Origin of the sequence: Pseudoxanthomonas sp. SGT-18 (assembly GCF_003931645.1) — a bacterium.
In the GTDB taxonomy this organism is placed as follows: domain Bacteria; phylum Pseudomonadota; class Gammaproteobacteria; order Xanthomonadales; family Xanthomonadaceae; genus Pseudoxanthomonas.
Genome location: NZ_RRYJ01000001.1, coordinates 111391 through 167611 on the forward strand (window position 1 = coordinate 111391; position 56221 = coordinate 167611).

The following is a 56221-nucleotide window of genomic DNA, read 5'->3' on the forward strand; positions in this document are numbered from 1 at the left end:
CTTCCACGCCATCTATTCGTTCTGACCCGCCTTCGCGCCGCGCCCGCACGGGCGCGGCGCCCGTTCCGGAACCGTCCGAGATGACCCACGACATCAACCGCCGGCGCCTGCTCAAGGCGCTGGGCACCGGCGCCGCCAGCGGGCTCCTCGCGCCGTTCGGCATGGCCTTCGGCCAGGCCGCACCGCGCAACCTGCTTGCCAATCCGCGCTTCGACCGCGACCCGTTCCAGCTCGGCGTCGCCTCCGGAGAGCCCGCGCCCGATGGCTTCGTCCTCTGGACCCGGCTCGCGCCGCAGCCGCTGGAACAGGGCGGCGGCATGGTGATGCGGCCCATGGCGGTGACCTGGGAGCTGGCCGAGGACGAAGGCTTCCGCCGCGTCGTCCGCGATGGCCAAGCGCTGGCCCGGCCGGAGCTCGCGCATGCCGTGCATGTCGAGGTCGAGGGCCTGGCGCCCGGACGGCCGTACTGGTATCGCTTCGCCGTAGGCGGTGCGACCAGTCCGGTCGGCCGCAGCGCCACGCTCCCTGCGACGGATGCGCGCGTGGACCGCGTGCGCTTCGCCGTGGCCGGCTGCCAGCACCTGGAGGAGGGCCATTTCACGGCCTGGCGCCGGATCGCCGAGGAGCCCCTGGACTTCGTCTTCCACTACGGCGACTACATATACGAAGGCCCCGACCGCGGCCCTGGTGAGCGCATGCTCAACGGCCGCCCGTTCATGCCGCTGCGCCGCCACGTCGGCGGCGAGATCTATTCGCTGGACGACTACCGGCGGCGCTATGCGCAGTACCGCAGCGACCCGGACCTGCAGGCGGCGCACGCTGCGGTGCCCTGGTTCTTCAGCTTCGACGATCACGAGATCGACAACAACTGGGCCGGCGAGTTCGACCAGGACGGCACGCCGCCCGAGCTGTTCATGCTGCGCCGTGCGGTCGCCATGCAGGCCTACTACGAGCACATGCCGCTGCGGCGGCGCTCGATGCCGCACAACGGCCACATGCGCATGTATCGCCGCGCGGGCTGGGGCGACCTGCTGCAGGCGCACTTCCTCGACACGCGCCAGTACCGCAGCGACCAGGTCAACGGCGACCGCGACGGTCCCCAGAACGACGCGGTGGCCGATCCTTCGCGCACCATGCTCGGCGCGGAACAGGAAGCCTGGCTGTACGACGGCCTGCGCCCGGACCACCATCGCTGGCACGCGATCGCCCACCAGGTGAGCCTGGCCAACCTGGCGATGCGCTCGCGCGAAACCGGAGAGGTCGTGCATTCCATGGACCAGTGGTCCGGTTATCTCGGCCCGCGCCGCCGCCTGCTGGGGCACATCCATGAGGCGGGCATGAAGAACGTGGTCACCGTGTGCGGCGACGCGCATCGGCACTTCGCCAGCGACCTGCTGCAGGACCACGAGGACTCCGGCGTGATCTCCACCGAGTTCCTCGCCACGTCGATCAGCTCGGGCGCCGACGGCGCCGGCGAGGACGACGACTTCAACCGCAACGCGCGCAGCCTCAATCCGCAGCTCAAGGCGATCACCGACCGCCGCGGCTACGTGCTGTGCGAGGTGACCCGCGACGAGTGGCGCGGCGACCTGAAGGTGCTCGACCGGGTGACGGTACCGGACGAACCGGTCCGCACCTACGCCAGCTTCGTGGTCGAGCGCGGTCGGCCGGGGCTGCAGCCGGCCTGACGCCGGCCGCTTGGCGAGCTGCCGGGGCGGCCCTGTGCGCCCCGCCAGCCCGCCACCCCGGGGCACCCGGCATGGGGAACACCGCGCCGGTCGACCCGGGGCGAGGCTCGCAGGGCAAGCTAAACTTGCCGTGTGCCTCCGCCCTCCTTGCCGCCGCTCTCGAGTTTGCGCGCCTTCGAGGCGGCCGCGCGGCTGGGCAGCTTTTCGCGGGCGGCCGCCGAGCTCAACATGACCCCGGCGGCGGTCAGCTACCAGATCAAGCAACTCGAAGCGCGGCTTGGCGTAGTGCTCTTCCGCCGTTTCCCGCGCCGCGTGGAACTGACCGCGAATGGGGACATGCTCGCACCGGCGATCTCCGGCGCATTCGCCACGATGCGAGCCGCAGTCGCCCAGACGGTCGAGCGTGCGCAGGACGAACTTTCCATCACGACCTTGCCGACGGTCGGCGCGACATGGCTGGCGCCGAAGCTCGGCCGTTTCAAGGCGCGCATGCCTGCCCTGCGCGTGCGCCTCGACATGAGCGTCCCTACGGCGGACCTCGATGCGCTCGATTTCGACGTCGCGATCCGCAGCGGACTGGGCACTTGGCCCGGTCTCCACGTTCGGCGGCGCGGCGCACGCGGGTGCGCCAGTCCTCGGTGCTGAGCTGGCCACGCTGGCCCTCGGCCCAGAGCGGGAACGACAGCGGGGTCAGCCCCGGCGGCCGGGCCAGGACCAGCGCGCGCGCCGCGGTCGCGCAGCACCTGCTCCAGCCGCGCCAGTTCCAGTTCGCCTTCCAGCACCTCGCGCTCGGCCTGGGCCAGCAGCAGATGCCCGGGATCGTGGCGGCTCAACACGTCGAACAGCAGCCCGGAGGAGGCCTGCAGCTGGCGCAGGCTGCGCAGCTGGCGGCCCGGCAGCGTGGGCACCAGCAGGCCGGAGACGCGCGCGATCTCGCGGAAGCGGCGGCGTGCCAGTTCGCCGAGGTTGAGCGCCTGGCGCAGGTCCTCCGCCAGTGCCTGTGGCGAGAACATCGCCTGCAGCAGGCCTTCGTCCACCGGCACCGGCTGCGCCGGCGACAGCACCAGGCCGTAATCGTTGGCGGCGAAGGCGAAGCTGTTGCGCTGCAGCCGACCCCAGCGCAGGGCGAACAGCGCAGCCAGGCCTTCGTTCACTTGGCGCCCGCCGAACGGGTATGCGAACAGGTGCAGGCGCCCGCGCAGGGTGACCTGCTCGGCCAGCAGCCGGCCGGGCCCGGGCAGGGCGGACAGGCGTTCCTGCAATGCCAGCAGCGGCGCCAGCGTGCGCAGTTCGGGCGAGCCGTCGGGCGTGCCCAGCAGCTGCTCCACCTCGTCGGCCAGCTGCGAGGACAGCGGCATGCGCCCGCCGCGCCAGGTCGGCACTGCACCCTCGCCACCGCGCACGGGCCGCACGTAGGCGGTCATGTCCTCCAGGCGCACCAGCTCCAGCAGGCGCCCGGCGAACTGGAAGCGGTCGCCGCGGCGGAGGCGGCCGACGAACTGTTCCTCCACCGCACCGAGCCGACCGCCGCGCAGCATGCGCACCGTGACGCTGCCATCGCTGGTGATGGTGCCGATCGACAGCCGGTGGCGGGTCGCCACGCGGCGGTCCTCGACCACGTAGCGGCCGTCTTCCGCGCGGACCACCTTGCGGAAGTCCGGGTAGTGCGAGAGCGCGCGGCCGCCCTGGACGATGAAGTCCAGCACCGCCCGCCAGGTCGCATCGTCCAGCCCGGCGAAGGCGTGGGTGCCGCGCACCTCGGCCAGCAGCGCATCCGGCTCGAAGCCGCCGGCCAGCGCGCAGCTGACGCAGTGCTGGGCCAGCACGTCCAGCGGGCACCGCGGTGGCGGGCGCGCTTCCACCCGGCCGCTGCGGAGCGCATGGCGGGCGGCGGCGAACTCCAGCAGTTCCAGCGCGTGCGTGGGAACGCAGGTGATCGCGCCGGATTCGCCGGGACGGTGGCGTGCGCGGCCGGCGCGCTGCAGGAGGCGCGCCACGCCCTTGGGGCTGCCCAGCTGCAGCACCTGGTCCACCGCCGGGAAATCCACGCCCAGGTCCAGGCTCGAGGTGGCCACCACGCAGCGCACCGTGCCCTCGCGCAGTCCCTGCTCGGCGGCGCCGCGCAGGGCCGGGTCCAGCGAGCCGTGGTGCAGGGCGAGGGTGGCCGGATCCTCGGGCCAGACCGCAGCGAGCGCCTGGTGCCAGAGTTCGGCCTGGGCGCGGGTATTGGTGAACAGCAGGCTGCTGCGCACCGCCAGCAGCCGCTCCAGCACGCGCGCCAGCTGGCCCAGGCCCAGATGCCCGGCCCAGGGGAAGCGTTCACGGCCCTCGGCTCGCAGCGTCCGCACCGCCACCGTGCGGGCGCGGGGGCTGCCGACCAGGGCCGCACCGGGAACGTGCGGCAGCAGCACCTCGCGTGCCTGCCCGAGGTTGCCCAGCGTGGCCGACAGGCCCCAGATGCGCAGCCCGGGGCGCAGCGCGCGCAGGCGCGCGAGGTTGAGTTGCAGCAGCACGCCGCGCTTGTTGCCCAGCAGCTCGTGCCACTCGTCGACCACCACCATGTCCAGCGCGCGCAGGCGCTCCGGCGCGTCGGGATAGGACAGCAGCAGGGCCAGCGATTCCGGCGTGGTCACCAGCGCGTCGAGCCCGCCCTCGCGCGCCAGGCGGCGGTCGCGCGCGGAGGCGTCGCCGGTGCGCTGGCCCACGCGCCAGTCCAGGCCCAGCGCCGCTGCCGGCTCGCGCAGCGCGCGGGTGGTATCGCTGGCCAGCGCGCGCAGCGGGGTGATCCACAGCAGGCGCAGGGGATGCGCCTCGGCGGCGCGCATGCGGCGCTTCGTGGCTGGCGCGGATTCGGCGCGTGCCAGCGCCTCGAGCAGGGACGTGCCGGCCACCGCCAGGGTCTTGCCGCTGCCGGTGGGCGTGTGCAGCAGGCCTGACTCGCCAGCCAGGGCGCGGCGCCAGACCTCGCGCTGGAAACGCAGCGGAATCCATTCGCGTTGCGCGAACCAGGCATCCAGTTGCCGGCGCGCGCGACGCAATGCGGCCGCGGTCGGCCGCGGAGGCGCCGGTGGCGTGGCCGGCGGCGCGCCGCTCATCGCGCCAGCGCCTGCAGCGTGGCCAGCACGTCGGCCTCGGCGGCCGGCTTGTCGTGGCGCCAGCGCAGGATGCGCGGGAAGCGCACGGCAATGCCGGACTTGTGCCGGCTGCTGTGGTTGACTGCTTCGAAGCCCAGCTCGAACACCTGCACCGGTTCCACCGAGCGCACCGGGCCGAAGCGCTCGATGGTGTGCGCGCGGATCCAGCGGTCGAGTTTCAGGATCTCGGCGTCGTCCAGCCCGGAGTAGGCCTTGGCCACCGGCACCAGGGCGCCGTCGTGCCACAGGCCGAAGGTGTAGTCGGTGAACAGGGTGCTGCGCCGGCCATGGCCGGCCTGGGCGTAGATCAGCACAGCGTCGATGGTCAGCGGGTCGATCTTCCACTTCCACCAGTCGCCGCGGCGGCGGCCGGACTGGTAGGCGGCACTGGCGCGCTTGAGCATCAGGCCTTCCACGCCGCGCCCGCGCGACTGCATGCGCAGCGCGGCGGCGTGCTCCCAGCTGGCGGGCTGCACCTGCGGCGACAGCGCGATGCGCGGGCCATCCAGCGCCGCCAGCACCCGTTCCAGGCGCGCGCGGCGCTGCAGCTGCGGCAACGCGCGCAGGTCCTGGCCATCGAGCTCCAGCAGGTCGTATGCCACCACCCGCACCGGCGTGTCGGCCAGGGTCTTCGCGCCCGGCTTGCGCCGCTGGATTCGGGTCTGCAGCGCGGTGAACGGCAGCGGCGCATCCTCGCCATCGCGCCAGGCCAGCAGTTCGCCGTCGATCACGGTCCCGTCCGGCAGCGCCGCGGCGGCCTGTTCGATCTCGGGGAAGCGGCCATCCAGGCGCTCCTCGCCGCGCGACCACAGCGCCACCTCGCCGGCGCGGCGCAGCAGCTGCACGCGGATGCCGTCCCACTTCCATTCCAGCAGCCAGTCGTCGATCGGGCCCAGGTTCCCGGGTTCGGCTTCCAGCGGCGAGGCAAGGAAGAACGGATAGGGTTGCTGGCGGTCGCCTGGTTGCTCTTCCGGGTCCAGCAGGTGCTGCATCCAGGCCGCATCGGGCGTCCAGGCGCCAAGCATGCGCTGGGCAATGCGGGCGATATCCACCCCGGACAGCTCGGCCAGCGCCTGCTGCACCAGTCGCTGCGACACACCCACCCGCAGCGAGCCGGTCAGCAGCTTGTTGAAGGCCAGGCGCTCGTCGAAGCACAGGCTGCGCCAGGCCTCGATGATCGCGGCGCGACGTACTTCCGGCACGGCATTGGCCAGCGGCAGCAGGCGCCGTTCGATCCATTCCGACAGCGGCACGTCGGCGCCGGCATCGGGCGGGTCGTCCAGCAGCAGGGTCACGGTCTCGGCCAGGTCGCCCACCTGCGAGTAGCTGTCGTCCACCAGCCAGCCGGGAAGGCCGGCGACTTCGCCCACCCAGGCGCGCAGTTCGCCGCTGGCGGCGATCTTGCGGCCGGCGCCGGAGATCTTGCCGCCGGACAGCAGGTGCAGGGCCCAGGCGGCGTCGGCCGGCGGCGCATCGCGGAAATAGGCGACCAGGGCCGCGCGCTTGTCGCCGGTGGCGGTGCTGCGGTCCAGTTCCCGGTAGAGCGCGGCGAAGCGCCTCATGTGCCCGGCTCCTGCGGCTCGCCGGCCGCTGCGGCGTCCTGCAGGGTTTCATCGCCGTAGCCGGTGTGGAAGGACTCGGCGGCCACGCCCTGTTCGCACAGGTGGCGCACCAGGGCGTCGGTGTTGCCGTGGGTGGCGATGATCCGGCGCGCGCCGGTGTCGGCGATGGTGCGCAGCAGGTCGGGCCAGTCGGCGTGGTCGGAGATGACGAAGCCGCGGTCCACGTTGCGCCGGCGGCGGTTGCCGCGGATCCGCATCCAGCCGGAGGCAAAGCCGTGCTGGGCGCGACGGAAGCGCCGCAGCCAGGCGCTGCCTGCGGCCGAGGGCGGGGCGATCACCAGGCGCCCGGCGCAGTCGGCGTTGCGTGGCAGGTCCGAGACGCGTTCGGTATCGAGCATCGCGATGCCGGCCTGGCGGTAGACCTGCACGCCGGCGTCGATCGCACCGTGCAGCAGCGCTGGCACGTCATCCAGTCCGCGCAGTTCGGCCAGCACGCGCTGCGCCTTGCCCAGCGCGTAGCAGTACAGGATCGCGGCCTCGCCGCGCTCGGCGCATTGCCGCCGCCATTGCACGATGTCGGCCGCGACCTGGCGCGTGTCCGGCCAGCGGTACACAGGCAGCCCGAAGGTCGCCTCGGTGATGAAGGTGTCGCACTGGACCGGTTCGAACGGAGCACACGTGGGATCGGGCTGGCGCTTGTAGTCGCCCGAGGCGACCCAGACCTGGCCATCGGCCTCGATCCTTACCTGCGCCGAGCCCAGTACATGCCCGGCCGGATGCAGCGACACGCGTGCCCGGTCGAGGGTGAAGGCCTCGCCGTAATCGTGCGCGTGCACCACCTGCCCGCCCAGGCGCCAGCGCAGGATCGGAATGCTGTCGCGGCTGCAGTGGTACTCGCCCATGCCGCCGCGGGCGTGGTCGCCATGGCCATGGGTGATGACCGCGCGCGGCACCGGCCGCCACGGATCGATGTGGAAATCGCCGGGCGGGCAGTAAAGCCCTTCCGGGCGCAGGACGACCAGGTCGTCGGGGGACTCGGGCATGGCCCGAGTCTCGGCCGGCGCGCGTGCAGGCGGCGAGAACCTCCCGCGCGCCGCGGATCAGTCATTCAGTGTCCGTGGCCGCAGGCGTCGTCTTCGCCGATGTCCTCGTTCCACACGTGCGGGTTGGCGGCGATCCAGTCGCCGAGCATGCGGATGCACTCGGCGTCGTTGAGGTCGATGACCTCAACGCCCTGTTCGCGCAGCCACTCGTGCCCGCCCTGGAAGTTGACCGCCTCGCCCATCACCACCGTGCCGATGCCGAACTGCCTGACCAGGCCACTGCAGTACCAGCACGGCGAGAGCGTGGTCACCATGATGGTGTCGCGGTAGGAGCGCTGGCGCCCGGCCTTGCGGAAGGCATCGGTCTCGCCGTGCACGGAAGGATCGTTTTCCTGCACCCGGCGGTTGTGGCCACGGCCGAGCAGGGTGCCGTCGCGGCGGAACAGGGCCGCGCCGATCGGGATGCCGCCCTCGGCCAGGCCCTGGCGGGCTTCCTCGACGGCAATGGCCAGCAGGCTGCGGTAATCGATGCTCACGGTCGCGGTCAGGTTGCGGAGGGGGGCGCCAGCGTACGCCGGACGGGCGTGGTTGTCAGGCGCCGGTATCCACCGCCACCACCACCGACATGCCCGGCGCCAGGCGCGACAGCAGCGGTTCCTGGCCCGGGTCGATGCCGATCCGCACCGGGATGCGCTGCGGGATCTTCACGAAGTTGCCGGTGGCGTTGTCCGGCGGCAGCACCGAGAACTGCGCGCCGGTGGCCGGGGCGATGCGCTCCACGTGGCCGGACAGGGCCAGGCCGCCAAGCGCGTCGACGGTGAAGCGCACCGGCTGCCCGGACTGCACCCGCGCCATCTGCGTCTCCTTGAAATTGGCCACCACCCACAGCTCGTCCGGCACCAGTGCCATCAGCGTCGTCGCAGTAGCCACGTATGCGCCCTCGCGCACGCCTACCTGGCCCAGGCGGCCGTCGCGCGGTGCGAGGATGCGGGTGTTGTCGAGGTTGATCCGGGCCAGTTCCACCGCCGCCTCGGCGGCGGCCACCCGCGCTTCCAGGCCCCGGCGCCCGGTCTCGATGCCGCGCTCGTTCTCGCGAGCGGCCTGCAGCGCGGCGCGGGCCTGGACGAGGTCGGCACGGGCCTGGCGGTCGCTGGCCAGCGCGGCCTCGCGGTCCTGTTCGAAAACCAGGCGTTGCGCGGCCAGTTCGTTGGCCCGGCGCAGCACCGCATCGGCATGCTCGCGCTGGGCCTGCTGCGCCTGGATGCGGGCGGCGACCTGGGCACTGGCGGCAGCCGCGCCGCGGCGCTGCTGGTCCCAGGCGGCCAGCTCGGCGCGGGCGGCCAGCAGCTGGGCCCGGGCCTGCTGCAGCTGCTGGGCGTAGATGCGGTCGTCGATCCGCGCCAGCAGCTGGCCGCGGCGGACCTGCTGGAAGTCCTGCACCGCCACCTCGACCACGTAGCCTTCCACCTGCGGTGCGACCAGGGTGACCTGGCCCTGCACCTGGGCGTCCTCGGTGCGTTCGATGGCGCCGTGGAACGGCGGGACCTGCCAGGCGTAGAGCACCAGTCCGATCCCCGCCAGCGCGAGCGCGGCGATGCCCAGTGTGGCCAAGAGCCGGCGCCGGGGCGCGGCGGGCTGCGGCGTGGAGGCGGTGGGGGAGGCGGTGGCGGGGGCGTTCATGGGCGTGCGGGGGAAGCGGGCGCGGGCGACGCGCCGGGTGCGGTGGGTTGCGGCGCGGCCTTGCGCCGGCGCAGGTACAGGTCGGCCAGCAGCCAGGCCAGGGTGGCCAGCGACAGCCAGCCGACCAGCAGGAACAGGTCGTTGTAGGCCAGCACCGTGGCTTCGCGCCCGGTGGCCTGGCCGAGCATGCGCAGCGCCTGCAGCTGGCGCTGCGCCGCATCGGGCACGTCGTGCAGGTGCAGCGCGGCGTAGCCGTGCAGGCGCGCGGCCACCTGCGGGTCGGGCAGCTCCAGGCCCTCGCCCAGGCGCGCGGCGTGCAGCCGGGTGCGCACGGTGAGGAAGCTGCCGAGCACCGCGCTGCCGAGCAGGCTGCCCAGGCCCTGGGCCATGCCGAACAGGACGATGAAGCTGATGAAGTTGCGCGGCTGGGCCAGCACCTTGCCGATGCCGCTGAGCATGGCCGGGGCGATGAAGACGGTGCTGCCGCAGCCGATCAGGAACTGGCTGAGGTACATCTGTGCCGGCCGGGTCTGGCTGGTGGCGTGCGCGTCGATGAACGCGCCGGTGGCGATCAGCAGCACCGCCGCGATCAGCTGCTGCGGGAAGTTCGGCGGCGCCAGGGTCAGGGCACTGGCCGCGATCCCGCACAGGCAGCCGGCCACCACCATCGCCGACATCACCTGCAGCTGGGCGTTGTCCAGGCCCAGCTGCTGGAACATGGGCACCGCGCCGAAGCTGTGCTCGGACAGGCAGACGCGGATCAGCAGGATCGACAGGGTCAGCCGCAGCAGGTCGCCGCTGGCCAGCCAGCGCGGGTTGAGCATGGGATTGCGGCGGTTGTGCTCGATCACCGCGGCCACCGCCAGCAGGGCCAGCGAGGCGGCCAGCACCAGGCCCAGCCAGGGGGTGTCGGTCCACCACAGCACCGGGCCGAAGGCCAGGACCACGGCCAGGCCCGCGGCGCCGGGGATGAAGCTCAGCAGGGTGGCCAGGTCCAGCCGCTCGAACACCTTGTAGCGGTCGCCGGGCGGCAGCTTCACCGCCAGCACCCCGGCCAGCGCCACCATCGCCAGGCCCAGTTCGAACACGTGCAGGCCGCGCCATTCGCCCAGCTGCAGCAGCTCGGTGGAGAACATCCGCGCCAGCGGGATCGGCAGCTGGGTCAGGCCCAGGGCGATGGCCAGGGCCTTGCGGCGGTGCTCGGGCGGGAAGGCCTGGATCATGTAGTACACGCCCAGCGAGTTGAGCGCGGTGGCGCACAGGCCATGCGCGGCACGCACCGCCACCGCCGAGCCGAGGTCGTTGGCGAACAGGTGGGCCAGGGCGATGGCCGCGTACAGCGCCAGGCAGATCTCGGTGAACAGGCGCAGGCCGTACTGCTGGCGGAACTTCACCAGCACCAGGTTGGCCGACATGCTGGTCATGAAGAACGCCGCCGGCAGCCACTGCATTTCCCAGGCATAGGCGCCGAAGTTGCCCTGCAGGTAGGGCAGGTTGGCGCTGACCAGGGCGTTGCCGAGGCCGCCGGCCAGCGCCACCAGCACGCCCACGCCGGCGAACTGCAGCCGGCGCAGGGTGGGATGGTGGGGCGTGGACGGCGAGCCGGGGAAGGTCGGGCGTTCGTGCGGGAGCCACTGCCGCGGGATGTAGCGCGGGTCCATCGGGGTTCAGCCGTTGCCGTCCCCGGGCGCGGCGCCAAGGCTGCGGCACAGCCGCCGCAGGTAGTCGTGGAACTGCGCGGTCTCGTCCGGGCCGAAGTCCTGCATGGCCTGCTCGCGCGCCTGGCCGAGCACGCGCAGGATCCGGCGCAGGGCCGGGCGCGCCTTCGGCGCCAGGTGCACGCGCTTGCTGCGGCGGTCGTCCGGATCGGGCCGGCGCTCGACCATGCCGCGCGCCTCCAGCCGGTCCAGGTGGGCGACCAGCGACATCGGCTCGATCGACAGCGCCGCAGCCAGCTCGGTCTGGCGCACCGGGCCGAGCTTGTCGGCCACCACCAGGGTGCGGGCCTCGCCGGGGGTCATGTCCAGGTCGGCCGCGGCCAGGGCGGCCTCGAAGCGCTGGCGCAGCAGGCGGGCGGCGGTGACCAGCAGGAAGCCGAAGCTGTCGTCGCCGCGGGAGGGGGAGTGGGTTTCCATGGGAGCCATATTGTAAGCTTGGCTTATGAACTGGCCGGAACCGCGCGCCCGGCGGGCGGCCTCCACGCCCGTGGTGCCATAATTGCCGCATGAGCGAATCCCCCTACGAACGCGGCACCACCCACTTCGGCTTCCGGGACGTCCCGGCCACGGAGAAGCAGAAGCTGGTGGGCCAGGTCTTCACCTCGGTCGCGCGCAAGTACGACCTGATGAACGACCTGATGAGCCTGGGCATCCACCGCGCGTGGAAGCGCTACTTCACCGCCACCTGCCAGGTGAAGCCGGGCGACCGGGTGCTGGACCTGGCCGGCGGCACCGGCGACATCGCCGCGCTGCTCAAGCCGCGCGTGGGCGCCACCGGGCAGATCGTGCTGGGCGACATCAACGCCGGCATGCTCTCGGTCGGCCGCGACCGCCTCACCGACCGCGGCCTGGTCTCGGGCCTGGAGTACGTGCAGTGCAACGCCGAGAAGCTGCCGTTCCCGGATGGCAGCTTCGACCTGGTGACCATGGCCTTCGGCCTGCGCAACGTCACCGACAAGGACGCGGCCCTGCGCGAGATCGCGCGCGTGCTGCGCGTGGGTGGCCAGGCGCGGGTGCTGGAGTTCTCCGAGGTGAAGGCCGAGTGGTTCCGGCCGATCTACGACTTCCACTCGTTCAAGGTGCTGCCGAGGCTGGGCCAGCTGTTCGCCGGCGATGCCGCCAGCTACCAGTACCTGGCCGAGAGCATCCGCAAGCATCCGCCGCAGGAGCAGCTGAAGGCGATGATGGAAGAGGCCGGGCTGTCGCGCTGCGGCTACGTGAACCTCAGCGCCGGCATCGTCGCGGTGCATACCGGCTACAAGGTCTGAGCGCGCGGGCCGCCAGGCGGCCCGGCGTGGCGTGGCCTGCGCCGGTGGCCGGCCGCCAGCCGGGGTCAGGGGCCACCGGCCTGGGAAAGGGGGCAGGGCGCGGGGCGCGCGGTACACTCGCTGTTTTCCGCTTGACCCTCGAACATGCGCTTTCCAGCCCTGCTGCTCACCCTTGCCATGACCGCCGCCGCCAGCGGCTGCTCCGGCGAACAGGCCGGTCCGGCCGATCCCGCCAATCCCCAGGCCCGCCCGGCCCAGGCCGCCCAGGCCTCGGCCCGCCGCCACGACGAAAGCTCCTGGTCCGAGCCGGACAAGGTGCGCATCGCCGACCTGGCGCTGGACCTGAAGCTGGACTTCGACGCCCGCCAGCTGTCGGGCACCGCCACCTACGCCCTGCAGTGGGCCGATCCGAAGGCCACCCAGCTGGTGCTGGACACCCGCGACCTGGCCATCGACAAGGTCGAGGGCGAGGTCGACGGCGCCTGGACCCCGCTGCAGTTCGAGCTGGCCGAGGCCGACCCGGTGTTCGGCAGCAAGCTGACCATCCAGGCGCCGCAGCGCAACGCCAGGATCCGCGTCACCTACGCCACCTCGCCGCAGGCTTCCGGCCTGCAGTGGCTGGAGCCGTCGATGACCGAGGGCGGCAAGCTGCCCTTCATGTTCAGCCAGTCGCAGGCGATCCATGCCCGCAGCTGGGTGCCGCTGCAGGACACCCCGGGCGTGCGCTTCACCTATAGCGCGCACGTCACCACCCGCCCGGACGTGATGGTGCTGATGAGCGCCGACAACGACCCGGCGGCGGTGCGCGACGGCGACTACAGCTTCACCATGCCGCAGCCGATCCCGTCCTACCTGCTGGCGATCGCCGCCGGCGACCTGGTGTTCAAGCCGATCTCCGCGCGCAGCGGCGTGTGGGCCGAGCCGTCCATGGTCGACCGCGCGGTGAAGGAGTTCGAGGACACCGAGCAGATGATCGTCGCCACCGAGGGCCTGTACGGCGCCTACCGGTGGGAGCGCTACGACATGCTGGTGCTGCCGCCGTCGTTCCCGTTCGGCGGCATGGAGAACCCGCGCCTGAGCTTCATCACCCCGACCGTGATCGTCGGCGACAAGTCGCTGGTCTCGCTGATCGCCCACGAGCTGGCGCACAGCTGGTCCGGCAACCTGGTCACCAACGCCAGCTGGAAGGACATCTGGCTCAACGAGGGCTTCACCACCTACGTCCAGGGCCGCATCGTCGAGGCGCTGTACGGCGAGGAGCTGGCCGAGATGGAGCGCCAGATCGACCAGGCCGGGGTCAAGGCCGACATGGAGCACATGGCCGCCCAGGACCAGCTGCTGGTGCTGCCGCCGCTGGCCGCACGCGACCCGGACGAGGCGCTGAGCGAGGTGGCCTACACCAAGGGCGCCTGGTTCCTGCAGTTCCTGGAGCAGCGGGTGGGCCGCGCGAAGTTCGATCCCTTCCTGCGCGGCTGGTTCGACGACCACGCCTTCCAGAGCGCCGACAGCGAGCAGTTCGTCGCCTACCTGCGCGAGAAGCTGCTGAAGGACAACCCGATGGCGGTGACCGAGGAAGAGCTGGACGCCTGGCTCAACCAGCCCGGCATCCCCGCGTTCGCCACCCCGGCGCAGGCGCGCACCTTCGCCAGCGTGGACAGCGCGCGCATCGCCTGGCTCGGCAGCGGCGAGCTGCCCAGCCCGCAGGTGACCGCCGACTGGGGCACCCAGGCCTGGGTGCGCTTCCTGGAAGGCATGGGCGAGCGCCTCGAGCCCGCGCGGCTGGCGCAGCTGGACAAGGCCTACCGCTTCACCGGCACCCCGAACGGCGAGATCGCCATGCGCTGGTATCCGCTGGCCCTGCGCAGCGGCTACCTCGAGGCGCGCCCGGCGGCCGGCGAGTTCATCCAGCGGGTCGGCCGGCGCAAGCTGATCCTGCCGGTGTACCTGGAGCTGGTGAAGACGCCGGACGGCCTGGCCTTCGCCCGCGAGGTGTTCGAGCGCGCCAGGCCCGGCTACCACCCGATCACCACCGCCTCGGTGGAGGCGATCCTGGCCCGCGCTGAAGGCGCGAAGCAGTAAGACCCCGGGCGCGCCGGCCCACCCGGCGCGCCCGCCCGAGGAAGCAAGACATGCAGCCGATCCGTCCGCGACTGTCCCTGGCCCTGCTGCTGGCCGCCACCCTGGCCGGCGCCAGCGCCTGCACCGACCGCGAGGCCCAGCGCCAGGCGCAGCTGGCCGCCGAGGCCGAGGCCCGGGCCCGTGCCGCGGCGGAACTGCAGCGCCAGTACGAGGCGGCGGTGGCCGACCGCAACTGGGAACTGGCGCGGGTCCACGGCGTGGCCCTGCTGGACCAGTACCCGGACAGCGAGGCCGCCGCGGCCATCGGCCCCGGGCTGGAGGAGGTCAAGGCGCGCGCCGAGGAGGCGCGCGAGCAGCGCCGCCTGGCCAGCCTGTGGAACTACGCCCGGGTGCCGGCCGGCAGGGGCGAACAGCGCACCGCGGCGATCCTCAGCCAGGAGCCGGTGGACACCGGCGGCAGCCGGCCGGCCGCGGTGCAGCTGGTGATCCGCGACCATCCCGAGTGGAAGCGCAGCGCCTACCTGGTGCTGGAGGGCGGCGACTTCGACTGCTACGGCGGCTGCAAGGTCCAGGTGAAGTTCGACGACGCCGCGGCGCGGCCGATGTCGGCTTGGCGCCCGAAAACCGACGAGGCCATCGCCATGTTCATCGAGGACTACCGCGGGCTGTGGAAGCGCATGCGCCAGGCGCGGCGGCTGGAGATCAGCTTCCCGGTGAAGGCCGGCGGCAGCCGCACCGCGGTGTTCGAGACCGGCGGCCTGGACGGCAGCCAGATGCCGGGCTGGGACTGACGCCGCCATGCCGAACCTGGACTACGTGGTCGTGGCGGTGGTCAGCGTGCTGGCCATCGCCCTGCACGTGGTCCTGTTCGTGCTGGTGCGGCGCTGGATGGACCGCGACCTGGCGCTGTCGCTGGCCGGCGAGGACCCGGCGCGGCGGCAGTGGATGCTGGAGCAGCTGGCCCTGGCCCGCCGCCAGGGCGTGCGCCGGCGCGATTTGCCGGCCTGGCTGGAGCAGGCGGCCAGGGCGGCGCCCGCGGCGGCAAGCCCGCCGGCGGAAGGCTGAAAGCGCAGGTGCGGGCTGGCCTGGCCCGCGGCGACGGCGGTGCCGGGCGCCTGCCCGGCGGCGCGGGCCGCCTTACTCGAGGCTGTAGCCGAACTGCTGGCGGAAGTGCTCGTTGAACTCGGCGAAGTCGAAGCGCTGGTTCTGGGTGCCCGGGTGCTCGACCTTGAGCGCGCCCATCAGGTTGCCCATGCGGCCGATGGTCAGCCAGTCGTAGCCCTGCTCGATGCCGAAGATCAGGCCGGCGCGGAAGGCGTCGCCGCAGCCGGTCGGATCGACCACCCGGCGCTCGTGCGCCGGCGGCACCTCGTAGGTCTTCTCCGGGGTATGCACCAGGGCGCCACGCGGGCCCTGGGTGGTGATGTAGGCCTTCACCCGCGAGACGATCTCGCGGTCGGTCCAGCCGGTGCGCTCCTGCAGCAGGTTGGACTCGTAGTCGTTGACCACCACGTAGTCGGCCAGCTCGATGAACTGGCGCAGCTCCTGGCCGTTGAACAGCGGCATGGCCTGGCCCGGGTCGAAGATGAACGGCACGCCCATCTCGTGGAACTCGGCGGCGTTCTGCAACATGCCCTCGCGGCCGTCCGGGCCGACCAGGCCCAGGGTGATCCCCGGCACGTCCTTCACGTGGTTCTCGTGCGAACGCATCATCGCGCCCGGGTGGAAGGCGGTGATCTGGTTGTTGTCGTGGTCGGTGGTGATGAAGGCCTGCGGGGTGAACAGCTCCTCGATCACCTTGACCTGCGACAGGTCGATGCCAAGGGACTCGAAATGCTCGCGATAAGGGCCGAAATCGCCGCCAACGGTGCCCATCGGCACCGGCTTGCCGCCGAGCAGGTGGAGGTTGTAGGCGATGTTGCCGGCGCAGCCACCGAACTCCCGGCGCATGCGCGGGACCAGGAAGGAGACGTTCAGGATGTGCACCTTGTCCGGCAGGATGTGGTTCTTGAACTGGTCCGGGAACACCATGATGGTGTCGTAGGCGAGGGAACCACAGATCAGGGTGGACATCGGCTTGGTACTCGGGCGCGCGCGGCGCGCGTGACAGGGGCTGCGGCCTTGCGCCGCGGCGCAAAGGTTACCGGCTGCGCCCCCGCGCGGCCAGCCCGGGCCTCGGGGCGGGCGCCGCCGGCGGCGCCCCGGATGCGTCCAAACCCGCGGATTACCGCGGAATTCCTTGCCCGCGACCGGCCCCGTTGCTAGGCTAGCCGGCCTGTTTTCGCTGTCCAATTTTTCGCCATCGGCGCGCCTCGCGCGCCGACCGCCGCAAGCGCCGGCGTCCAGCCGGTTCCGTCACGCCCGCCTCCTCCAGACCGGAAACCCCAGGACCGCCCCTCGATGTTCAAGAAGCTCCGCGGCATGTTCTCCAACGACCTGTCCATCGACCTGGGCACGGCCAATACCCTGATCTACGTCCGCGGGCAGGGCATCGTGCTGAACGAGCCTTCGGTGGTGGCCGTGCGCCAGGACCGCGCGATCGGCGGCACCCGCTCGGTCGCGGCGGTGGGCGCGGAGGCCAAGCAGATGCTGGGCCGCACCCCGGGCAACATCACCACCATCCGGCCGATGAAGGATGGCGTGATCGCCGACTTCACCTACACCGAGGCCATGCTCAAGCACTTCATCAAGAAGGTGCACAAGGCCCGGGTCCTGCGTCCGAGCCCGCGCGTGCTGGTGTGCGTGCCGGCCGGCTCCACCCAGGTCGAGCGCCGCGCGATCAAGGAATCGGCCGAGGAGGCCGGCGCCCGCGACGTCTACCTGATCGAGGAGCCGATGGCCGCGGCGATCGGCGCCGGCATGCCGGTGTCCGAGGCGCGCGGCTCGATGGTCATCGACATCGGCGGCGGTACCACCGAGGTCGCCGTGATCTCGCTCAACGGCATCGTGTATTCGGCTTCGGTGCGCATCGGCGGCGACCGCTTCGACGAGGCGATCACCAACTACGTGCGCCGCAACCACGGCATGCTGATCGGCGAGGTGACCGCCGAGCGGATCAAGATGGAGCTGGGTTGCGCCTATCCGCAGGCCGAGGCCAAGGAGATGGAGATCACCGGCCGCAACCTCGCCGAGGGCGTGCCGAAGATGATCAAGATCAACTCCAACGAGGTGCTGGAGGCGCTGCACGAGCCGCTGTCGGGCATCGTCTCGGCGGTCAAGCTGGCGCTGGAGCAGACCCCGCCGGAGCTGGGCGCGGACGTGGCCGAGCGCGGCATCGTGCTGACCGGCGGCGGCGCCCTGCTGGCCGACCTGGACAAGCTGATCTCCGAGGAGACCGGCCTGCACGTGCAGGTCGCCGACGACCCGCTGACCTGCGTGGCCCGCGGTGGCGGCCGCGCGCTGGAGCTGGTCGACATGCACGGCAACGAGTTCTTCGCGCCGGACTGACCCGCGCCCTCCGCGCCGCCCCGCGCCGGGGCGGCGTTCGCCAGCGGCGGACGCTGCCGCCATACTCCCATCTCCGCCGCGCTGTCCCGACTGATCACCGTCCGTGTCGTCCTACGCCGGTTCCCCACACGCTGCGCGCCCCGGTGAATCCGGTCCCCTGCGGCTGCTGGCCTACCTCGCCCTGGCCGTGACCCTGCTGGTGCTGGACCACCGCGGCGGCTGGCTGTCGTGGGTGCGCACCCAGGCCACGGTGCTGGTGCAGCCGCTGCGCAGCATCGCCGGCCTGCCGGGGACGGTCCGCGGCGCGCTGCGCGACGGCCTGGCCTCGCACGCCAGCCTGGTCGAGGAGAACCGGCGCCTGCGCAACGAGCTGCTGGTGGCCAATGCGCGCCTGACCCGGCTGCGCAACGCCGCGGTCGACAACGCCCAGCTGCGCGAACTGCTGGGCGTGGTCGAGCGGCGCGGCCTGGACGTGCAGCTGGTGCCGATCCTGGACATCGACCTGGAGCCCTCGCGCCAGCGCCTGGTGTTGCGTGCCGGCAGCCGCCAGGGCGTGCAGCGCGGGCAGGCGGTGATCGACGCCGGCGGCCTGCTCGGCCAGGTGATCGAGACCACCCCGACCCAGTCCACCGTGCTGCTGCTGACCGACCCGGACCACGCGGTGCCGGTGATGGTGGCGCGCAACGGCGTGCGCCTGATCGTGTACGGCCGCGGCGACCGCCTGGAGCTGCGCGACATCCCGCTCAACCAGGACGTGCAGGTTGGCGACCAGCTGGTCACCTCCGGCCTGGGCGGGCGCTTCCCGCCGGGTTTCCCGGTGGCCACCATCACCGCCCTGCACCCGGACGACAGCCAGGCCTTCCTGGTCGGCGAGCTGAGGCCGGCCGCGCAGCTGGACCGCGGCCGCGACGTCCTGCTCCTGCGCCCTGGCGCCGCCCCCGACCTGCCGCTCCCTCCCGTCCCCGGCGAGCCCGGCGAGGCCGAGGATCCGGCCGCACAAGGGGAGCCGGCCGCCGGCTCTTCCGAATCACCAATCCCCAATAACGAATCACAGCCTCCGCAGGAGGCGACCCGATGAGCGCCCGCGACCGCCTCGGTGGCTGGCTGCTGCCGCTGAGCCTGCTGCTGGCGCTGCTGCTGGGCCTGCTGCCGCTGCACGCGCAGCTGCAGCCGCTGCGGCCGTACTGGCTGGCCCTGGTGCTGGCCTACTGGGTGATCGAGACGCCCTCGCGCGCCGGCCTGGGCCTGGCCTTCGCCTGCGGCCTGGTCGCCGACCTGGCCTACGGCAGCCTGCTCGGCGAGCAGGCCCTGCGGCTGGTGATCATGGCCTTCATCCTGCAGCGCTTCCGCGCCCGGCTGCGTTTCTTCCCGCTGTCGCAGCAGGCGCTGGCGATCGGCGCGCTGCTGCTCAACGACCGCATCGTCGACGCGGCGGTGAACCTGGCCCTGGGGCAGCCGCTGCTGCCATGGGAATACTGGTGGGCGCCGCTGCTGGGCCTGGCGCTGTGGCCGCCGCTGTTCCTGCTGCTGGACGCCCTGCGCCTGGGCCGCCGGGACTGAGGCCATCGCATGGGCAGCCGCCGCGCGAGCAAGAACCCGCACGCCGAGGCCGAGCAGTTCCGGCGCCGCGCCGCGCTCGGCTTCCTCGCCGTGGCGCTGGCCCTGGGCGGGCTGGCGGCCTGGTATTTCCGCCTGCAGGTGCTGCAGCACGACGACTACGCCACCCGCTCGGAGGCCAACCGCATCCGCCCGCGGCCGGTGGTGCCCGCGCGCGGCATGATCTACGACCGCCAGGGCCGGCTGCTGGCCGAGAACGTGCCCGCCTTCCGCCTGGACGTGGTCCCGGACAAGGCCGGCGACACCGAGAAGCTGCTGGCCGAGCTCGGCCGGCTGATCCGGCTGGACGAGGACGACATCGAGCGCTTCCGCCGCGAGCGCAAGGCCGGGCGCGGCTTCCGGCCGATCACCCTGAAGCTGCGCCTCACCGCCGAGGAGATGGCCGCGTTCGCGGTCAACCGCTGGCGCTTCCCGGGCGTGGAGATGGAGCCGTACCTGACCCGGCACTACCCCTACGGCGAGCTGTTCGCGCACGTGATCGGCTACGTCGGCCGGATCGACGAGAAGGACCTGGAGACGCTGGGCGAGGGTGGCAGCGCGCTGACCCACATCGGCAAGACCGGGATCGAGCGCGCCTACGAGGACGTGCTGCGCGGCAAGGTCGGCTACGAGCAGATCGAGACCAACGTCCAGGGCCGCGCCCTGCGCACCGTGGGCCGGGTGCCGGCGCGTCCGGGCGCGGACCTGCGCCTGTCGATCGACGCCGAGCTGCAGCGCGCCACCGTGGCCGCGTTCGGCGACCTGGAGGGCACGGCGGTGGCGATGGATCCGCGCACCGGCGAGATCCTGGCGCTGGTGAGCCTGCCGTCGTACGACCCCAACCTGTTCGTCAACGGCATCTCCCACGCCGACTACCGCGCGCTGATGGACAACCCCTCGCGCCCGCAGTTCAACCGCGCGGTGCTCGGCGGCGTGGCCCCCGGGTCGACGCTCAAGCCGTTCCTGGCCCTGGCCGGCCTGGACAGCGGCGTGCGCCGGCCCGAGGACCGCACGCTTTCGACCGGCATGTTCTACCTGCCCGGCACCAGCCGTGGCTGGGGCGATTCGCACCGCGGCGGCCATGGCTGGACCGATGCGCGCAAGTCGATCGCCGATTCGGTCAACACGTACTACTACCAGCTGGCGCTGGACATGGGCATCGAGCGGATCGAGCGCTTCCTGGTGCGCTACGGCTTCGGCCAGCCCTCGGGCATCGACCTGGTCGGCGAGAGCTCGGGCATCCTGCCCACCCCGGCGTGGAAGATGAAGCAGCGCAAGGAGCGCTGGTATCCCGGCGACACCGTGAACATCTCCATCGGCCAGGGCGACTGGAAGGTCACCCCGCTGCAGATGGTGCGCGCCACCGGTGCCCTGGCCGACGAGGGCCGGCTGCGCCGTCCGCGCCTGGTGGAGGCGCGCCGCGACCGCTTCGACGCGCCGTGGGCGCCGCTGCCCGGCGGCGAGCCGGAGCGGATCAGCGAGCGCCCGGACAACCTCCGGGTGGTGCGCGAGGGCATGGAGATGACCGTGCACGGCCCCGGCGGCACCGCGCGCGCGATCGGCGTCGGTGCGCCGTACCGGATCGCCGGCAAGACTGGCACCGCGCAGGTGGTCAGCCGCCGAGGCACCAGCGCGGTCGACCCGCGCAGCCTGCCCATGCACCTGCGCCACCGCGCGCTGTTCATCGGCTTCGCCCCGGCCGAGGACCCGCAGATCGCGGTGGCGGTGGCGGTGGAGGGCGGCGGCTACGGCGGCAGCACCGCCGCGCCGATCGCGCGCAAGATCTTCGACGCCTGGCTGCTGGGCAAGCTGCCGGACGGGCTGGAACCGCTGGACGGCGCCCCGCAGCCTGCCTCCTGCAGCGAGGGCGGCGCCGGGTGCGCGCCGCTGGACGCGGCGGGGCAGCCCGGGGAGGGCACGCCATCCGCCGGCGCGGGCGGGGATGCCGCCGCGGTGCCGGCCGCGCCGGTGGCGTCGCGGCGCACCCCGGCCCTGGCCAGCGACCGCAATCCCGCCGGCAACAGCTTCGGCAGCTGGATCCGGCGCCAGCCGCACCTGCTGCGCCAGGCCACGCCCGCGGCCGGCGGCGGCAGCGGCGATGGCAGGCGCGGCGACAACGGCACCGACAACGGCACCGGCACGCAGGTGTCGCCTGCCCCGCCTGCCGGGCCCGGCGGGGACGCGCCCGCCGCCCCGGCGTCCCCCGGACCCGCGCCCGACCAGGAGGGAGGCGACCCATGAGGGATTTCCTGCGCTGGTTGCTGGACCTGGCCGGGCGCTTCGTGCGCACCCTGGACTGGCCGCTGTGCCTGGCCCTGGCCGGGCTGATGGCGTTCGGCCTGGCGGTGCTGTACAGCGCCGGCGGCCCCTCCGGCGGCGCCGCGCTGGTCAAGGCCCAGGGCGCGCGCTTCGCCCTGGGCGTGCTGGCGATGTGGGCGCTGTCGCGGGTCTCGGTGATCCGCCTGCGTGCCTGGTCGCCGATCGTGTACGCGCTGTCGCTGCTGCCGCTGCTGGCGGTGCTGCTGGTGGGCACCGGCAAGCACGGCCGGCACTGGCTCAACCTCGGCGTGTTCTACCTGCAGCCCTCGGAGCTGCTGAAGATCGCCCTGCCGATGATGGTCGCCTGGTACCTGCACTCGCGGCCCCTGCCGCCGCGGGTACCGACGGTGCTGGCCACCGGCGTGCTGATCGCGGTGCCGACCGGGCTGATCCTGCTGCAGCCGGACTTCGGCACGGCGATGCTGATCGCCAGCAGCGGCGTGTTCGCCCTGCTGCTGGCCGGCCTGCCGTGGTGGTGGGTCGGGGTCGGCATCGGCGGCGTGGCCGCGGTGGCGCCGGTGGCCTGGTTCTGGCTGCTGCGGCCGTACCAGAAGGACCGGATCCTGACCTTCCTCGATCCGGAGCGCGATCCGCTGGGAGCCGGCTGGAACATCATCCAGTCCAAGATCGCGATCGGTTCCGGCGGCCTCACCGGCAAGGGCTGGGGCGAGGGCAGCCAGTCGCACCTGAACTTCATCCCCGAGCAGACCACCGACTTCGCCTTCGCCGTGCTCAGCGAGGAGTTCGGCTGGATCGGCGTGGCCACCATGCTGGCCCTGTACCTGTTCGTGATCGGGCGCTGCCTGTGGATCGCGGCGCAGGCGCGCGACGGCTACTCGCGGCTGCTGGCCGGCTCGCTGGGCCTGGCCTTCTTCGTCTACGTGCTGGTCAACGGCGGCATGGTCTCCGGCCTGCTGCCGGTGGTCGGCGTGCCGATGCCGCTGCTGAGCTATGGCGGCACCTCGGCGGTGTCGCTGCTGGCCGGGCTGGGGCTGGTGATGGCGGTGCGCAGCCACCGTCCGGTCCATGCCTGGCACTGAAGCGGGAAATCCCAATGCCTGCGCGGCCTTGCGCGCGCATGCTAATCTGCCTTCGATGACCAGGAAGCCCGCAATGCGCGGCCGTGTGCTGACCGGCCTGATCCTCGCCGGACTGCTGGGCTGCACGCCCCGCGCCGGCGTCGTGTCCCAGAACCCGCCGGACGCGGTCCCGGTGGCCGCCACGTCCACGCCGGCCGAGGCCCGGCCCGAGGCCCCGGCCGCCGCGCCGGTGGACCTCACCCCGGTGCCGTTCGAGCTGGCGCGCGCGCGCTTCGTCGCCCAGACCAGCGAGCGCTACGGCATTCCCGCCGCCGAGATCGAGGCCACCCTGGCCCGGGCGAACTTCCTCGACAGCGTGGTCGCGGCGATGTCGCGACCGGCCGAGCGGGTCAAGCCCTGGCACGAGTACCGGCCGATGTTCATCAGCCAGGCCCGGATCGACGGTGGCCGCCGCTTCCTCGAACAGCACCGGGCGAAGCTGGCGAAGGTGGAGGCCGAAACCGGCGTGCCGGCCGAGGTGATCGTGGCGATCATCGGCGTGGAGACCAGCTACGGCGCCAACACCGGCCGCTATTCGGTGCTCGACGCGCTGTACACCCTGGCCTTCCGCTACCCGCGCAGCGGCGACCCGGCCAAGCTCGAGCGCGAGGTGCGGCGCGAGCTGTTCTTCCGCGAGGAACTGGCGCAGCTGTTCGCGCTGGGCCGCGAGGAAAAGCTCGACATCGCCGCGCTCAAGGGCAGCTACGCCGGCGCCATGGGCATGGGCCAGTTCATGCCCTCCAGCTACCGCGAGTACGCGGTGGACGGCGACGGCGACGGCCGCCGCGACCTGTTCGGCAGCCTCGACGACGTGTTCGCCTCGGTCGCCAACTACTTCGTGGAGAAGGGCGGCTGGGTGCGCGGCGGCCTGGTCGCGGTGCCGGCCACCCTGGAGCCGGGGCGCGAGCCGTTCGAGCCGTCCGAGTGGGCGCCCACCCACAGCCTGGCCGAGCTGGCCGCGCGCGGCTACACCCCGCAGGCGCCGGTGCCGGCCGGCGCCACCGCCACCCCGGTCAGCCTGGCCGGCAGCAACGGCCCGCAGTACTGGCTGGGCTTCCAGAACTACTACGCGATCACCCGCTACAACATCTCCAAGATGTACGCGATGGCGGTGTTCCAGCTGTCGGAGGCGATCGCCGGGCGGGAGATCCCGCCGGCATGACCCGGCGCCGGGCCCGGACCCTGGGGCTGCGCGCCGCCATGGTGCTGGCCGCGCTTGCGCTGGCCGCCTGCGGCAGCGCGCCGAAGAAGCCTGCGGCCCCGTCCACGGGCAGGGCCGGCGGCGCGCCCGCGGGCGCCGCGCCGGCCGGCGACTGCGCCGGGGTCTACTACCCGCCGGCGCAGGAGGACCCGTCCACCCGCGGCCACTACACGGCCGGTGGGCTGTACAAGCCCGGGGTGCCTGACCGGCTCCCCGACCACCTGCCCAACGTCGACTGCATCCCCGAGCCGGTGGTGACCGACGAGCCGCGCTCGCCGGTCGGCAACCGCTCGCCGTACACGGTGCTGGGCAAGCAGTACAAGGTGCTGGACCGTCCGCACGGCTACGTCGAGCAGGGCATCGCCTCCTACTACGGCGCCAAGTTCCACGGCCGCCGCACCTCGAACATGGAGGTGTACGACATGTACGCCTTCACCGCCGCGCACAAGACCCTGCCGCTGCCCAGCTTCGCCCGCGTCACCAACCTGGACAACGGCAAGTCGGTGGTGGTGCGGGTCAACGACCGCGGCCCGTTCCACGAGGGCCGGGTGATCGACCTCAGCTACGCCGCGGCGGTCAAGCTGGGCATCCATCCGCGCGGTACCGGGCGGGTCGAGGTGCGCGCGCTGGTCCCGGGCGAGGACGACGGCACCCGTTACGCCGGCCGCGCCGCCACCCCCGCTGCGCGCCCGGCCACGCCCGCGCCGGTGCAGACCGCGCCGGCCACCCCGGCCACCGCCCTGGACCAGCTGGTGCAGGCGCTGCCACCGGATCCGCCGCCCGCTGCCGCCGCGCCGGCCGCCGCCACCCCCGCCGCGCCGGCCGCCGCTGCGTCGACCCTGCTGCAGGTGGCCAGCTTCTCCAGCGCCGACAATGCCCGCCGCGCCCTGGAACGGTTGCTGGCCGCGGGCATCAGCGACGCGCGCCTGGAGGACGTGGTCAGCGGCGGGCGCACCCTGTGGCGCCTGCGGGTGCCGGCCGCCGGCGACCCGGCGGAACTTGCACTGCGCATCGCCGGTCTGGGATTCGGTACCCCGCAGCCGGTGCGCGACTGAGCCGGGGCTACAATCCGTCCTTTCGTCCTTCCCTTCCGCCCGGCCGCGAGCCGGTTGCCGCAGGAGTTCCCGTTTCCATGAAGTTCCGTTCCCCAGGCATGCTCGCCGCCCTCGCCGCGGTGGCCACCTTCGCCTTCGGCCTGGCCAGCGCCCAGGCGCCGGCACCCGCCCCGGCGGCGCCGGCCGCCGCCGCGCCGGCCCCGGTCGCGATCCCGCCGGCGCCGCGTCCCTCCCAGGCCACCGCCTGGCTGGTGATGGACTACGCCACCGGCCAGATCCTGGCCGGGGAGAACGTCGACGAGCGGGTGGAACCGGCCAGCATCACCAAGGTGATGACCGCCTACGTGATCGCCGCGGAAATGGCCGCCGGCCGGGTCCGGCCCGACGACCAGGTGCTGATGAGCGAGCGCGCATGGCGCGAGGGCGGCGCGCGCACCGACGGCAGCTTCAGCGGCTTCCCGGTCAACCAGACCGCGCCGCTGGAGGATATGGAGAAGGGCATGGCGGTGCAGTCGGGCAACGACGCCGCGATCGCCCTGGCCGAGCACGTGGCCGGCACCCAGGAGGCGTTCGCCGACCTGATGAACAGCTACGCGGCGAAGATCGGCATGAAGAACAGCCACTTCGTCAACGCCCACGGCCTGTCGGCGGAAGGGCACTACAGCACCGCGCGCGACCTGGCGCTGCTGGGCCGCGCCTTCGTGCGCGACTACCCGGAGCAGTACGCGTACAACAAGATCAAGGAATTCACGGTCAACGGCATCACCCAGCCGAACCGCAACCTGCTGCTGTGGCGCGATTCCTCGGTCGACGGCATCAAGACCGGGCACCACTCCAGGGCCGGCTACTGCCTGATGAGCTCGGCCCAGCGCGGCGACCAGCGCCTGATCGCGGTGCTGATGGGCGGCGCCTCCGAGCGCCAGCGCGCCGACGACAGCCTGGCCCTGCTCAACTGGGGCTTCCGCTTCCACGAGACCCACCGCCTGTACGAGCCCGGCAAGCCGGTGGCTTCGCTGAAGGTGTGGAAGGGCAAGGCCGACCAGGTGCAGCTGGGCGTGGCCGAGCCGCTGCTGGTGAGCGTGGCCCGTGGCCGCTACGGCGACCTCAAGCCGGCGATGGAAGTGCCGCGCTCGCTGGTGGCGCCGATTGCCGCCGGGCAGCAGATCGGCACGGTGAAGGTGTCGCTGGACGGCCAGGTCATCGCCGAGGCGCCGCTGGTGGCCACCGGCGCGGTCGAGGAGGCCGGTTTCTTCAAGCGCCTGTGGGACGCGTTCTGGATGTGGTGGGAATCCTGACGGATCGCCCACGCAACGCCCTGGAAACAGCCGGCCCCGCGCCGGCTGTTTTCGTTGCGCGCGACCGCGCCTCCCGACGGGTGGCGCCCGCTCGGGTTTTTCCATCGTTTATCCTCGGCCGGCGCGTTGCCTGCCGAGGTCGCGCGTGGCGGGCGGGATTGCCCGCGCTTTGTGCAAATCTCCAACGGGGAAAAACATGGGCAATAGGAAGGCAGTACGCGCGGCGCTCGGCGCTGCGTTGACGGTGGCGCTTGTGTCCGCTCCGGCCATGGCGCAACGGCACAGCGCGCAGGAACTGCGCCAGCAGCAGGCGGCGGAGATCCCGGTATGCAAGAAGCCGCTGGGCACGATCTCGGTACTGGAACCGGAGCATGGGGTGAACTGGTGGAGCGGCCACCAGCTCCCGGAGCCCTCGCGCCTGATCAAGGTGTTCGTGTCGCGCTCGCGCTGCTTCACCCTGGTCGACCGCGGCGCCGGCATGGCCGCCGCGCAGAACGAGCGCGCGCTGGCGGCGGACGGCAACCTGCGCCGCGGCTCCAACGTCGGCAAGGGCCAGGTCAAGGCGGCCGACTACGTGCTGGTGCCTGACCTGATCTCGCAGAACAGCGACGCCGGCGGCAACGCGGTCGGCGGCCTGCTCAGCGGCCTGGTCGGCGGCCGTGCCGGGCAGGTGCTCGGCGGCCTCAACTTCAAGAAGAAGACCGCCGACGTGGTGCTGACGGTCACCGACGTGCGCTCCTCCGAGCAGGTGGCGCTGGCCGAGGGCAGCGCCAAGAAGACCGACATCGGCTTCGGCGCGCGCGGCAACCTGTTCTCGGGCAGCGGCCTGGGCGCGGCCGGCGTCGGCGGCTACGCCAACACCGAGATCGGCCAGGTCATCACCCTGGCCTACCTGCAGGCCTACACCAACCTGGTCGCCCAGCTCGGCGGCCTGCCGGAGGACGCCTCGGCGGCCAGCCCGATCCAGGCCCTGCGCGTAACCCGCGCGGCGCGCATGCTGGCCAACGCCAAGGGCACCGGCAAGGCGGTGCGCGACCTGGAGCCTGGCATGCTGCTGTACCCGACCGGGCAGAAGGACGGGGCGATGTGGGAAGTCGAGGACGAACTCGGCAACCGCGGCTGGGTCAACTCGACCAGCACCGAACTGGCCCGCTGAGCGCGGCGGTTCCGGGGAAGGCCGGCGCTTTGCCGGCCTTTTCCTTTTGCGGGAGGGTGGCCTCCCGGCCTTGTTCATTGAAATGAAGGTTTCGTTAAACTTGGCTTCCTGCGCGCCGCAACCAGGCGCCAGAGCAATCCAAGGGGAAACCATGAGCCATCCGCATCTTCCGTCCCGTGCCCTGGTGCTGGGCGCGGTCCTCGCCACGGCGGCCTGGGCGCCGGACGCCCGCGCCGCCCTGTTCGGCTCCACCTGCAGCGAGCCGATCGGCACCGTGCGCATCTCCGAGCCGGACGACGGCGACGAGCTGTGGGCCAGCTACGGCCTGTCGGCCCCGACCCGCATGCTGCGGGTGCTGGTCAACGAATCGCGCTGCTTCACCGTGGTCGACCGCGGCGCCGGCCTGGCCGCGATCCGTGCCGAGCAGGAGCTGGCCGCGGCCGGCCAGCTGCGCGAGGGCCACAACGTCGGCGGTGGCCAGATCCGCGCCGCCGACTTCGTGCTGGTCCCGGACATCGTCTCGCAGAACGCCAATGCCGGCGGCAGCAGCTTCGGGGTCGAGGCCGAGGCCAAGCGCGGCCTGCTGCGCGGGATCACCGGCGCCGGCCGCGCCGGCGTGTCCACCCGGCGCCAGAACGCGGAGGTGGTGCTGACCCTGATCGATGCGCGCACCTCCGAGCAGGTGGCCACCGTCAGCGGCGAGGCCAAGATCTCCGACAAGGCCTGGGACGCGGCGCTGCGCGCGCAGCAGGCCCAGGCCGGCGTGCGCGGCGGGATCCACTACAGCAGCTGGGAAAACACCGAGATCGGCAAGGTGATCAAGAAGGCCTACGAGGAGGCCTTCGAGAAGATGGAGCCGGCCCTGCGCCGGCTGGCCGCGCAGCGCACCGGGCGCCCGCAGGGGATGATGTCGGCCGCCCTGGGCCTGCTGGGCGTGCCCAAGGACGCCCCGGCGGCGCTGCGGACGGGCGCGGCGCCCGCCCCGGTGGCCGCCGCCGCGGCTCCGGCCCCCGTGCCGGCCGCTGCGCCGGAACCGGAGCCGGCCCCCGTCGCCGCCGCGCCCGCCGCCGAACCGGCGGTTGCCGCGCCGGCGCCGGCGGCGGTGGTGGCGCCGGACATGGACGCGGACGCGGAGCTGCTGGCCAGCCAGACCCTGGCCCTGCGCCGTACCGCGCGCCTGCTGGCCCAGCCCAGCGCCGACGCCGACGTCGTGGCCGAGCTGCGCACCGGCATGCTGCTGTTCCCGACCGGCGGCAAGCAGGGCACCATGCTCGAGGTCGAAAACGAGGTCGGCCAGCGCGGCTGGGTGCCCTCGGCCGCGGTCACCGTCGCCCAGTAAGGCGCGTTCCCCCGGCGCCGCCGCGCGGCGGCGCCGGCTTCCCGGCCGGGCCTACAGCATCCGGCTGATGGTGAAGCTGCCGAACACCGGCCGCTCCTTCTGCCCCTCGAACTCGCGCGCGCCGTGGTAGCGCGCCAGCGCGAACTTCCAGCGGCCGTGGGTCACGGCCATCCCGTAGCCGACCTCGCCCACCAGCGGCCGCTTGTCCACGCTGTGGCTGCTGCGGAAGGTGTTGCCGTCCAGGGTGATGTCGCGCGCCACCGCGCGCACGTCGGAGGTGGCGAACACGTGCCAGGACCAGCCCGACAGGCGTTCGCGCGCCGGCGCGGTGTTCTCGCCGGCCGGACGCAGCGGGGTGCTGCCGAAGTCGTCGGGCAGGCGCCAGCCCCAGCGCAGTTCCAGGCCGGTGTTGACGTAGGTGGCGCGGTTGCCGAGGGCGCCGCCGTAGTGCGCGATCGCGTCCCAGCCCCAGCCGCCGGCGTTGCCCTCGCTGTCGCCCCAGCGGTGCATGCGTTCGTGCACGATGCCCAGCAGCGGCTCGTTGTGCAGCTGGTTGTCCCAGCCGCGGAAGTCCTCGCCGTCGAACACGTGGTGCACCGCCCTCTGCACCTGCTTGCCCAGGGCCGCCGGGCCGATCACGCCCAGCTGCAGCTGGGTGGTGCGCAGGCTGTCGCCGCTGCGCGCGTTGTAGCCGAAGCTGGCCATCAGGATCGCCGCGTACGGGCGGTCGTCGGGGATCAGGTCGGCGCGGCTGTAGTCGGTGGGCGTGTACAGGCTCTGGCTGATGCTGAACACCATGTTCTGCTGCTCGAAGCGGCCGGGATGCAGCCGCTCCAGGTAGCGGTTGATCCAGCGCGCGGGGCGCGGCAGGCAGGGGTCGTCGGTGTAGTCGGCCAGGTTGGGCGAGACCAGGGTGATCACCGCGCCATTGGTGTATCCCTGGTCCTGGTTCTCGCCGCCGAACAGGTCGTTGTCGACGCGGAAGTTCACCGCCGGCGGGGTTTCGCTGAGGCGGCTGCTGCTGCATTGCGGGGCGGCGATGGCCGCGGCGGGGAACAGGAAGACCAACAACAACGCGGCGGTGGGGACGCGCGGGGGTCGCGTCCGTGCGGGAGCGGGCATGGGCGGGATCCTTGGGCGGGGGAGGTGGCGGGGGAGGGACGCGCATTGAATCGCATGCGGAGCGTCCGCGGGGCGTGCATGGCCGCACCGGTGCGTTGCAACGCGCCGCCGCTTGGGTTCGCGCACGCAGGCCCTGATAATGCCCCGATGGAAATCAAGTCCGACAACCCCGAGCACGGCTTCCAGTTCCCCGGCACCTTCGAGCTCAGCGCCATGGGCGCGGCCGACAAGGGCCTGGAGACCGAACTGCCCCGGCTGCTGGCCGCCACCGGCGTGGAAGTGCTGGAGGAAAGCGTGCAGTGGCGCCATTCCTCCAACGGCCGCTACGTTTCGGTGCGGATCGGCTTCCGCGCCCAGAGCCGCGAGCAGTACGAGCGCGCCCACCAGGCGCTGCGCGACCATCCGGAAGTGAAATGGACGCTGTGAACGCCTGCGGCGCCTCCGCGGCGCCGGCCCGCGCCCTGCGCCCGGCGCGGGTATTCGACCTCGGCCGCCAGGCCTACGAGCCGGTGTGGCGGGCAATGCAGCGTTTCACCGACGCGCGCGATGGCGACACCGTGGACGAGCTGTGGCTGGTCGAGCACGAGCCGGTGTTCACCCTCGGCCAGGCCGGCAAGCCCGAGCACGTGCTGGCGCCGGGCGACATCCCGGTGCTGCACGTGGACCGCGGCGGCCAGGTGACCTACCACGGCCCCGGCCAGATCGTGCTCTACCCGCTGCTGGACCTGCGCCGGCTGGGCGTGGGCGTGCGCGAGTACGTGTGCCGGATCGAGCAGGCGATCATCGACACGCTCGGGGAATGGAACATCGGCGGCGAGCGCCGCGAGGGCGCGCCGGGCGTGTACGTGGGCGGGGCCAAGGTCGCGGCGCTGGGCATCCGCGTGCGCCGCGGCTGCTGCTTCCACGGCCTGTCGTTCAACATCGGCATGGACCTGGAGCCGTTCCACCGGATCAATCCCTGCGGTTACCAGGGGCTGCGCGTGACCTCGTTGCAGGACCTGGGCGGCCCGTCCTCGATGGATGCGGTCAAGCCGGTGCTGCTGGAGCAGGTCGCGCGCCAGTTCGGGCTGGAGCTGCGGCCCCAGGCGGGGCTGCCCGACCTCTCCGCCGCGCCAGGCGGGGAATGAAGACCGGCGCTGCGGGCGCCGGGAATGAAACCGGGTGCCGGCGTGCATGACGCGTTGCCGCGCGCCGCTGGCCTGGCCGCACTGCCCGGGGCTTCCCCTCACGCTCGCCGCCCTGGCTCCAATGCGCGACCACGGGCCATCCATGGCCTGCTTGCCCCATCCCCCGCGCTACCGCGTCCGCGGGCGCCCTGGGCGCGTGGCTTCGTTTTCCCGTACCCGGAGCGGGTGTCATCCAGCTGCGCCGCAGGCACGGACGGTGGGGGCTGGCCCCGTCCGTTCCATCCGCCGCCACCGGGCGTTCCGGTCCCGGCACTGCTGGTGCCGGGCGCGGGGCGCGGCGGCGGCCTACAATAGGCGCCATGACTGACGCCGCTCCCCGCACCATCCCGCTCCAGGTCCTGTCCGAACCTGCCGCCCCGGCGGCTCCGCTGCAGGCCGGGGCCAAGCAGCTGGGCGGGGACAAGATCGGTCGTTCGCCGGTGCAGTTCGCCGACGCCCCGGTGCTGCGCAAGCCTTCGTGGATCCGCGTGCGCATCCCGTCCGGCAACGCCGTGCAGAACCTCAAGGCCAAGCTGCGCGCCAACCGCCTGGTCACGGTGTGCGAAGAGGCCAGCTGCCCGAACATCCACGAGTGCTTCGGCCACGGCACCGCGACCTTCATGATCCTCGGCGAGGTCTGCACCCGCCGCTGCTCGTTCTGCGACGTGGCCCACGGCCGCCCGAAGCCGCCGGATCCAGACGAGCCGGCCAGCCTCGGCCAGACCGTGGCCGACATGGGCCTGAGGTACGTGGTGGTCACCAGCGTGGACCGCGACGACCTGCGCGACGGCGGCGCCCAGCACTTCGTCGACTGCATCGCCGCCATCCGCGAGCGCGCTCCCGGCACCCGGATCGAGATCCTGACCCCGGACTTCCGCGGCAAGGGGCGCATGGAGCGCGCGCTGGAAATCCTGGCGAAGAACCCGCCGGACGTGTTCAACCACAACATCGAGACCGTCCCGGACCTGTACCGCAACGTGCGCCCGGGCGCGGACTACCAGTGGTCGCTGACCCTGCTGAAGAACTTCAAGGCGCAGCATCCGTCGATCCCGACCAAGTCCGGGATCATGCTGGGCCTGGGCGAGACCCTTGAGCAGGTGCAGGCGACCCTGCGCGACCTGCGCGCGCACGACGTGGACATGGTCACCATCGGCCAGTACCTGCAGCCGACCGCGCACCACCACCCGGTGATGCGCTACTGGACCCCCGAGGAGTTCAAGGCGCTGGAGGAGTACGGCTACCAGCTGGGCTTCAGCCACGTCGCCTCCGGGCCGATGGTACGTTCGTCCTACCACGCCGACCGCCAGGCGGCCGGCGCCGGGGTGGCGGCCTGAGCCGGCCGCGCGCGGTCCTTCTCCTCCGCGGGCGCCGGCCCCGTCGCGCCCCGTCGCCACGCCGTTTCCGTTCACCTTTCCCTACGCCGCAGCGGCTAGCCTGCGGCGGAACGTCCCCGTGCACCCACGGGACCGTCCGGCAACTTCCGGCGCCGGCCGTGGTCCCAGTGGCGGTGACGCCCGATTTCCAACGGCTGCCTCCGGCCCGAGCCCCCGCATGAATTCCAGAATCACCGCAGCACTGTTCGCCCTCCTGCTGGCCGCCCCCGCGGCGCTGCTCGCGCGCGCCGACGCCCCCGCGCAGGTGGCCGTGGCGCCGACCCCGGACCAGTCCACCACCACCCGCCTGGTCTACGGCCTGCTGTCGGACAGCCGCTACGCCTACCGCCCGCGCCCGGCCGACGACGCGATGTCCGAGGACATCTTCCGCCGCTACCTGGAGGCGCTGGACGGCAACAAGCAGTACTTCACCGCGGCCGACATCCAGCGCTTCGAGCCCTACCGCCTGCAGCTGGACGACGCCGTGCGCGGCGGCGACCCGAGCCCCGCGTTCGCCATGTTCTCGGTGTACCGGCAGCGGGTGGTCGAGCGCGTGGCCTACGCGCAGAAGCTGCTGCAGGAAGGCAACTTCGACTTCAGCGGCAACGAGCGCTGGGAATACGACCGCGAGAACGCGCCGTGGGCCGCCGACGGCGCCGAGCTGGACGCGCTGTGGCGCAAGTCGGTGATGAACGACTGGCTGCGCCTGAAGCTGGCCGGCAAGGAGCCGGAGGAGATCCGCAGGACGCTGGAGAAGCGCTACGCCCAGCTGGCCCGCTCGGTGGACCAGCTCAAGAGCGAGGACGTGTTCTCGATCTTCCTCAATGCCTACACCGCCTCGATCGACCCGCACACCAACTACCTCAACCCGCGCACGGCCGAGAACTTCAACCAGGCCATGTCGCTGTCGCTGGAGGGCATCGGCGCCCAGCTGCAGCGCCAGGACGACGTGGTGGTGGTGCGCGAGATCATCCCCGGCGGCCCGGCGGCCCTGGACGGCACGCTCAAGGCCGGCGACCGCATCGTCGGGGTGGGCCAGGGCAAGTCCGGGCCGGTCGAGGACGTGATCGGCTGGCGCATCGACGACGTGGTCGCCAAGATCCGCGGTGCCAAGGGCACCCAGGTGCGGCTGGAGTACATCCCGGCCGAGGATGGCCTGGACGGCGAGCACCGCACCGTGACCCTGACCCGCGCGCGGGTCCAGCTGTCCGAGCAGGCGGCCAAGAGCAAGCTGTACAACATCCCGGCGCAGGACGGCCTGCCGGCGCGCAAGATCGGCGTGATCGAGCTGCCGACCTTCTACCAGGACTTCGAGGGCCGCCGCCGCAACGGCAGCGACTACACCTCCGCCACCCGCGACGTGGCCAACCTGCTGGCGCGCTTCCGGGAAGAGGGCGTGGACGGCGTGGTCCTGGACCTGCGCAACAACGGCGGCGGCTCGCTGGACGAGGCGGTGCAGCTGACCGGCCTGTTCATCGACCGCGGCCCGGTGGTGCAGGTGCGCGAGTCCGGCGGCCGGGTCACGGTCAACAGCGACAACAAGCCGGGCGTGGCCTGGGACGGCCCGCTGGCGGTGCTGGTCAACCGTGCCTCGGCCTCGGCCTCGGAGATCTTCGCCGGGGCGATGCAGGACTACGGCCGCGCCCTGATCATCGGCGAGACCACCTTCGGCAAGGGCACGGTGCAGAACCTGGTCGACCTGGACCGCTGGCCGGCTTCCGAGGGCCCGCGCTTTGGCCACGTCAAGCTGACCATCGCCCAGTTCTTCCGCATCGAAGGCGGCAGCACCCAGCACAAGGGCGTGGTCCCCGACATCGCCTACCCGCTGAGCGTGGACGCCAACGAGTTCGGCGAGAGCACCTACGACAACGCCCTGCCGTGGACCCGCATCGCCGCGGTGCCGCACGAGCGCTACGGCAACTTCCAGCCGCTGCTGCCGCGCCTGCAGGCCATGCATGCGCGCCGCATCGCCGACGACCTGGAGTTCCAGTGGTGGAGCGAGGACGTGGCGCGCTACCGCGAGGAAGCGGCGAAGAAGTACCTGTCGCTCAACGAGGCCGAGCGCCGCGCCGAGCGCGAGCGCCAGGAGAAGCAGCGCAAGGAGCGCCAGGCGATCCGCAAGGAGAAGGGCCTGGAGCTGGATCCGCTGGCCGAGGACTTCGACGACGGCCTGACCGCCAGCGAGCGCGACGTGGTCAAGGACGCCGAGCGCGAGAAGGCGGCCGAGAAGCGCCCGGACCCGTTGCAGCGCGAGGCCGCCGCGATCCTGGCCAACGCCATCGGCCTGCTGGAGCAGGACCGTCCGCTGACCGCGCAGGTGCTGCCGCTGACCGCCTCGGCGGTGCGCTGGGCGCGCTGAGCCCCGGCGCCGGTGGTGCAATGAAGAACGGCGGCCCAGGGGCCGCCGTCTTTCTTTGTGCGTTCCGCGCGCGTTGCAAGCCGATCCCGGCTGCGCTCCGCTTGCCCGCGTTACCAATCGCCAATCACCAATCACCAATCCCGTCAGTCAGGCACATCCAGCGCCAGTGTCTCCTTGACCTCCTCCATCACGATGTAGCTCTTGGACTCGCGCACGTGCGGCAGGGTCAGCAGGCTGCTGCCCAGCAGCCGGCGGTAGGAGGCCATCTCGGTGATGCGCGCCTTGATCAGGTAGTCGAAGTCGCCGGAGACCAGGTGGCATTCCAGCACGTTGGGCAGCTTCAGCGCGGCGCGGCGGAATTCCTCGAAGATGTCGCCGGACTTGTAGGCCAGGCTGATCTGCACGAACACCAGCAGGCTGGCGCCCAGGTGCTGCGGATTGAGGCGGGCGTGGTAGCCGGTGATCACCCCGTCGCGCTCCAGCCGGCGCACGCGCTCGGTGCAGGGCGTGGTCGACAGGCCCACGCGCTCGCCCAGCTCGGTGAAGGAGATGCGGCCCTCCTCCTGCAGGATGCGCAGGATGTGGCGGTCGATGCGGTCCAGGTGGCGTGGACGGTCGCCGCGCAGGCGTTCGGGGCGGGCGGGCATGGAAACCTCCGTGGAAGCGGCCTGTGGCAGTGCAAAGGCCGGCTGGCGGGAAGAAAAACAGAAAATAATCCTGGAATCGTGGCGGTAGTATGCGCGCATTCCATGGCTCCGGCGCTTCGGGGCAGTGAAAGCTCCTGACGGAGGGTGCGATGCAGCGGGTCCTGGTTCTTGGCAGTGGCGTGATTGGCGTGGCCAGCGCGTGGTATCTGGCGCGCGCCGGCTTCGAGGTGGCCGTGGTCGACCGCGAGCCGGGCCCGGCGCGCGGCGCCAGCTTCGCCAACGCCGGACAGATCTCGCCGGGCTATGCCTCGCCCTGGGCGGCGCCGGGCGTGCCGCTGAAGGCGATCAAGTGGCTGTTCCAGGAACACGCCCCGCTGGCGATCCGCCTGACCTCCGACCCGGCGCAGTACCGCTGGCTGTGGCAGATGCTGCGCAACTGCACCGCCGGCCGCTACGCGGTGAACAAGGAGCGCATGGTGCGGCTGGCCGAGTACAGCCGCGACTGCATGGACGAGCTGGCGCGCGAGACCGGGCTGAGCTGGGAAGGCCGCAAGCTGGGCACCACCCAGCTGTTCCGCACCCAGGCCCAGCTGGACGCCGCGGCGCGCGACATCGCGGTGCTGGAGCAGGCCGGCGTGCCCTACGAGGTGCTGGACCGCGCCGGCATCGCCCGCGTGGAGCCGGCGCTGGCCGCCGCCTCCGGCCTGCTGGTGGGCGGCCTGCGCCTGCCCGGCGACCAGACCGGCGACTGCCAGCTGTTCAGCGAGCGCCTGGCCGCGCTGGCCGCGGCGCAGGGCGTGGAGTTCCGCTACGGCGCGACCATCGAGGCGATCGAGTCCGATGGCGAGCGCGTCACCGGCGTGCGCATCGACGGCCGCGTCGAGACCGCCGACCGCTACGTGCTGGCGCTGGGCAGCTGGTCGCCGCAGCTGCTGCGGCCGCTGGGCATCGACCTGCCGGTGTACCCGCTCAAGGGCTACTCGCTGACCATCCCGATCACCGATCCGGAGATGGCGCCGACCTCGACCATCCTCGACGAGACCTACAAGATCGCCATTACCCGCTTCGACCAACGCATCCGTGTCGGCGGCATGGCCGAGGTGGCCGGCTTCGACCTGCGCCTGGATCCGCGCCGGCGCGCGACCCTGGAGAAGGTGGTCAACGATCTCTACCCGCGTGGCGGCGACCTGTCCCGGGCCACGTTCTGGACCGGCCTGCGCCCGGCCACGCCCGACGGCACCCCGGTGGTGGGCGAGACCCGCCTGCGCAACCTGTACCTCAACACCGGCCACGGCACCCTGGGCTGGACCATGGCCTGCGGTTCCGGCCGCTACCTGGCCGACGTGATCGCGCGCCAGCCCACCGGCATCCGCCGCGAGGGCCTGGACATCTCGCGCTACGGCCGCGGCGGCGCGCGCGGCGACGGCAAGGGCCCGGTTCCGGCGACAATGTCGCCCTGATCCGGCGCGCATCCGCACACCGCTTCCCCGTTCCGCTGCCCCTGCCTGCCATGCGTCCCGCCCGCGCCCTGATCGACCTTTCCGCCCTGCGCCACAACTACCGCCTGGCACGCAGCCTCGGCGGCGGGCGCGCGCTGGCGGTGGTCAAGGCTGATGCCTACGGCCATGGCGCGGTGCGCTGCGCCGCGGCGCTGGAGCCGGAGGCCGACGGCTTCGCGGTGGCCTGCATCGAGGAGGCGCTGGTCCTGCGCGAGGCCGGGATCCGCAAGCCGATCCTGCTGCTGGAGGGCTTCTTCGAGGCTTCCGAACTGCCGCTGCTGCTGCAGCACGACCTGTGGTGCGTGGTCCACGCACCCTGGCAGGTGGAGGCGCTGGAGCGCACGCCGCTGCCGGCGCCGCTGACGGTGTGGCTGAAGCTGGACTCGGGCATGCACCGCGTGGGTATCGGCGCCGACGACTACGCCGCCACGTGGCGCCGGCTGGAGGCGCTGCCGCACGTGCGCGTGGCGGTGAAGATGAGCCATTTCGCGCGCGCCGATGAACTGGACTGCGCGCGCACCCGCGAGCAGCTGGACACCTTCGCCCGCGCCACCGCCGGGCTGCCGGGCCAGACCAGCATCTGCAACTCGCCGGCGCTGCTGGGCTGGCCGCAGGCACGCGGCGACTGGGCGCGCCCGGGCCTGATGCTGTACGGCGTCTCGCCGTTCGCCCAGGACCACGACCTGGCCGCGCAGCTGCGCCCGGTGATGACCCTGGAGTCGAAGGTGATCGCGGTGCGCGAGCTGCCCGCGGGCGAACCGGTGGGTTACGGCGCGCGCTTCGTCACCGAGGCGCCCACCCGGGTGGGTGTGGTGGCGATGGGCTATGCCGACGGCTACCCGCAGTTCGCGGTCAACGGCACCCCGGTGGCGATCGATGGCCGCCCCGGGCGCCTCGTCGGCCGGGTGTCGATGGACATGCTCACCGTGGACCTGACCGACCACCCGCACGCCGGGGTCGGCAGCGTGGTCGAGCTGTGGGGCAGCCGGGTGCCGGCCGCGCAGGTGGTGGCGCACAGCCAGACCAGCAGCTACCGCCTGCTGTGCGCGGTCAAGCGCGTGCCGCTGCAGTACCAGGACTGAGCCCGCGCGGGCGCGGCGCGCAGGCCATCCTCCCGCGGGATGGGCCCGGCGCGCGGACTACTTGATGCAGCGGCCGGTGCCGCCACGTTTTCCGGCCAGCCCCGCGGGGCTGGCTTTTTCATGTGCCGGCGGGTGTCCGCCATGCACGGAAGAAGACGGACAGCCGGGCCATGGAGGGGAGGAGCGGCCCGGCTGTCCTTGGGGGAAATCAGGCCGGGATGGACACGCCGGCCAGGCGCGCGGCATACAGCGCCGCGCCGTAGCCATGACGCCGCGTAACCCGGGCCAGCCTCCCCCGCGGAGGCTGGCCTTCTTTTTTTGCCCGCGCACCGGCCGCTGCGGCGACTGGCGGATAATGGCCGGCCCCGCCGCCCGTTCCCGACCGCGTGAGCACCGAAGACGAACCCCTCAAGGCCCTGCTGCTGCCGTTCGACGGCGGCGTCCTGCCGTGGCCGCAGGGCCGCGTGCTGTTCCTGCGTGGGCGCGACGGCTGGCCGCTGCGCCGCCACGACCTTTCGCGCCTGCGCTGCGAGCAGGGCTCGCGGCCGCTGGCCGACGCGCTGCAGCGCGCCGGGATCGACGCGGTCCCGGAACTGCCCGCCGACGAGCCGGCGGCGGCGCTGGTGCTGGTGCTGCCGCCGCGCCAGCGCGAGGAGGCGCGCGCCCTGCTGGCACGCGCCGTGGACCTGGCCGCGCCCGGCGCGCGCGTGGTGGCCGCCGCGGCCAACGACGAAGGCGCGCGCTCGCGGGAAAAGGACCTGCAGCAGCTGGCCGGGCTGGACGGCAACCTGGCCAAGTTCCACTGCCGCGTGTTCTGGACCCCGCCGTTGCAGGGGCCGCGCGACGCCGCGCTGGCCGCGCAGTGGCGCGGCGGCGACGCGGTGCGGCCGCTGCCGGGCGGGCGCTTCCACAGCCGCCCCGGCGTGTTCGCCTGGGACCGGATCGACGCCGCCTCGGCGCTGCTGGCCACGCACCTGCCGGCCGACCTGCGCGGGCGCGGCGCCGACCTCGGCGCCGGCTGGGGCTACCTCGCCGCCGAGGTGCTGGAACGCGCCCCGGGCGTGACCGCGCTGGACCTGTACGAGGTCGAGTTCCGCGCGCTGGAGCTGGCGCGCCGCAACCTTGCCGGGGCGCGCATCGCGCCGGGCTTCCACTGGCACGACGTCACCGCCGGGCTGGCCCGGGGCGGCTACGACTTCATCGTCAGCAACCCGCCGTTCCACGCCCACGACCGCGGCGACCGCCCGGAACTGGGCCAGCGATTCATCGAGGTGGCGGCGCGGGCGCTGCGTCCCGGCGGGCGCCTGCTGCTGGTGGCCAACCGCCACCTGCCGTACGAGGGCACCCTGGCGCAGGCGTTCGGCCAGCGCAGGGTGCTGGCCGAAGCCGGGGGATTCAAGGTGATCGAGGCAACCAAGGGAGCGTCGCGTTGAGCAAGTCGATGAAGCTGGTCAAGCACCTGGCCAACCTGGGCTACGGCAGCCGCAAGGAGGTGGCCTGGATGTTCCGCGAGGGCCGCGTCACCGACGCCAATGGCGAGGTGCTGTATCAGGACGACCCGCTGGACCACGACAACGTGCGCGTGGACGGGCAGCCGCTGGACCCGCCGCCGGGCCTGGTGCTGATGCTGCACAAGCCGGCCGGCTACACCTGCTCGACCAAGGACCCGGGCCGCATCGTCTACGACCTGCTGCCGCCGCGCTTCCGCCTGCGCAACCCGGTGCTGTCCACCGTCGGACGGCTGGACCGCGACACCACCGGGCTGCTGCTGATGACCGACGATGGCCAGCTGCTGCACCGGATCGTCTCGCCGAAGTCGAAGCTGGCCAAGGTCTACGAGGCCGGGCTGGCCGAGGACCTGCGCGGCGACGAGGCGCAGCTGTTCGCCAGCGGCACCCTGGTGCTGGAAGGCGAGGACACGCCGCTGCTGCCGGCGCGCCTGGAGGTGCTGGGCCCGCGCCGCGCGCGCCTGGTCCTGCACGAGGGCCGCTACCACCAGGTGCGGCGCATGTTCGCCGCCGCCGGCAACCGGGTGCTGGCACTGCACCGGCCGCAGGTGGGCGGGCTGGAGCTGGGCGGGTTGCCGGAAGGACAGTGGCGCCAGCTCGGCCAGGCCGACCTCGACGCGCTGTTCGCCGGAGCGGGCGCGTGAGCGCCGGCGCGGGCCTGGCCCCGCTGCCATTCGCCCCGGAGGCGGTGCTGTTCGACATGGACGGGCTGATGCTGGACAGCGAGCGCGCCATCACCCGCTGCTACGCGCGCGCCGCCGCCGCGCTCGGCCACGACCTGCCCGAGGACTACTGGCTGCAGATGGTCGGCACCGGCGATGCCGCCTGCCGCGCGATGCTGGTCGAGCGCCTGGGCCAGGCCCAGGCCGATGCGTTGCTGCAGCGCTCCGGCGCCGAGTACAGCGCCATGGTCGATGCCGGCATCCCGCACCGTCCCGGCATCCTCGCCCTGCTGCAGTGGCTGCAGGAGCGCGGCGTCCCGCGCGCGGTCGCCACCTCCACCCGCAACCCGCTGGCCAGCCACAAGCTGCGCCAGGCCGGCCTGCTGCCGTACTTCCCGGTGGTCTGCACCGCCTCGGACGTGGCCCATCCCAAGCCGGCGCCGGACGTGTACCTGCTGGCCGCCAGCCGCCTGGGCGTGGAGCCGGCGCGCTGCCTGGTGCTGGAGGACTCGCCCGCCGGCGTGCGCGCCGCGCTGGCCGCGGGCATGACCCCGATCCAGGTCCCGGACCTGGTGGCGCCGGACGCGGCCACCCGCGCCCTGGGCCACCGCATCGCCGCCTCGCTGGAGCAGGTGCTGCCGCTGCTGCAGGCGGTGTTCGACCCGGCGGCGGCGGCGGACTGAGCGCCGCCGCGCGGCTGGGACCATCTGTCACTGGCCGTGCGCGCCCCTTTGTCTAGAATCCGGCCCATGCTGCGCGCCTCCCGCCTCCACCGGCTCCTGGCCCCGCTGGCCCTGCTGGCGGGGCTGTTGCTGGCGTTGGCGCCGGTGGCCGGGCGCGTGCTGGCCGCCGGCGGCCCGCAGCTGCTGGCCGGCTGGTCCGAGTTGTGCACCGCCGAAGGCCTGCAGCTGGCGCCCAGCGAGGCCCGCGATGCCGACGGCGCACCGCTGGCGCCGGCCAGCCTCCATGGCGACGCCGACTGCCCCTACTGCCCGCTGGCTGCCTCGCTGGCGCTGCCGGCGACGGCGACCGCGACCGTGCCCGGCCTGGCCCCGGCCACGCCTCCCGCCCGGCGTGCCAGCCCGCGGCGCCGCTTCCGCCGCCTCCACGGTCCCGGCAGCCGTGGACCGCCGCTCCAGGCCTGAACCGCGAACCGTCCCGCGCGGCCACGCCGCGCGTTCCCGCGTCCTGGAGCCCAACATGCCCTGCCACCGCCTGCCGCCAACCGCGGCACGCCGGACCGTGGCCATGCCCGCGGTCCTGCTTCTCCTGTCCCCGATCCCGATCGTGCATGCCGGCCAGGCGCCGGCCACCACCACCCTCGATGCCGTGCAGGTCAGCGGCCGCGCCGGGCCGCTGCAGGCGCCGGCCGGCAGCGCCTCGCGCCTGGGGCTGGACGTGCTCGACACCCCGGCCGCAGTCACCGTGGTCGAACGCGACACCCTGGACGCACGCGGCGTGCGCACCACCCAGGAAGCCCTGGCCGCGGTGCCCGGCCTGACCGCCGCCGCTCCGCCCGGGCAAGGCAACAACGTGGCCTGGCGCGGCTTCTCCGGCAGCCAGGTCAGCCAGCTGTTCAACGGCATCGACGTGCAGTACGCCAGCATCGCCGCGCGTCCGGTGGATGCCTGGCAGTACGAGCGGATCGAGGCCATCGGTGGCCCTTCCAGTTTCCTGCATGGCGTGGGCGCCGTCGGCGGCGCGATCAACTACGTCACCCGCCTGGCCAGCCTCGGACACGACCAGGCGCGCTGGCGCGCGGCCTGGGGTTCGCACCGCGACGGCACCGTGGCCTTCGGCATGAACCTGCGCGATGCCGCCGCGCGCCAGGCGCTGGCGCTGGACCTGAGCGCGCGCGATGGCGACAGCTGGATCGATGCGCAGCAGCGCAGCGCGCTGGCGGCGGCCGGGTCGTGGCGGGTGCGGCTGGCGCCCGGGCTGGAGCACGTGCTGGCCCTGGAATGGCAGGACGAGGACGTGCGACGCCCGTACTGGGGAGTGCCGGGCGAGGCCACGGGCGGGCGCCTGCGGCTGGATCCGGCCCTGGCCGCGCGCAACTACAACGTCGGCGACGGCCGCTACGCCCAGGACGTGCGCTGGGTGCGCTCGCTGCTGGAATGGCAGCGCGGCGACGGCGACCGCGTGCGCAACACGGTCTACCACTACGACGCCCTGCGCGATTACCGCAACGTGGAGAGCTACCGCCTGGCGGAGGGCGGCGTGCAGCGTTCCGGCGCGCTGCTGCAGCGCCACGACCACGAGGTGTGGGGCAACCGCAGCGAATGGCTGCACGAGGGCCTGCTGGCCGGCCGCCCCGCGCGCTGGGCCGTGGGCGCGGAGGCGGCGTGGAACCGGCAGACCCGCTTCCCGCTGTCGCTGCCGGGCGTGGTCGACACCGTGCCGGTGGACGCGGTGGCGCCGGGCCGCTTCCTCGACGTGCCGGGCGCGGAACTGGCTTACCGACCGGACCGCAGCAACCGCCTGCGCAGCCAGGCGGTGTATGCCGAGAACCTCACCACCCTGGGCGCCGGCGTGTCGCTGCTGGCCGCGCTGCGCCACGAACGCCTGCAGCTGGAGGTGCGCAACCACCGCGCGCCCGGCCCCGGCAACCCCGCGCGCTTCGAGCGCCGCTACCGGCCGACCACCGGCCGCCTGGCCCTGGAATGGGCACCGGCGCCGAACGCGCGCGCCTACGTCCAGGCCAGCACCGCCGCCGACCCGCCGGCCGGCGTGCTGAGTACCGCCAGCTTCGCCCAGCTGCGCGACTTCGACCTGTCCAGCGGACGCCAGGCCGAGCTGGGTGCCAAGCTGCAGTCGGCCGACGGCCGCAGCCACGCCACCCTGGCCGTGTACCGCATCGTCCGCCGCAACCTGGCGGTGGCCGACCCGGACAACCCGGGCCAGACCCTGCCGGTGGGGCGGCAGTCCGCGCGCGGCCTGGAGCTGGCCTTCGGCTGGAAGCCGGCGCAGCGGCTGGCGCTGGACGGCAACCTGGCCTGGGTGGATGCGCGCCTGGACGCGTTCACCGAGACCGTCGCCGGCCAGGCGGTCTCGCGCGCGGGCAACCGCCCGCCCAACATCCCGGCGCGGGTGGGCAACCTGTGGCTGGACTGGCAGCTGCAGCCGCGCTGGGCGCTGGGTGCCGGCCTGCGTGCGGTATCGGCGCGCCAGGCCGACGCGGCCAACAGCCTGCGCGTGCCTGGCTACGCCACCTGGGACGCGCACCTGCGCTGGCGCGCCGGCGTGCGCACCGAACTGACCCTGCGCGGGCGCAATCTTGGCGACCGCCGCTACATTGCCCAGGCACTGGGCGGGCAGATGGCCTGGCCGGGCGATCCGCGCAGCTGGGAACTGGTCCTGCACCAGGCCTTCGACTGAGGACAGCGCATGCATACGCCATCGCCATCCAGCCACTGGCGCGCCACCGTCGCGGCGCTGCTGCTGCCGCTGCTGCTGGCTGCCTGCGGCCGCGACACGGAAACGCCGGTCCGGCCGCTGCAGGCGCAGCCGTGGACCCTGCCGGCGCCGCCCGGCGCGGCCCAGCCGGACCTGGTGCGGGCGCCGGACGGGCGCCTGCTGCTGAGCTGGCTGGAACCAGCCGGCGACGGCCACCGCCTGCGGCTGGCCAGTACCCGCCCTGGCGCGGACTGGGAACCCACGCGCACCATCGCCGAAGGCAGCGACTGGTTCGTGAACTGGGCCGACACCCCGCACGTGTACGCCCTGGGCGACGGCTCGTTGTGGGCGCACTGGTTGCGCAATACCGGTCCGTCGCGCATGGACTACGGCATCGTGCTGGCGCGCTCCGGCGACGACGGCCGCAGCTGGACGCCGGCCGCCGCGGTGCATCCGGGCGGCAGCCGCGGCGACCACGGCTTCGTCAGCTTCTGGGAACAGGGCCAGGGCCAGCTTGGCATCGCCTGGCTCGACAGCCGGCAGAAGGCGGCCGCGGCCGGCGGCGGACACGACGGCCATGACGGCGACGGCCACCACGGCGGCGCGGCAATGATGCTGCGCGCCGCCGTGCATGGCGCCGATGGCGCGCAGCTGCGCGAATGGCCGCTGGATGCCTCCACCTGCGACTGCTGTCCCACCGCCGCCGCGCGCAGCGGCAAGGGCGTGGTCGTGGTCTACCGCGGGCGCGGCGCGGGCGAGATCCGCGACATCCGCATCGTGCGCTTCGACGGCCAGGCGTGGACGCCGCCGCGGCCGGTGCATGCCGATGGCTGGCACTTCGCCGGCTGCCCGGTCAACGGCCCGGCGGTGGCGGCCCAGGGCCCGCGGGTGTGGGTGGCCTGGTACACCGAGGCCGGCGGCTGGCCGGAGTTGCGCGCGGCGGTGTCGCAGGACGGCGGCGACAGCTTCGCCGCGCCGGTGACCCTGGTGCGCGGGCCGCAGCTGCTGGGCCGGGTGGCCGTGGCCGCCGCCGACGACCAGCTCTACGCGGCGTGGCTGGAGGAACTCCCCGAAGGCCTGCAACTGCTGCGCCTGATGCGCTACACGGCCGACCTGCGGCGCGGGGAGATGCAGGTCGTGGCCACCTTCCCGGCGCGCGGCCGCGCCAGCGGCATGCCCCGCATGCAGGTGGCCGACGGCGCCGCCTGGCTGGTGTGGACCGAGGTGGTGGACGGCACCCCGGCGCTGCGCGGCGCGGTCGCGCGCTGAAGCGCGCTCAGGCGTACTGCATCTTGCGGGTCATGCCGCCGTCGACGCTGAATTCCTGCCCGGTGGTGAAGCCGGACAGCGCCGGCGCCAGCAGGTAGACCGCCAGCGCGGCGATGTCTTCCGGGGTACCGACGCGCCCGGCCGGATGCTGGGCGTGGTCGCGGCGCGACAGCTTCGGCCGGCGCCGGCGTGCGGGTGCCTGCCAGGCCTCGGTGGCGATCCAGCCAGGGCTGATGCAGTTCACCCGCACCCGCGGGCCTTCGCTGAGTGCCAGCGCGTGGGTCAGCGCGACCAGTCCGCCCTTGGCCGCGGCGTAGGCCTCGCTGTGCGGCTCGGACTGGTGGGCACGGGTGGAGGCGATGTTGACGATGGCGCCGCCGCCGGGCGCCTGGCGCAGCGCGGGCAGGGCATGGCGGCTGCACAGGAAGGCGCCGTGCAGGCTGGACAGGCGCCGGTTCCACCCGGCGAAATCCAGCGCTTCCAGCGGCGGCACCTACGGATCGGGCAGGCCGGCGTTGTTGACCAGGCCGTCGATGCGGCCGAAGCGCTCCAGCGCCGCGGCCACGAACGCCGCGGTGCTGCGCTCGCTGGCCACGTCCAGGCGGCGGAACATGGCCCGCCCCGGGACGCCCCATTCGCGCAGGCAGGCGCGGCCGGCTGTGGCGTCGAGGTCGCCGATGGCCACGCAGCCGCCGGCGCCCAGCACCGCCTGGGCGATGCCGCGGCCGATGCCCTGGGCGCCGCCGGTGACCAGGACCACGCGGTCCCGTAGCGGCGCGGGATCCCAGGGCTGGACGGGAGGGACGATCGGCATGGCGTGGCTCCGTTGCGGCTGCAGTGTGGCGTGCGCGGCGTGCAGGCGCGGTCGCCGCGCGCCGGCGCGCTCAGCCGGCCTCGTCCGCGAACAGCCTGCGCCAGCCCTCGTGGCCGAGCTTGCGCAGGGTGGCGTAGTTGCGCTCCACGATCACGTCCGGGTCCGGGTAGGCCTCCACCGCGCGGGCCACGCTGTCCTCGCGCAGCAGGTGCAGGGTCGGGTAGGGCGCGCGGTTGGAGTAGTTCTCGATGTCGTCCGGGCGGCTGTCGGCGAACTGGTAGTCCGGGTGGAAGCTGGCCACCTGCAGCACGCCGTCCAGCTCCAGCGCCTCGACCAGGGCGTCGGCCTGGTCGAGGAAGTCGTTGTAGTCGAGGAAGTCGCCCAGCACCAGCGGGTGCACCAGCAGGGTGGTGTCGACCTGTTCGGCCGGGGTGTCGCGCAGCAGCACCAGCTCCTCGCCCAGCTGCTCCAGCAGCTGCTCCGGCGTGGTCGCGTCGCTGGCGACGAAGCGCACCTGCTCCTTGACGTACACCGCCTTGGCGAACGGGCACAGGTTCAGGCCGATCACGGACCGCTCCAGCCAGCGCCGGGTATCGGCCAGGACCCTGGCCTCGTCCAGCGCGGCGTCCCCGCCGGGGTTGCCGATGGCCGGATCAGTCACGGAAGTTCTCGAACTGCAGCGGGATGCCGAAATCGCCCTTGCGCAGCAGGGCGATGGCCTCCTGCAGGTCGTCGCGCTTCTTGCCGTTGACCCGCAGCTTCTCGCCGTTGATCTGGCTGTCGACCTTGAGCTTGGCGTCCTTGAGCGCGGCCTGGATCTTCTTGGCCGTCTCGCGCTCGATGCCCTGCTTCACGGTGACCTTCTGCCGCGCGCCGGCCAGGTTGGTCTCGATGTCGCCGAACTCCAGGCAGCGGATGTCGATGCCGCGCGCGGTCATGCGCTGGCGCAGGATGTCGGTCATCTGCCCGAGCTGGAAATCGCTGGGCGCGGACTGGCTGATCACGTTGTCCTCCAGCACGAACTTCGCGTCCACGCCCTTGAAGTCGAAGCGGGTGGTCAGTTCGCGGCTGGCCTGGTCGACGGCGTTGGTCAGCTCGTGGGTGTCCACTTCGGACACGATGTCGAAGGAAGGCATCGGGGGGCTCCTTGTGCGGATGCGCACATTCTAGGCGGTGCCCGCGCCGGCGCGCGCATCGGCGCGCGTGCGCGGATAATGCGTGCATGCCCCCACGTCCCCGCTCGAACCTGGCGGCCGCCGCCTGGATGGTCGCCGCCATCGCCTGCTTCTCGCTGATGGACACGGCGATGAAGCTGCTCTCGGCCCGCTACCCGCCGCTGCAGGTGACCCTGCTGCGCGGCGCCGCCTCGCTGCCGTTCGTGCTGGCCTGGGTGATGGCCACCGCCGGCCCGCGCTCGATCCTGCCGGTGCGCTGGGGCCTGCACCTGCTGCGCGGCGCGCTGGGCATGGCCATGATCGGCTGCTTCGTGTTCGCGCTCAAGCGCATGCCGCTGTCCACCGCGTACACGATCTACTTCGTCGCGCCGCTGCTGGTGGCGGCGCTGTCGGTGCCGCTGCTGGGCGAGAAGGTGGGGCCGCGGCGCTGGACCGCCATCGGCATCGGCCTGGTCGGCGTGGTGGTGGTGCTGCGCCCGGGCGCAGGCGGCTTCGCGTCGCTGCCGGGGCTGATGGTGCTGCTGGCGGCCACCGCCTACGCGATCGCCGCGGTCACCGTGAGCCTGCTGACCCGCACCGACACGCCGCAGTCGATGGTGGTCTGGTTCCTGGCGATCATGGCCGTCGGCGCGGGGCTGGCGGCGATCCCGGGCTGGGTGCCGCTGCAGCGCGGCGATGCGCCGCTGATCCTGGGCCTGGGCCTGGCCGGGGCGCTGGGGCAGGTCGCGCTGACCGCGGCGTTCATGCGCGGCGACGCCTCGCTGGTGGCGCCGCTGGAGTACACCGGCCTGGTCTGGGTGATCGGCTGGGACTGGCTGTTCTGGCGCACCCTGCCGGACGCGGTGACCTGGATTGGCGCGGCCATCATCATGGGCAGCGGCCTGTACCTGCTGCGCCGCGAGCGCACGGTCGGCGCCGCGCGCAGCGCGCCGCTGGACCATTCCTGAGCCGGCCGGGACGCTGCGGGGCGCGGCTGGAACGCCGCGCCACGCCACCGGGGCACGGCAGCTGCTAGGCTTGCCGGCCCGCGCGTCGATGCCCTTCCGCTCCCCCGTGATCCGGTTCCAGCAGGTCCACAAGTCCTACGCCGTGGGTGGCCGCCAGGTCGCCGCCCTGCATCCGCTCGACCTGGAGATCCGGGCCGGCGAGGTGTTCGGCATCATCGGCCACTCCGGCGCCGGCAAGTCCACCCTGATCCGCCTGATCAACCGCCTGGAGGCGCCCAGTGGCGGCCAGCTGTGGGTCGATGGCCAGGACGTGGCGGCGCTGGACGGCGAGGGCCTGCGCGCGCTGCGCCGGCGCGTGGGCATGATCTTCCAGCACTTCAACCTGCTGTCCTCGCGCACGGTGGCGCAGAACGTGGCCTTCCCGCTGGAACTGGCCGGCGAGCCGCGCGCGCGCATCGACGCGCGGGTGGCGGAACTGCTGGAGCGCGTCGGCCTGGCCGAGCACGCGAACAAGTATCCGGCGCAACTTTCCGGCGGGCAGAAGCAGCGCGTGGGCATCGCCCGCGCCCTGGCCACCGGGCCGAAGATCCTGCTGTGCGACGAGGCCACCAGCGCGCTGGATCCGCAGACCACCGCCTCGGTGCTGTCCCTGCTGGCCGGGATCAACCGCGAGCTGGGCCTGACCGTCGTCCTGATCACCCACGAGATGGACGTGATCCGCCGCGTCTGCGACCGCGTGGCCGTGCTCGATGCCGGGCGCCTGGTCGAGAGCGGCCCGGTCACCGAGGTGTTCCTGCACCCGCAGCATCCGACCACGCGCCGCTTCGTGTCCGAGGCCGAGCACGTGGACGAGCATGGGTTGCATGCCGACTTCGCCGCGGTGGAAGGGCGCATCCTGCGCCTGACCTTCCTCGGCGCCGATACCTACGCGCCGCTGCTGGGCCGCATCGCGCGCCAGTGCGGCGTGGACTACAACATCCTGTCCGGCCGCATCGACCGCATCCGCGACACGCCCTACGGGCAGCTGGTCGTGGCCCTGGTCGGCGGCGACGCCGACGCCGCGCAGCAGGCGTTCGCGGCGGCCGGCGTCACCGTGGAGGTGCTGCGCGCATGAGCACGTTTGCCCTGGTCGCCGCCGCGGACGGCTTCTTCCGCAACCTGGACGCCGGCAAGTGGGCCGAGATCGGCCAGGCCACGCTGGATACCCTGGCCATGCTCGGCGGCGCGCTGCCGCTGACCCTGCTGGCCGGCCTGCCGCTGGGCGTGCTGCTGTTCCTGTGCGGCCCGCGCCAGCTGCACGAGCGCCGCGGGCTGTACGCGGTGCTGTCGCTGGTGGTGAACATCCTGCGCTCGGTGCCCTTCATCATCCTGATGATCGCGATGATCCCGCTGACCCTGGCGGTGATGGGCACCTCGCTGGGCGTGCGCGGCGCGATCCTGCCGCTGGTGGTGGGCGCGGCGCCGTTCTACGCGCGCCTGGTGGAGACCGCGCTGCGCGAGGTCGACCGCGGCGTGATCGAGGCGACCCTGGCGATGGGCGCCACCACCTGGCAGCTGGTGTGGCGGGTGCTGCTGCCGGAGGCGCGGCCCGGGCTGGTCGCCGGCGCCACCGTCACCACCATCGCCCTGGTCGGCTTCACCGCCATGGGCGGCGCGATCGGCTCCGGCGGCCTGGGCGACCTGGCCTTCCGCGACGGCTACCAGCGCTCGCACACCGACGTGGCCCTGGTCACGGTGGTGCTGCTGCTGGTGCTGGTGCAGCTGGTGCAGATGCTGGGCGACCGCCTGGTGGCCCGCTACAGCCGCCGCTGAGCCGTATCCTTCCCCCAACCCACACGGACTCCCCCCATGCGCGCCATCCTCCTGCCCCTCCTGCTTGCCGCCAGCACCGTGCTTGCCGGTTGCGGCGGCGGCTCCGGTTCCGCCGCCGGCGGCGACCAGACCCTCCGCGTGGCCGCCACCGCGGTGCCGCACGCGGAGATCCTGGCGGTGGTCAAGCCGATGCTGGAGAAGGAGGGTGTGCGCCTGCAGGTGCGGGTGTTCAACGACTACGTGCAGCCCAACGACCAGGTCGCGCAGAAGCACATCGACGTCAACTACTTCCAGACCGAACCCTACCTGCAGGCCTACAACCAGGGCCGCGGCACCGACCTGGTGGCCGTCGCCGGCGTGCACATCGAGCCGTTCGGCGCCTACTCGCGCCGCCACGCCTCGCTGGAGGCGCTGCCGGCCGGCGCCGACGTGGCCATCCCCAACGATCCGAGCAACAACTCGCGCGCGCTGATCCTGCTGCACACCGCCGGCGTGATCACCCTGGCCGACCCGACCAACGCCCTGGCGACCCAGCGCGACATCACCGCCAACCCCAAGGGCCTGAAGTTCCGCGAGCTGGATTCGGCGATGCTGCCGCGCATCCTCGACCAGGTCGACCTGGCCCTGATCAACACCAACTACGCGCTGGACGCCGGGCTGGACCCCACCCGCGACGCGCTGGCGATCGAGGGCAGCGATTCGCCCTACGTGAACTTCCTGGTCGCGCGCCCGGACAACCGCGACGATCCGCGGGTGCAGGCGCTGGCGCGCGCGCTGACCAGCCCCGAGGTCAGGGACTTCATCCAGCGCAGGTACAAGGGCGCGGTGCTGCCGGCGTTCTGAGCCGCGCCCGTGCCGCTGCTGCTGGCCCTCGTCGCCGCCCTGGCGCTGTTCCTGGCCCTGCTGCCGGTGGCGCTGGCGCTGCGCATCCGCGGCGCGTTCAATACCCGCCGCCAGGCCTGGCTGCTGCCATTGCGGCTGGCCTGGTGGTCGAGCCTGCTGTCGGCGGTGCTGTTCGCGCTGGCCGCGCTGCTGGCGGGCTTGTTCTGGCGCAACGTGTGGACGTACGTGCCGTTGGCGGCGTTGGCCGGCATCGTGCTGGGCCTGCTCGCCACCACCCGCGTGCGCTTCGTCGAAACCACCGCGGGCCTGTTCTACCGCACCAGCCCGGTGCTGTCGGTCGGCCTGCTGGCGCTGGTCCTGGTGCGGCTGGTGGCTGGCCTGGTGCAGGGTTTGCGCGTGGCCTTCGGTGATGCCACCTGGCCGGAGTCGGGCTGGCTCAGCCATGCCGGGATGATGGCGGTCGGCGGCCTGCTGCTGGGCTATGCCCTGGTGATGACCCGTTACCTCTACATGCGTACCGCGGCGTACAGGCGCGACGGCGGGGTCCTGCGCCGGCCCTGAGCGGCCGGCGTCGGTTAGCCTTGGCCGGTCCACCCGGGGAGGAACACGATGGTGTTGCAGTGGATCGGAAGGCGCCTGGCGCGGTTCCTGGCGCGGCCGCGTCCGGGCCGCGCGCGCGGTCCCAGCAGTCGCCTGGAGCTGGTCGCGGCCAGCCTGCGCCGCGGCGACGTGCTGCTGGTCGAAGGCACCAGCCGCTTCTCCAGCGCGATCAAGTACCTCACCCAGTCGACCTGGTCGCACGCGGCGCTGTGCCTGGGCGTGCCGGAGGGCGGCGACCAGCCCTGGTTCGTGGACGTGGACGTCAACGACGGCGTGCGCACGGTGCCGCTGTCGGAGTTCGCCGGCCTGCACCTGCGCATCTGCCGCCCGGTGGGCCTGGGCGCGGCCGAGATCGACGCGGTGGCCGGCTACATGCTGCAGCGGCTGGGCTACAGCTACGACCTGAAGAACATCCTCGACCTGGCGCGTTACCTCATCCGCCAGCCGCCGCTGCCGGACCCGCTCAAGCGGCGCATGCTGGCGCTGGGCAGCGGCGAGCCGACCAGGGCGATCTGCTCGACCCTGCTGGCCCAGGCCTTCGGCTCGATCGGCTATCCGATCCTGCCGGAGATCGAGGTGCTGGAGGCGGCCGGTCCCGGCGGGCGCTTCGCCCGCGAGGAAGTGCTGCACATCCGCCACCACAGCCTGTACACCCCGCGCGACTTCGATGTCTCGCCGTTCTTCCGCATCGTCAAGCCGCGGCTGGAGGCCGGCTTCGACTACCGCCGCCTGGTGTGGGCGCCGCCGCCGGTGGTGGACGCGCCGCTGGAGCCGGCGCGCTGACGCAAAAAAGGACGGGCCCGCGGGCCCGTCCTGTCGCCGTGTCGTGCGGCGGGAGCGTTAGAAGCGCGCGCCGATGCCGACGCCGACGGTCCACGGGTCGAGCTTGAGCTCCTGCCCGGTGCCGGCGCCGTCGATGCGGACTTCCGGGCGCGAGTGCATGTAGCGCACGTCGGTGCGCGCGAACCAGGTCTCGTTGATGTTCATGTCCACGCCGACGGTGCCGATCGCGCCCTTGGCGGTCTCCAGGCCGACCACGCCGCCCAGGCCGGCGACTTCCTCGTCGCTGAAGTTGGACTCGTAGTAGCCCAGGCCGACGAACGGGCGGAAGGTCTGCCCGGCCTGGCCGAAGTGCCACTGGCCGCTCAGTGCGATCGGCTGCTGCTCGACCGTGCCCAGCTTGCCCAGGTCCTTGTCGCGCACGCGGTGGTCGAACTTGTCGGCCGCGCCCCACAGCTCCACCGCGAAGTTCTCGGTGGCGTACCAGCTGGCGCTCAGGGTCGGGGCCGGGCCACCGTCGACCTTCAGGTTGTTGCCCGGATCGGAGGGCTCGATGTGGGCGATGCCGCCAACCACGGCGAAGCGCTTGTCCGCGGCGGTGGAAGAGGCGTCCTGGGCGAAGGCCGGGGCAGCGGCCAGGACGGGGACGAGGGCGAGGGTCAGGATTCGAATGGACCGCATGGGGGAGTCTCCTTTGTTGTTCTAGGCGCCCTTGGAGTGGGCACGACCGAACGTAGGAGCACGGGGATGAACCAAACCCTGCCGCACGTGGCGCGTCGTGCGTGGCGTTCAGGCAAACCGCCGCAGGCCGCGCCGTTGCTTGCCCGCCGGCGCGGACCGGGTTCATCCACGTCGGCGCGGCGTGGAAGGTGGGCGAGGGGCGGGTGAGCGTGATGCGCCGGTGAGGGCGGGTGCACCCTGCGCTTGCGTATGGTCACCGTTGCAACCGTAGCGCCTGAAAGCGGCCTTCAATGTTCCCGCAGCGCGACAGTGGCGGAGGTTGGCGGGTGGGGCGCGGACGGACACAATAGGGGTCTTTCCCCACGTACAACGCCGGAGCCCTGGCATGGCCGAAATCAAGGAAGCGCGCGTCCCCGACATCGGGGATTACAGCGACGTCCCCGTCATCGAAGTCCTGGTCGCCGTTGGCGACACCGTGAACCAGGACCAGGGCCTGGTGACCCTGGAGTCGGACAAGGCGACGCTGGAAGTGCCTTCTCCCTACGCCGGCGTGGTCAAGGAACTGAAGGTCAAGCTTGGCGACAAGCTGTCCGAGGGCAGCGTCGTGGCCCTGATCGAGGTCGCCGAAGGCGGCAGCGCGCCGGCCCCCGCCGCCGCGCCGAAGGCCGAGGCCGCCCCGGCCGCGCCGCAGACCCCGGCCGCCTCGGTCAAGACCGCCGAGACCGGCGAGCGCATCGAGCCGGTGGCCGTGCCCGAAAAGGCCGACAACCTCGCCCAGCGCGACATCGGCCAGGCCCAGCTGCAGCAGCCGTCCGGCCCGCGCACCCCGCCGGTGGAGTTCAACGCCGACAGCGTGCTGCCGGAGAAGGTGCCGTATGCCACCCCGGCGGTGCGCCTGTTCGCGCGCGAGCTGGGCGTGGACCTGGCCCAGGTCAGCGGCAGCGCCCGCGGCGGCCGCATCACCCGGGAAGACGTGCAGCGCTACGTCAAGTCGGCGCTGGCCGGCGGCGCCGCGGCGTCCGCTCCGGGCGGCGTTGCCACCGGTGGCGGCCTCAACCTGCTGCCGTGGCCGAAGGTGGACTTCAGCAAGTTCGGCGAGATCGAGACCAAGCCGCTGTCGCGGATCAAGAAGATCTCCGGCGCCAACCTCGCCCGCAACTGGGCGATGATCCCGCACGTCACCCAGTTCGACCAGGCCGACATCACCGACCTGGAAGAGCTGCGCGTGCAGCTCAACAAGGAGCAGGAGAAGGCCAAGTCCGGCATCAAGCTGACCATGCTGGCGTTCCTGCTGAAGGCCTCGGTCGCCGCGCTGAAGCAGTTCCCCGAGTTCAACGCCTCGCTGGACGAGTCCGGCGAGAACCTGACCCTCAAGAAGTACTTCCACATCGGCTTCGCCGCCGACACGCCCAACGGCCTGGTCGTGCCGGTGATCCGCGACGTCGACAGGAAGGGCGTGCTGCAGATCGCCCAGGAAATGGGCGAGCTGGCGAAGAAGGCGCGCGAGGGCAAGCTGGGCCCGGCCGAGATGACCGGCGGCTGCTTCTCGATCAGCTCGCTGGGCGGCATCGGCGGCACCGCGTTCACCCCGATCATCAACGCGCCGGAGGTGGCGATCCTGGGCGTGTCCAAGTCCAGCTTCCAGCCGGTGTGGGACGGCAAGCAGTTCCAGCCGCGGCTGATGCTGCCGCTGTCGCTGAGCTACGACCACCGCGTGATCGACGGCGCCGCCGCCGCGCGCTTCACCAGCTACCTGGCCCAGGTCCTCGCGGACATGCGCCGCGTGCTGCTGTAACGGAGGGCACATGGCGAACACGATCGAAGTGAAGGTCCCGGACATCGGCGACTACAAGGACGTGCCGGTCATCGAGGTGCTGGTCGCCGTCGGCGACACGGTGAAGAAGGACCAGGGCCTGGTCACGCTGGAGTCGGACAAGGCCACCCTGGAAGTGCCGTCCTCGGCCGAGGGCGTGGTCAAGGAAGTGAAGGCCAAGGTCGGCGACAGGCTGTCCGAGGGCAGCGTGGTCGTGGTGCTGGAAGCCGCCGGTGCCGCCGCGGCGGAGGCGCCGAAGGCGGCCGCCCCGGCTGCCGCCGCGCCCGCGCCTGCTCCGGCCGCTCCCGCCGCGGGTGGCGGTGCGGTCGAGGTCAAGGTTCCGGACATCGGCGACTACAAGGACGTGCCGGTCATCGAGGTGCTGGTCGCCGTCGGCGACACGGTGAAGAAGGACCAGGGCCTGGTGACGCTGGAATCGGACAAGGCCACCCTGGAGGTGCCGTCCTCGGCCGACGGCGTGGTCAAGGAAGTGAAGGTCAAGGTCGGCGACAGGCTGTCCGAGGGCGACGTCGTGGTGGTGCTGGAAGCCGCGGGCGCGGCCGCCGCGCCGGCCCCGGTGGCGCCGGGCAGCAAGCCGCCGGTGACCCCGTCGCACCGCGCCCCGGCCGAGCCCCCGGCGCCGAAGCCGGCGCTGGCCACCGGCCGCCCGGCCGACATCGAATGCCGCATGGTCGTGCTCGGCTCCGGCCCCGGCGGCTACACCGCCGCGTTCCGCGCCGCCGACCTGGGCCTGGATACGGTGCTGGTCGAGCGCTATTCCAGCCTCGGCGGCGTGTGCCTCAACGTCGGCTGCATCCCGTCCAAGGCGCTGCTGCACTCGGCCGCGATCATCGAGGAGGCCGCGCACGCCGGCGAGTGCGGCATCGAGTTCCCGGCGCCGAAGATCCACCTGGACAAGCTGCGCGAGTACAAGGAGAAGGTCGTCGGCCAGCTGACCAAGGGCCTGGCCGGCATGGCCAGGCAGCGCAAGGTGCGCGTGGTCCAGGGCGTGGGCAAGTTCGTCTCGCCCAACGAGCTGGAGATCACCGGCGCCGACGGCAAGGTCCAGCTGCTGCGCTTCGAGCAGTGCATCATCGCCGCCGGGTCGCAGGCGGTGAAGCTGCCGAACTTCCCGTGGGACGACCCGCGGATCATGGATTCGACCGACGCGCTGGAACTGGCCGAGGTGCCGAAGAGGCTGCTGGTCGTCGGCGGCGGCATCATCGGCCTGGAAATGGCCACCGTGTACAGCGCCCTGGGCGCCAAGGTCACCGTGGTCGAGTTCATGGACCAGCTGATGCCGGGCGCCGACAAGGACCTGGTCAAGCCGCTGGCCGACCGCCTGAAGAAGCAGGGCATCGAGGTGCACCTGAAGACCAAGGCGGCCGGCGTGAAGGCCGACAAGAAGGGCATCACCGTGACCTTCGAATCGGCCGTGGAAGGCCAGAAGCCGGAGCTGGAGTCGGGCACCTGGGACCGCGTGCTGGTCGCCGTCGGCCGCGCGCCGAACGGCAAGAAGATCGACGCGGAAAAGGCCGGCGTGCAGGTCACCGAGCGCGGCTTCATCCCGGTCGACCGGCAGATGCGCACCAACGTGCCGCACATCTTCGCCATCGGCGACATCGTCGGTAACCCGATGCTGGCGCACAAGGCCACGCACGAGGGCAAGCTGGCCGCGGAAGTGGCCGCTGGCGAGAAGAAGGAGTGGGTGGCGCGGGTGATCCCGTCGGTGGCCTACACCAGCCCGGAAATCGCCTGGGTGGGCGTGACGGAGACCGAGGCCAAGGCCAAGGGGTTGCAGGTCGGCGTCGGCAAGTTCCCGTGGGCGGCCAGCGGCCGCGCCATCGGCATCGGACGCACCGAGGGCTTCACCAAGCTCATCTTCGACGAGGCCACCCACCGCATCATCGGCGCGGGCATCGTCGGCGTGCATGCCGGCGACCTGGTCTCCGAACTGGCGCTGGCGATCGAGATGGGCGCCGAGGCCGGCGACATCGGCCACACCATCCACCCG

At 72.7% G+C, this 56221-nt stretch carries 48 protein-coding genes and 3 pseudogenes (2 of these 51 running past the window's edge); 37 read left to right on the plus strand and 14 right to left on the minus strand.

Annotated features, from left to right (window positions below):
• The 3 genes from EIM47_RS00510 to EIM47_RS00520 all read left to right on the plus strand — a co-directional run.
• Window positions 1-25, plus strand: the 3' portion of a protein-coding gene (locus tag EIM47_RS00510; RefSeq protein WP_164514519.1) for a TonB-dependent receptor. It extends 2522 nt beyond the left edge of the window; only the last 25 of its 2547 coding nucleotides appear in the window; the start codon falls outside the window, past its left edge; its stop codon occupies window positions 23-25.
• Window positions 26-80: 55 nt separating this feature from the next.
• Window positions 81-1688: an alkaline phosphatase D family protein gene (locus EIM47_RS00515; protein ID WP_125075788.1), complete on the plus strand. Its 1608-nt coding sequence runs from the start codon at window positions 81-83 to the stop codon at window positions 1686-1688.
• A gap of 132 nt (window positions 1689-1820) precedes the next feature.
• A complete protein-coding gene (locus EIM47_RS00520; protein ID WP_083852380.1) occupies window positions 1821-2333 on the plus strand; it encodes a LysR family transcriptional regulator in 513 nt (170 codons plus the stop codon).
• On the opposite strand, the pseudogene EIM47_RS00525 reads toward EIM47_RS00520, so the two are convergent.
• From EIM47_RS00525 to EIM47_RS00555, 7 genes and pseudogenes are all read right to left on the minus strand, one after another.
• A pseudogene (locus EIM47_RS00525) lies at window positions 2215-4783 on the minus strand (ligase-associated DNA damage response DEXH box helicase). The gene EIM47_RS00520 and the pseudogene EIM47_RS00525 sit on opposite strands and share 119 nt — an antisense overlap.
• Window positions 4780-6384, minus strand: a complete 1605-nt coding sequence (locus tag EIM47_RS00530) for an ATP-dependent DNA ligase (protein WP_125075789.1) — start codon at window positions 6382-6384, stop codon at window positions 4780-4782. Before EIM47_RS00530 ends, EIM47_RS00525 begins: the two are co-directional and overlap by 4 nt.
• On the minus strand, window positions 6381-7427 hold the full coding sequence (locus EIM47_RS00535) for a ligase-associated DNA damage response exonuclease (protein ID WP_125075790.1): 1047 nt from the start codon (window positions 7425-7427) through the stop codon (window positions 6381-6383). Before EIM47_RS00535 ends, EIM47_RS00530 begins: the two co-directional genes overlap by 4 nt.
• Before the next feature lie 65 nt (window positions 7428-7492).
• Complete coding sequence (locus EIM47_RS00540; RefSeq protein WP_019397593.1) at window positions 7493-7963, minus strand: nucleoside deaminase; 471 nt, start codon at window positions 7961-7963, stop codon at window positions 7493-7495.
• Between the two features lie 55 nt (window positions 7964-8018).
• Complete coding sequence (locus EIM47_RS00545; protein WP_125075791.1) at window positions 8019-9107, minus strand: HlyD family secretion protein; 1089 nt, start codon at window positions 9105-9107, stop codon at window positions 8019-8021.
• Window positions 9104-10768 carry an MFS transporter gene (locus tag EIM47_RS00550; RefSeq protein ID WP_125075792.1) on the minus strand — a complete coding sequence of 555 codons (1665 nt, stop codon included), beginning with the start codon at window positions 10766-10768 and terminating at the stop codon, window positions 9104-9106. Before EIM47_RS00550 ends, EIM47_RS00545 begins: the two co-directional genes overlap by 4 nt.
• Before the next feature lie 6 nt (window positions 10769-10774).
• Complete coding sequence (locus EIM47_RS00555) at window positions 10775-11242, minus strand: MarR family transcriptional regulator (protein WP_026010341.1); 468 nt, start codon at window positions 11240-11242, stop codon at window positions 10775-10777.
• Window positions 11243-11331: 89 nt separating this feature from the next.
• Between EIM47_RS00555 and ubiE the strand changes: the two genes are divergently transcribed.
• The 4 genes from ubiE (at window position 11332) to EIM47_RS00575 (ending at window position 15237) form a co-directional block, all read left to right on the plus strand.
• The gene (gene ubiE, locus EIM47_RS00560; protein WP_019397786.1) at window positions 11332-12093 is read left to right on the plus strand and encodes a bifunctional demethylmenaquinone methyltransferase/2-methoxy-6-polyprenyl-1,4-benzoquinol methylase UbiE; all 762 of its coding nucleotides are present in this window, start codon (window positions 11332-11334) and stop codon (window positions 12091-12093) included.
• A gap of 144 nt (window positions 12094-12237) precedes the next feature.
• A complete protein-coding gene (locus tag EIM47_RS00565) occupies window positions 12238-14172 on the plus strand; it encodes a M1 family metallopeptidase (RefSeq protein ID WP_125075793.1) in 1935 nt (644 codons plus the stop codon).
• 50 nt (window positions 14173-14222) lie between these two features.
• Complete coding sequence (locus EIM47_RS00570) at window positions 14223-14963, plus strand: hypothetical protein (protein ID WP_019397788.1); 741 nt, start codon at window positions 14223-14225, stop codon at window positions 14961-14963.
• 7 nt (window positions 14964-14970) lie between these two features.
• A complete protein-coding gene (locus tag EIM47_RS00575) occupies window positions 14971-15237 on the plus strand; it encodes a hypothetical protein (RefSeq protein ID WP_019397789.1) in 267 nt (88 codons plus the stop codon).
• A 72-nt stretch (window positions 15238-15309) separates the two neighbouring features.
• On the opposite strand, the gene EIM47_RS00580 is transcribed toward EIM47_RS00575, so the two are convergent.
• Window positions 15310-16245, minus strand: a complete 936-nt coding sequence (locus EIM47_RS00580; protein ID WP_019397790.1) for a carbohydrate kinase family protein — start codon at window positions 16243-16245, stop codon at window positions 15310-15312.
• Between the two features lie 327 nt (window positions 16246-16572).
• On the opposite strand from EIM47_RS00580, the gene EIM47_RS00585 reads away from it, so the two are divergent.
• The 10 genes and pseudogenes from EIM47_RS00585 (at window position 16573) to EIM47_RS00630 (ending at window position 28659) form a co-directional block, all read left to right on the plus strand.
• On the plus strand, window positions 16573-17619 hold the full coding sequence (locus EIM47_RS00585) for a rod shape-determining protein (RefSeq protein ID WP_013533965.1): 1047 nt from the start codon (window positions 16573-16575) through the stop codon (window positions 17617-17619).
• A 103-nt stretch (window positions 17620-17722) separates the two neighbouring features.
• The gene (gene mreC / locus EIM47_RS00590; protein WP_125075794.1) at window positions 17723-18697 is read left to right on the plus strand and encodes a rod shape-determining protein MreC; all 975 of its coding nucleotides are present in this window, start codon (window positions 17723-17725) and stop codon (window positions 18695-18697) included.
• The gene (gene mreD / locus EIM47_RS00595) at window positions 18694-19179 is read left to right on the plus strand and encodes a rod shape-determining protein MreD (protein ID WP_019397792.1); all 486 of its coding nucleotides are present in this window, start codon (window positions 18694-18696) and stop codon (window positions 19177-19179) included. The genes mreC and mreD overlap by 4 nt, the downstream gene beginning before the upstream one ends.
• A 9-nt stretch (window positions 19180-19188) precedes the next feature.
• Window positions 19189-21051: pseudogene (mrdA, locus tag EIM47_RS00600) on the plus strand (penicillin-binding protein 2); the annotation flags it as partial.
• Between the two features lie 401 nt (window positions 21052-21452).
• Entirely contained in the window at window positions 21453-22574 is a 1122-nt protein-coding gene (gene rodA / locus EIM47_RS00605; RefSeq protein WP_019398170.1) for a rod shape-determining protein RodA, read from the plus strand.
• 73 nt (window positions 22575-22647) lie between these two features.
• Window positions 22648-23775, plus strand: a complete 1128-nt coding sequence (mltB, locus tag EIM47_RS00610) for a lytic murein transglycosylase B (protein WP_019398169.1) — start codon at window positions 22648-22650, stop codon at window positions 23773-23775.
• The gene (locus EIM47_RS00615) at window positions 23772-24869 is read left to right on the plus strand and encodes a septal ring lytic transglycosylase RlpA family protein (protein WP_125075796.1); all 1098 of its coding nucleotides are present in this window, start codon (window positions 23772-23774) and stop codon (window positions 24867-24869) included. Before mltB ends, EIM47_RS00615 begins: the two co-directional genes overlap by 4 nt.
• Window positions 24870-24946: 77 nt before the next feature.
• Window positions 24947-26164 carry a D-alanyl-D-alanine carboxypeptidase family protein gene (locus EIM47_RS00620; protein ID WP_125075797.1) on the plus strand — a complete coding sequence of 406 codons (1218 nt, stop codon included), beginning with the start codon at window positions 24947-24949 and terminating at the stop codon, window positions 26162-26164.
• A gap of 268 nt (window positions 26165-26432) precedes the next feature.
• Window positions 26433-27320: a CsgG/HfaB family protein gene (locus tag EIM47_RS00625; RefSeq protein ID WP_019397118.1), complete on the plus strand. Its 888-nt coding sequence runs from the start codon at window positions 26433-26435 to the stop codon at window positions 27318-27320.
• Window positions 27321-27471: 151 nt separating this feature from the next.
• The gene (locus EIM47_RS00630; protein WP_051403605.1) at window positions 27472-28659 is read left to right on the plus strand and encodes a CsgG/HfaB family protein; all 1188 of its coding nucleotides are present in this window, start codon (window positions 27472-27474) and stop codon (window positions 28657-28659) included.
• 51 nt (window positions 28660-28710) lie between these two features.
• Here the strand turns inward: EIM47_RS00630 and EIM47_RS00635 are convergent, their stop codons facing one another.
• Window positions 28711-29781, minus strand: coding sequence for a lipid A deacylase LpxR family protein (locus EIM47_RS00635; protein WP_083852396.1), 1071 nt, complete (start codon window positions 29779-29781; stop codon window positions 28711-28713).
• 147 nt (window positions 29782-29928) lie between these two features.
• Here EIM47_RS00635 and EIM47_RS00640 point away from each other — a divergent pair, with 147 nt between their 5' ends.
• The 4 genes from EIM47_RS00640 (at window position 29929) to EIM47_RS00655 (ending at window position 34679) form a co-directional block, all read left to right on the plus strand.
• Window positions 29929-30207 carry a DUF493 family protein gene (locus EIM47_RS00640; RefSeq protein ID WP_019398039.1) on the plus strand — a complete coding sequence of 93 codons (279 nt, stop codon included), beginning with the start codon at window positions 29929-29931 and terminating at the stop codon, window positions 30205-30207.
• On the plus strand, window positions 30195-30908 hold the full coding sequence (gene lipB, locus EIM47_RS00645) for a lipoyl(octanoyl) transferase LipB (protein WP_026010396.1): 714 nt from the start codon (window positions 30195-30197) through the stop codon (window positions 30906-30908). The genes EIM47_RS00640 and lipB overlap by 13 nt, the downstream gene beginning before the upstream one ends.
• Window positions 30909-31267: 359 nt before the next feature.
• Window positions 31268-32281 (plus strand): lipoyl synthase, encoded by a 1014-nt coding sequence (gene lipA / locus EIM47_RS00650; protein WP_125075799.1) that lies wholly within the window; start codon window positions 31268-31270, stop codon window positions 32279-32281.
• A gap of 217 nt (window positions 32282-32498) precedes the next feature.
• The gene (locus EIM47_RS00655; RefSeq protein WP_019398042.1) at window positions 32499-34679 is read left to right on the plus strand and encodes a carboxy terminal-processing peptidase; all 2181 of its coding nucleotides are present in this window, start codon (window positions 32499-32501) and stop codon (window positions 34677-34679) included.
• A gap of 143 nt (window positions 34680-34822) precedes the next feature.
• On the opposite strand, the gene EIM47_RS00660 is transcribed toward EIM47_RS00655, so the two are convergent.
• Window positions 34823-35326 (minus strand): winged helix-turn-helix transcriptional regulator, encoded by a 504-nt coding sequence (locus EIM47_RS00660; protein WP_019398043.1) that lies wholly within the window; start codon window positions 35324-35326, stop codon window positions 34823-34825.
• 149 nt (window positions 35327-35475) lie between these two features.
• Between EIM47_RS00660 and EIM47_RS00665 the strand changes: the two genes are divergently transcribed.
• From EIM47_RS00665 to EIM47_RS00700, 8 genes are all read left to right on the plus strand, one after another.
• Complete coding sequence (locus EIM47_RS00665) at window positions 35476-36786, plus strand: D-amino acid dehydrogenase (protein ID WP_125075800.1); 1311 nt, start codon at window positions 35476-35478, stop codon at window positions 36784-36786.
• A 50-nt stretch (window positions 36787-36836) separates the two neighbouring features.
• The gene (alr, locus tag EIM47_RS00670) at window positions 36837-37907 is read left to right on the plus strand and encodes an alanine racemase (protein ID WP_125075801.1); all 1071 of its coding nucleotides are present in this window, start codon (window positions 36837-36839) and stop codon (window positions 37905-37907) included.
• 386 nt (window positions 37908-38293) lie between these two features.
• Entirely contained in the window at window positions 38294-39340 is a 1047-nt protein-coding gene (locus tag EIM47_RS00675) for a class I SAM-dependent methyltransferase (RefSeq protein WP_125075802.1), read from the plus strand.
• 8 nt (window positions 39341-39348) lie between these two features.
• The gene (locus EIM47_RS00680; RefSeq protein WP_028914457.1) at window positions 39349-40059 is read left to right on the plus strand and encodes a pseudouridine synthase; all 711 of its coding nucleotides are present in this window, start codon (window positions 39349-39351) and stop codon (window positions 40057-40059) included.
• Window positions 40056-40760: an HAD family phosphatase gene (locus tag EIM47_RS00685; protein WP_125075803.1), complete on the plus strand. Its 705-nt coding sequence runs from the start codon at window positions 40056-40058 to the stop codon at window positions 40758-40760. Before EIM47_RS00680 ends, EIM47_RS00685 begins: the two co-directional genes overlap by 4 nt.
• 66 nt (window positions 40761-40826) lie before the next feature.
• On the plus strand, window positions 40827-41222 hold the full coding sequence (locus EIM47_RS00690; protein WP_019398200.1) for a DUF2946 family protein: 396 nt from the start codon (window positions 40827-40829) through the stop codon (window positions 41220-41222).
• A gap of 103 nt (window positions 41223-41325) precedes the next feature.
• Window positions 41326-43455 carry a TonB-dependent receptor gene (locus EIM47_RS00695; protein ID WP_240626114.1) on the plus strand — a complete coding sequence of 710 codons (2130 nt, stop codon included), beginning with the start codon at window positions 41326-41328 and terminating at the stop codon, window positions 43453-43455.
• A gap of 9 nt (window positions 43456-43464) precedes the next feature.
• Window positions 43465-44742 (plus strand): sialidase family protein, encoded by a 1278-nt coding sequence (locus EIM47_RS00700; RefSeq protein ID WP_028914459.1) that lies wholly within the window; start codon window positions 43465-43467, stop codon window positions 44740-44742.
• A gap of 7 nt (window positions 44743-44749) precedes the next feature.
• Here EIM47_RS00700 and EIM47_RS00705 read toward each other — a convergent pair.
• The 3 genes and pseudogenes from EIM47_RS00705 to EIM47_RS00715 all read right to left on the minus strand — a co-directional run bounded on the left by EIM47_RS00705 (window position 44750) and on the right by EIM47_RS00715 (window position 46692).
• Window positions 44750-45556 (minus strand): annotated as a pseudogene (locus EIM47_RS00705) (SDR family oxidoreductase).
• Between the two features lie 70 nt (window positions 45557-45626).
• On the minus strand, window positions 45627-46217 hold the full coding sequence (locus EIM47_RS00710; protein ID WP_240626116.1) for a DUF1415 domain-containing protein: 591 nt from the start codon (window positions 46215-46217) through the stop codon (window positions 45627-45629).
• Complete coding sequence (locus EIM47_RS00715) at window positions 46210-46692, minus strand: YajQ family cyclic di-GMP-binding protein (protein ID WP_019398205.1); 483 nt, start codon at window positions 46690-46692, stop codon at window positions 46210-46212. Before EIM47_RS00715 ends, EIM47_RS00710 begins: the two co-directional genes overlap by 8 nt.
• Before the next feature lie 86 nt (window positions 46693-46778).
• On the opposite strand from EIM47_RS00715, the gene EIM47_RS00720 reads away from it, so the two are divergent.
• From EIM47_RS00720 to EIM47_RS00745, 6 genes are all read left to right on the plus strand, one after another.
• Window positions 46779-47678: a DMT family transporter gene (locus EIM47_RS00720; protein ID WP_125075805.1), complete on the plus strand. Its 900-nt coding sequence runs from the start codon at window positions 46779-46781 to the stop codon at window positions 47676-47678.
• A gap of 106 nt (window positions 47679-47784) precedes the next feature.
• The gene (locus EIM47_RS00725; protein ID WP_125076089.1) at window positions 47785-48792 is read left to right on the plus strand and encodes a methionine ABC transporter ATP-binding protein; all 1008 of its coding nucleotides are present in this window, start codon (window positions 47785-47787) and stop codon (window positions 48790-48792) included.
• Complete coding sequence (locus EIM47_RS00730; RefSeq protein WP_028914465.1) at window positions 48789-49490, plus strand: methionine ABC transporter permease; 702 nt, start codon at window positions 48789-48791, stop codon at window positions 49488-49490. The genes EIM47_RS00725 and EIM47_RS00730 overlap by 4 nt, the downstream gene beginning before the upstream one ends.
• A 36-nt stretch (window positions 49491-49526) precedes the next feature.
• Window positions 49527-50333: a MetQ/NlpA family ABC transporter substrate-binding protein gene (locus EIM47_RS00735; protein ID WP_019398209.1), complete on the plus strand. Its 807-nt coding sequence runs from the start codon at window positions 49527-49529 to the stop codon at window positions 50331-50333.
• 9 nt (window positions 50334-50342) lie between these two features.
• Entirely contained in the window at window positions 50343-50894 is a 552-nt protein-coding gene (locus EIM47_RS00740; protein ID WP_125075806.1) for a hypothetical protein, read from the plus strand.
• Window positions 50895-50942: 48 nt separating this feature from the next.
• Entirely contained in the window at window positions 50943-51716 is a 774-nt protein-coding gene (locus tag EIM47_RS00745; RefSeq protein WP_019398211.1) for a YiiX/YebB-like N1pC/P60 family cysteine hydrolase, read from the plus strand.
• A gap of 57 nt (window positions 51717-51773) precedes the next feature.
• Here the strand turns inward: EIM47_RS00745 and EIM47_RS00750 are convergent, their stop codons facing one another.
• Window positions 51774-52394 (minus strand): OmpW family outer membrane protein, encoded by a 621-nt coding sequence (locus EIM47_RS00750; protein WP_125075807.1) that lies wholly within the window; start codon window positions 52392-52394, stop codon window positions 51774-51776.
• 385 nt (window positions 52395-52779) lie between these two features.
• Here EIM47_RS00750 and aceF point away from each other — a divergent pair, with 385 nt between their 5' ends.
• Entirely contained in the window at window positions 52780-54189 is a 1410-nt protein-coding gene (aceF, locus tag EIM47_RS00755; protein WP_125075808.1) for a dihydrolipoyllysine-residue acetyltransferase, read from the plus strand.
• Between the two features lie 10 nt (window positions 54190-54199).
• On the plus strand, window positions 54200-56221 hold the 5' portion of the coding sequence (gene lpdA, locus EIM47_RS00760; protein ID WP_125075809.1) for a dihydrolipoyl dehydrogenase. The gene runs 87 nt beyond the window's last position; the window shows 2022 of its 2109 coding nt (coding positions 1-2022); its start codon is at window positions 54200-54202; the stop codon falls past the right edge of the window.

Coding starts and splice junctions, on each gene's coding strand:
- EIM47_RS00580 (WP_019397790.1), bottom strand. CDS start 16,245: ATGTCCACCCTGATCTGTGGTTCCCTCGCCTACGACACCATCATGGTG.
- EIM47_RS00630 (WP_051403605.1), top strand. CDS start 27,472: ATGAGCCATCCGCATCTTCCGTCCCGTGCCCTGGTGCTGGGCGCGGTC.
- EIM47_RS00750 (WP_125075807.1), bottom strand. CDS start 52,394: ATGCGGTCCATTCGAATCCTGACCCTCGCCCTCGTCCCCGTCCTGGCC.
- EIM47_RS00730 (WP_028914465.1), top strand. CDS start 48,789: ATGAGCACGTTTGCCCTGGTCGCCGCCGCGGACGGCTTCTTCCGCAAC.
- alr (WP_125075801.1), top strand. CDS start 36,837: ATGCGTCCCGCCCGCGCCCTGATCGACCTTTCCGCCCTGCGCCACAAC.
- EIM47_RS00515 (WP_125075788.1), top strand. CDS start 81: ATGACCCACGACATCAACCGCCGGCGCCTGCTCAAGGCGCTGGGCACC.
- EIM47_RS00695 (WP_240626114.1), top strand. CDS start 41,326: ATGCCCGCGGTCCTGCTTCTCCTGTCCCCGATCCCGATCGTGCATGCC.
- EIM47_RS00660 (WP_019398043.1), bottom strand. CDS start 35,326: ATGCCCGCCCGCCCCGAACGCCTGCGCGGCGACCGTCCACGCCACCTG.
- EIM47_RS00585 (WP_013533965.1), top strand. CDS start 16,573: ATGTTCAAGAAGCTCCGCGGCATGTTCTCCAACGACCTGTCCATCGAC.
- EIM47_RS00625 (WP_019397118.1), top strand. CDS start 26,433: ATGGCGCAACGGCACAGCGCGCAGGAACTGCGCCAGCAGCAGGCGGCG.
- EIM47_RS00735 (WP_019398209.1), top strand. CDS start 49,527: ATGCGCGCCATCCTCCTGCCCCTCCTGCTTGCCGCCAGCACCGTGCTT.
- lipA (WP_125075799.1), top strand. CDS start 31,268: ATGACTGACGCCGCTCCCCGCACCATCCCGCTCCAGGTCCTGTCCGAA.
- mreD (WP_019397792.1), top strand. CDS start 18,694: ATGAGCGCCCGCGACCGCCTCGGTGGCTGGCTGCTGCCGCTGAGCCTG.
- EIM47_RS00640 (WP_019398039.1), top strand. CDS start 29,929: ATGGAAATCAAGTCCGACAACCCCGAGCACGGCTTCCAGTTCCCCGGC.
- EIM47_RS00655 (WP_019398042.1), top strand. CDS start 32,499: ATGAATTCCAGAATCACCGCAGCACTGTTCGCCCTCCTGCTGGCCGCC.
- EIM47_RS00680 (WP_028914457.1), top strand. CDS start 39,349: ATGAAGCTGGTCAAGCACCTGGCCAACCTGGGCTACGGCAGCCGCAAG.
- EIM47_RS00555 (WP_026010341.1), bottom strand. CDS start 11,242: ATGGAAACCCACTCCCCCTCCCGCGGCGACGACAGCTTCGGCTTCCTG.
- EIM47_RS00635 (WP_083852396.1), bottom strand. CDS start 29,781: ATGCCCGCTCCCGCACGGACGCGACCCCCGCGCGTCCCCACCGCCGCG.
- EIM47_RS00535 (WP_125075790.1), bottom strand. CDS start 7,427: ATGCCCGAGTCCCCCGACGACCTGGTCGTCCTGCGCCCGGAAGGGCTT.
- EIM47_RS00545 (WP_125075791.1), bottom strand. CDS start 9,107: ATGAACGCCCCCGCCACCGCCTCCCCCACCGCCTCCACGCCGCAGCCC.
- aceF (WP_125075808.1), top strand. CDS start 52,780: ATGGCCGAAATCAAGGAAGCGCGCGTCCCCGACATCGGGGATTACAGC.
- EIM47_RS00570 (WP_019397788.1), top strand. CDS start 14,223: ATGCAGCCGATCCGTCCGCGACTGTCCCTGGCCCTGCTGCTGGCCGCC.
- rodA (WP_019398170.1), top strand. CDS start 21,453: ATGAGGGATTTCCTGCGCTGGTTGCTGGACCTGGCCGGGCGCTTCGTG.
- EIM47_RS00690 (WP_019398200.1), top strand. CDS start 40,827: ATGCTGCGCGCCTCCCGCCTCCACCGGCTCCTGGCCCCGCTGGCCCTG.
- EIM47_RS00720 (WP_125075805.1), top strand. CDS start 46,779: ATGCCCCCACGTCCCCGCTCGAACCTGGCGGCCGCCGCCTGGATGGTC.
- EIM47_RS00565 (WP_125075793.1), top strand. CDS start 12,238: ATGCGCTTTCCAGCCCTGCTGCTCACCCTTGCCATGACCGCCGCCGCC.
- ubiE (WP_019397786.1), top strand. CDS start 11,332: ATGAGCGAATCCCCCTACGAACGCGGCACCACCCACTTCGGCTTCCGG.
- EIM47_RS00700 (WP_028914459.1), top strand. CDS start 43,465: ATGCATACGCCATCGCCATCCAGCCACTGGCGCGCCACCGTCGCGGCG.
- EIM47_RS00615 (WP_125075796.1), top strand. CDS start 23,772: ATGACCCGGCGCCGGGCCCGGACCCTGGGGCTGCGCGCCGCCATGGTG.
- lipB (WP_026010396.1), top strand. CDS start 30,195: ATGGACGCTGTGAACGCCTGCGGCGCCTCCGCGGCGCCGGCCCGCGCC.
- mltB (WP_019398169.1), top strand. CDS start 22,648: ATGCGCGGCCGTGTGCTGACCGGCCTGATCCTCGCCGGACTGCTGGGC.
- EIM47_RS00715 (WP_019398205.1), bottom strand. CDS start 46,692: ATGCCTTCCTTCGACATCGTGTCCGAAGTGGACACCCACGAGCTGACC.
- EIM47_RS00575 (WP_019397789.1), top strand. CDS start 14,971: ATGCCGAACCTGGACTACGTGGTCGTGGCGGTGGTCAGCGTGCTGGCC.
- EIM47_RS00550 (WP_125075792.1), bottom strand. CDS start 10,768: ATGGACCCGCGCTACATCCCGCGGCAGTGGCTCCCGCACGAACGCCCG.
- EIM47_RS00665 (WP_125075800.1), top strand. CDS start 35,476: ATGCAGCGGGTCCTGGTTCTTGGCAGTGGCGTGATTGGCGTGGCCAGC.
- EIM47_RS00745 (WP_019398211.1), top strand. CDS start 50,943: ATGGTGTTGCAGTGGATCGGAAGGCGCCTGGCGCGGTTCCTGGCGCGG.
- EIM47_RS00530 (WP_125075789.1), bottom strand. CDS start 6,384: ATGAGGCGCTTCGCCGCGCTCTACCGGGAACTGGACCGCAGCACCGCC.
- EIM47_RS00620 (WP_125075797.1), top strand. CDS start 24,947: ATGAAGTTCCGTTCCCCAGGCATGCTCGCCGCCCTCGCCGCGGTGGCC.